At 56.1% G+C, this 46,766-nt stretch carries 33 protein-coding genes and 1 pseudogene; 25 read left to right on the forward strand and 9 right to left on the reverse strand.

Going from position 1 to position 46,766, the window contains the following annotated elements; all coding sequences use genetic code 11:
- The coding region (locus HQL65_08120) for an ATP-binding cassette domain-containing protein (GenBank protein MBF0136192.1) at positions 1-450 on the forward strand (450 nt) is incomplete at its 5' end.
- Entirely contained in the window at positions 401-1,279 is an 879-nt protein-coding gene (locus HQL65_08125; protein ID MBF0136193.1) for a hypothetical protein, read from the forward strand. The genes HQL65_08120 and HQL65_08125, both read left to right, overlap by 50 nt.
- Before the next feature lie 142 nt (positions 1,280-1,421).
- Here the strand turns inward: HQL65_08125 and HQL65_08130 are convergent, their stop codons facing one another.
- Together HQL65_08130 and HQL65_08135 are read right to left on the reverse strand one after the other, a co-directional pair.
- Positions 1,422-3,614: a cyclic nucleotide-binding domain-containing protein gene (locus tag HQL65_08130; protein MBF0136194.1), complete on the reverse strand. Its 2,193-nt coding sequence runs from the start codon at positions 3,612-3,614 to the stop codon at positions 1,422-1,424.
- 174 nt (positions 3,615-3,788) lie between these two features.
- Positions 3,789-5,981, reverse strand: coding sequence for a PAS domain S-box protein (locus tag HQL65_08135; protein MBF0136195.1), 2,193 nt, complete (start codon positions 5,979-5,981; stop codon positions 3,789-3,791).
- Positions 5,982-6,511: 530 nt separating this feature from the next.
- On the opposite strand from HQL65_08135, the gene HQL65_08140 reads away from it, so the two are divergent.
- Together HQL65_08140 and HQL65_08145 are read left to right on the forward strand one after the other, a co-directional pair.
- The gene (locus HQL65_08140) at positions 6,512-7,768 is read left to right on the forward strand and encodes a tyrosine--tRNA ligase (GenBank protein MBF0136196.1); all 1,257 of its coding nucleotides are present in this window, start codon (positions 6,512-6,514) and stop codon (positions 7,766-7,768) included.
- A gap of 83 nt (positions 7,769-7,851) precedes the next feature.
- A complete protein-coding gene (locus HQL65_08145; GenBank protein MBF0136197.1) occupies positions 7,852-8,469 on the forward strand; it encodes a flavin reductase family protein in 618 nt (205 codons plus the stop codon).
- 411 nt (positions 8,470-8,880) lie between these two features.
- Here the strand turns inward: HQL65_08145 and HQL65_08150 are convergent, their stop codons facing one another.
- From HQL65_08150 to HQL65_08160, 3 genes are all read right to left on the reverse strand, one after another.
- Complete coding sequence (locus HQL65_08150) at positions 8,881-9,882, reverse strand: diguanylate cyclase (protein ID MBF0136198.1); 1,002 nt, start codon at positions 9,880-9,882, stop codon at positions 8,881-8,883.
- Between the two features lie 92 nt (positions 9,883-9,974).
- The gene (locus tag HQL65_08155; protein MBF0136199.1) at positions 9,975-13,043 is read right to left on the reverse strand and encodes a PAS domain S-box protein; all 3,069 of its coding nucleotides are present in this window, start codon (positions 13,041-13,043) and stop codon (positions 9,975-9,977) included.
- A gap of 1 nt (position 13,044) precedes the next feature.
- Entirely contained in the window at positions 13,045-14,190 is a 1,146-nt protein-coding gene (locus HQL65_08160) for an FIST C-terminal domain-containing protein (protein ID MBF0136200.1), read from the reverse strand.
- A gap of 333 nt (positions 14,191-14,523) precedes the next feature.
- Here HQL65_08160 and HQL65_08165 point away from each other — a divergent pair, with 333 nt between their 5' ends.
- The 5 genes from HQL65_08165 (at position 14,524) to HQL65_08185 (ending at position 22,286) form a co-directional block, all read left to right on the forward strand.
- The gene (locus tag HQL65_08165; protein ID MBF0136201.1) at positions 14,524-16,461 is read left to right on the forward strand and encodes a diguanylate cyclase; all 1,938 of its coding nucleotides are present in this window, start codon (positions 14,524-14,526) and stop codon (positions 16,459-16,461) included.
- Positions 16,462-16,538: 77 nt separating this feature from the next.
- Positions 16,539-16,871 (forward strand): c-type cytochrome, encoded by a 333-nt coding sequence (locus tag HQL65_08170; GenBank protein MBF0136202.1) that lies wholly within the window; start codon positions 16,539-16,541, stop codon positions 16,869-16,871.
- Positions 16,872-17,066: 195 nt separating this feature from the next.
- Positions 17,067-18,101, forward strand: a complete 1,035-nt coding sequence (locus HQL65_08175) for a DmsE family decaheme c-type cytochrome (GenBank protein ID MBF0136203.1) — start codon at positions 17,067-17,069, stop codon at positions 18,099-18,101.
- A gap of 25 nt (positions 18,102-18,126) precedes the next feature.
- Entirely contained in the window at positions 18,127-20,301 is a 2,175-nt protein-coding gene (locus HQL65_08180; GenBank protein ID MBF0136204.1) for an MtrB/PioB family decaheme-associated outer membrane protein, read from the forward strand.
- Between the two features lie 62 nt (positions 20,302-20,363).
- The gene (locus HQL65_08185; GenBank protein MBF0136205.1) at positions 20,364-22,286 is read left to right on the forward strand and encodes a cytochrome C; all 1,923 of its coding nucleotides are present in this window, start codon (positions 20,364-20,366) and stop codon (positions 22,284-22,286) included.
- A gap of 101 nt (positions 22,287-22,387) precedes the next feature.
- On the opposite strand, the gene HQL65_08190 is transcribed toward HQL65_08185, so the two are convergent.
- On the reverse strand, positions 22,388-24,787 hold the full coding sequence (locus HQL65_08190; GenBank protein ID MBF0136206.1) for a methyl-accepting chemotaxis protein: 2,400 nt from the start codon (positions 24,785-24,787) through the stop codon (positions 22,388-22,390).
- Positions 24,788-25,209: 422 nt separating this feature from the next.
- Between HQL65_08190 and HQL65_08195 the strand changes: the two genes are divergently transcribed.
- Positions 25,210-25,785 carry a hypothetical protein gene (locus tag HQL65_08195; GenBank protein ID MBF0136207.1) on the forward strand — a complete coding sequence of 192 codons (576 nt, stop codon included), beginning with the start codon at positions 25,210-25,212 and terminating at the stop codon, positions 25,783-25,785.
- 245 nt (positions 25,786-26,030) lie between these two features.
- On the opposite strand, the pseudogene HQL65_08200 reads toward HQL65_08195, so the two are convergent.
- From HQL65_08200 to HQL65_08210, 3 genes and pseudogenes are all read right to left on the reverse strand, one after another.
- Positions 26,031-26,219, reverse strand: a pseudogene (locus tag HQL65_08200) (uracil-DNA glycosylase).
- Positions 26,220-26,306: 87 nt separating this feature from the next.
- Complete coding sequence (locus tag HQL65_08205) at positions 26,307-26,846, reverse strand: HPP family protein (GenBank protein MBF0136208.1); 540 nt, start codon at positions 26,844-26,846, stop codon at positions 26,307-26,309.
- A 67-nt stretch (positions 26,847-26,913) separates the two neighbouring features.
- Positions 26,914-27,369 (reverse strand): hypothetical protein, encoded by a 456-nt coding sequence (locus HQL65_08210; protein ID MBF0136209.1) that lies wholly within the window; start codon positions 27,367-27,369, stop codon positions 26,914-26,916.
- A gap of 306 nt (positions 27,370-27,675) precedes the next feature.
- Here HQL65_08210 and HQL65_08215 point away from each other — a divergent pair, with 306 nt between their 5' ends.
- The 15 genes from HQL65_08215 to HQL65_08285 form a co-directional block, all read left to right on the forward strand.
- Entirely contained in the window at positions 27,676-28,089 is a 414-nt protein-coding gene (locus HQL65_08215) for a hypothetical protein (protein ID MBF0136210.1), read from the forward strand.
- A 76-nt stretch (positions 28,090-28,165) separates the two neighbouring features.
- Positions 28,166-28,540, forward strand: coding sequence for a DUF4351 domain-containing protein (locus tag HQL65_08220; GenBank protein MBF0136211.1), 375 nt, complete (start codon positions 28,166-28,168; stop codon positions 28,538-28,540).
- A gap of 228 nt (positions 28,541-28,768) precedes the next feature.
- Complete coding sequence (locus HQL65_08225; protein ID MBF0136212.1) at positions 28,769-30,037, forward strand: MFS transporter; 1,269 nt, start codon at positions 28,769-28,771, stop codon at positions 30,035-30,037.
- A 215-nt stretch (positions 30,038-30,252) separates the two neighbouring features.
- Positions 30,253-30,507 (forward strand): hypothetical protein, encoded by a 255-nt coding sequence (locus tag HQL65_08230; protein ID MBF0136213.1) that lies wholly within the window; start codon positions 30,253-30,255, stop codon positions 30,505-30,507.
- Entirely contained in the window at positions 30,504-32,726 is a 2,223-nt protein-coding gene (locus HQL65_08235; protein MBF0136214.1) for a trypsin-like peptidase domain-containing protein, read from the forward strand. Before HQL65_08230 ends, HQL65_08235 begins: the two co-directional genes overlap by 4 nt.
- Positions 32,727-33,846: 1,120 nt before the next feature.
- On the forward strand, positions 33,847-38,058 hold the full coding sequence (locus HQL65_08240) for a hypothetical protein (protein ID MBF0136215.1): 4,212 nt from the start codon (positions 33,847-33,849) through the stop codon (positions 38,056-38,058).
- A gap of 133 nt (positions 38,059-38,191) precedes the next feature.
- The gene (locus HQL65_08245; protein ID MBF0136216.1) at positions 38,192-39,232 is read left to right on the forward strand and encodes a rod shape-determining protein; all 1,041 of its coding nucleotides are present in this window, start codon (positions 38,192-38,194) and stop codon (positions 39,230-39,232) included.
- 37 nt (positions 39,233-39,269) lie between these two features.
- The gene (locus tag HQL65_08250; GenBank protein ID MBF0136217.1) at positions 39,270-39,593 is read left to right on the forward strand and encodes a hypothetical protein; all 324 of its coding nucleotides are present in this window, start codon (positions 39,270-39,272) and stop codon (positions 39,591-39,593) included.
- Positions 39,594-39,638: 45 nt separating this feature from the next.
- Positions 39,639-39,860: a LapA family protein gene (locus HQL65_08255; GenBank protein ID MBF0136218.1), complete on the forward strand. Its 222-nt coding sequence runs from the start codon at positions 39,639-39,641 to the stop codon at positions 39,858-39,860.
- A 9-nt stretch (positions 39,861-39,869) separates the two neighbouring features.
- The gene (locus HQL65_08260) at positions 39,870-40,919 is read left to right on the forward strand and encodes a hypothetical protein (protein MBF0136219.1); all 1,050 of its coding nucleotides are present in this window, start codon (positions 39,870-39,872) and stop codon (positions 40,917-40,919) included.
- A gap of 74 nt (positions 40,920-40,993) precedes the next feature.
- Positions 40,994-41,965: a magnetosome biogenesis CDF transporter MamM gene (gene mamM, locus HQL65_08265; GenBank protein MBF0136220.1), complete on the forward strand. Its 972-nt coding sequence runs from the start codon at positions 40,994-40,996 to the stop codon at positions 41,963-41,965.
- Positions 41,966-41,992: 27 nt separating this feature from the next.
- Entirely contained in the window at positions 41,993-44,236 is a 2,244-nt protein-coding gene (locus HQL65_08270; protein ID MBF0136221.1) for a TSUP family transporter, read from the forward strand.
- A complete protein-coding gene (locus HQL65_08275; GenBank protein MBF0136222.1) occupies positions 44,233-45,033 on the forward strand; it encodes a PDZ domain-containing protein in 801 nt (266 codons plus the stop codon). Before HQL65_08270 ends, HQL65_08275 begins: the two co-directional genes overlap by 4 nt.
- An 11-nt stretch (positions 45,034-45,044) precedes the next feature.
- Positions 45,045-45,707 carry a tetratricopeptide repeat protein gene (locus HQL65_08280; GenBank protein MBF0136223.1) on the forward strand — a complete coding sequence of 221 codons (663 nt, stop codon included), beginning with the start codon at positions 45,045-45,047 and terminating at the stop codon, positions 45,705-45,707.
- 42 nt (positions 45,708-45,749) lie between these two features.
- On the forward strand, positions 45,750-46,766 hold a 1,017-nt coding region (locus HQL65_08285), incomplete at its 3' end, for a hypothetical protein (protein ID MBF0136224.1).

Genomic DNA, 46,766 nt, shown 5'->3' on the forward strand with positions numbered 1-46,766 from the left:
GGGGATGTCCTCAATACCCAAACCGAGTTGCCCGCCGAACAGGCCGGCAAACTCTCCCTGCCCGAAATCCACGGACATGTCCGCTTCGAGCATGTCACCTTCCGGTATCGTTCCGATGGTCCGGAAGTGCTGAGTCAGTTGTCCTGCGATATTCCCGCCGGGCAGGTGGTGGGCATCGTCGGTCCATCCGGTTCGGGGAAAAGTACCTTGACCAAACTCGTTCAAAGGTTGTACGTCCCGGAAAGTGGACGGGTTCTGGTGGACGGCATGGTTGTTGATAGCTTTTTTCTTGTTGGCAATCCTCTGGGCTTGCATCGGGCAGGTGGAAATTTTCGCCACGGCCCAGGGGCGGATCATTCCCACCGGTCGGTTGAAGGTCATACAACCCCTGGAAACCGGGGTGGTCAGGCGCATCCTGGTCAAGGAGGGCCAAAAGGTCGCAGCCCATGAACTGCTGATCGAACTGGATCCGACTGACAACACCGCCGATGTCGTCCGGTTGGAACGAGAGTGGCTGGAAGCCTCGACAGAGTCCATGCGTCTGCGGGTCATCGGGGAAGCAAAAAAGGACCCATTGGAAAATTTTCATCTCCCTCCCGAACTCTCCCAGGAAATTGCCGACCGACATTTCCGGTTATTGGCACGACAATGGGATGAGTATCAATCAAGACTGAAAGAGTTGGATGGCCAGCGCAAGGAGCTGGTAGCGCGGGTTGGCACTGTCGGGGCCGAAATCAAAAAATTGGCACTGCTCCTGCCCTTGGTCCGGGAACGCGCCCATGCCAAGGAATCTCTGTACAAACAAGGTATAGCTCCGCGTATGGACTATCTGGAGTTGGCCCAGAAACTCGTTTCGACCGAAGAGGAGTTGACCAGTAAAAATCGCGAGCGGGAAGAGGCCAAAGCAGCCGTGGTCACTCTCGGACTCAGAATCAAACAAGCTGAGGCACAGTTTTATCAAACCACCTGGAGCCAATATCTGGAAGCGGACCGCAAGGCAGCATCCCTGGAACAGGAACTGGAAAAAGCCCGCTTCCGGCACCAGCGAGGCCAATTGCGTGCCCCGGAGGCGGGAACGGTTCATCAACTCAAGGTATTCACGGAGGGCGGCGTTGTGGCTCCGACACAAGAGTTGATGTGGATTGTCCCTGGCGAACCAACCCACCTGACTCCCGGCATGAACGTCAGTTCGGAAATCGCCACCGGAAAACGTCGCATCATCGAATATCTCATTTCACCGGTTCTCAAACTCCGTGCGGAGAGTTTCAGGGAACGATAAAACAGAATGAAAAATTATTTTCATTCCATTAAACCGAGTCCACTTCGGAATGTATATTTTCCCAAAAAAAAGATGAAAGACTGGGATGGATGCCCAGGAGGGAAGCGGCTCTGCCCTCTAAGTGAACGCAGTGCAACACACTTCAATAATGGCGTTTTTCATGGCATTCAAGAAGGTTCAACAGGACGACCGGAATTTCGCGCAATAATGTTCCGGGTATGGAGACGACGGTTGTTGGTTCGAGGGAGTGATACTGAAAACGTCTCTCTCCAAGAAAGATGGAACTCTCTTCACCAAAGGTCATGCCAACCCCCAACACTTCCAATCTGTTGCCGTCCAAGCGTCGTTCCACTTGGCCGGATTGAACCAGACAGAGATCGTGCGGATCCAGGGATGCCAGGGATTCGCCATGGGGTGCGGAAAAATGCTGCATCTTCATCTGCTGGGCAATTTTGTTGAGGGTAGGCGTGGAAATGTTCTCCCCGAACAGCCGGGTATTTTGCATGAACTTGCGGTTGTCATTCAAATTTTTGATGACCGAGTTCAAATCGTTCCGTTGGATGAACTCCTGATACGACCCGGCCGGCAGTCGCAAGGCTTGCACAAAACTGACGGAACGCGAGGTGTTTTTGGCAGGAAGACCATGCAGGCTGTGGTACTCGCCGAGCATGGCCCCGGCAGAAAGAATATTGTAAACCCCGGCATCCGCACTGATCTTTTCCACAATCCCGGTCAGGATCAGGTAGATCATGGAATTGACATCACCCTTTTTGATGATGATCGAGCCTGGATTGAAAGTCACGATGGGATTGTTCAAGAGCTTGCGCAGGTTGTATTGGGCAACTCCGGGAAAATAGGCTGTCAAAAAAGCGGTGGCGGTATCGCGCAACGGTTCCGAGTAGTCGGGAATCAAAACGTCCATCACGCCGAAAGGGGCACTGGAGCCGATCTCCTTTTGGCGGGTGGTGAGCGGGTTGGAGGTATGCGCCAGAATGATGCGATTGGAAGCGTCATCCTTGAAATCTTCTGCCTGGCCATGGATCATGCCGCCCCCGATATCTATTTTTTTGATATCGGCTGGCATCAGATACAGATTTTTCACCGCTTCAAGATAGGTTGACGAAACGCCATCCTTTCCTGTCCCGGTATCCAACATTTTATCGAGAACACTGAAGGAAGAAATATCCGCCATATGGCTGTAGGATCGGAACTCTCCTTCCCAAAAGGTACGAAAATAATAAGCACAGGTTTCCACAGGATGCGGGGAAAAAATCGGTAATACCTCCAGACCTTCGATATCGTTCCAGGTTCCGGCAACGAGGTCACGGACGGCAAAAAAATCAGCCAGACGCTCTTCGGAGATGATCAGGAGTGCGGCCAGTTTCCGGAATACCGAATGTCGCACCAGCGGGGGTGCAAAATATTTGATGCGATGATCGCTGCGAATCAGGGTGATCAGACCGGCAAAGTGATCGTCATGGCTGTGGGTGTGGAAAATGCCCTCGATTTCGTTGACACCAATACCCAGGGCCATGAGGCTGTATTCAATGTTGGGTCCGGCATCGACAAGGTAGATTTTACCTTGAAACATGAGAATGCTGCCCATGCTCGGTCGATTGATGTCCCAGCCGTCGCCCTGTCCAGAGTGGATGACAGAAAAATATTCCCGTTTGACGTTATGGAAATTCAGTGGATAAGGTGAAGGGTAAATGTTTTCCTGGGTCAGATTGAGATCGACTGTGACCTTTTCATCCTTATAGGAAAATTCGTATATGTTCAATCCTTTACGGCAAATGAACAGTTGATTGCGAATTTCCACGGGGTGCGTCGAAACCGGCAGGGAGGCCAGCAGCTCGCTGGAAGGTCGAATCCTGCCAAAGGCAAATTTAAGCTTGATGCGCATCATGATTTCCGCCTGATCGGCGGGGATGCCCGTATCTTCGATCTCGCCCTGGTTGATCAGGCCATAGTTGCCACGAAAAATGTACTGCATTTGAGCTTCGATGGCATCAGGGTGTCCGATCAGAAGGGGTTTGACACCGGTATTGTTCGGATGATTGGGCAGCAGCATGCCCTGCCGATAGAGCATTTGCAGTACCGGGAATTCGCCCAGATTGGTCAGACGGCCATTCTGGAGCATGACATCGGAGAGCAGGATGGCATTGGGACCGGTTTCGCAGGGTACGCCATTGACCTCGGCGGGGACAATCAACCCCTTTTTCATCAAATGTTTGACCGTGTCAGCGGGGCAGCCGCAAAGAATATACAAATCGGCTTCCGGGACTTCAATCCAGAAGACCCCGTCCATCACCTTGACTTTGCGTAAACTGTTCATTTTCTATTGTTCCATCCGCAGATGTCTTGCCAGGCAGAACCGGAAGCTATTTAGAAAGCAAGCAATATGCCAACATGTCTGACTGGATAAATTTACATGGTGAGGCTGGATAAAGGGTGCATCTCCCATATCGGAATCCGCGTGAGCATGCAAGACTGCGATGATTTTAATAAATTATTCAGTACTGTGTGCCTGGACAAAAGGGTGTTCTTCCGTTTCCGGATCAGCATAAGTATGCATGATTTCGATGATGTCCGGTAAATTTTCCATGAAAAGTTTGACGATTTCGGGATCAAAGTGGGTTCCGGCGGATCTTTGAATTTCTGCGGTGGCTTCTTCAGGACTCCAGGCTTTTTTGTAGGGTCGGGCTGTGGTCAGGGCATCGAACACATCGGCCACGGCGCAGATGCGACCGACGAGGGGTATTTCTTCTCCCTTCAGACCACTGGGATAGCCGGTACCATCCCAGCGTTCATGGTGGGTGAGGGCCATGACATGGGCTGTCTTGAGAGGCTCGTCTTCGTAGCCGAACAGCATGCTGGCACCGATTTCGGCATGTTTGCGCATGATGTCGAACTCATCTTTGGTCAATTTTCCTGGTTTGCGGAGGATGGTGTCGGGAATGCCGATTTTGCCGACATCGTGCATGGGTGCTGCATGGAGAATGAGTTCACACTCGGCGGGTGACATACCGGCGGCCTTGCCCAACACGGCGGCATAATGGCTCATGCGCACCACATGAAGACCGGTTTCGTTGTCGCGAAATTCGGAAGCTCGTCCCAGACGGCGGATGATTTCCAGCCGGGTTTCCCGCAAGGCCAGGGTCGTTTGTTCCAGAATGCCTTCCATGCGACGCCGTTCGATGATGCCGGCCAGGGTATGGGCAATGGTTTGGAGGACACCTTCCTCCTCATCACTGTTGCGTTGAACCCCTTCAGCGCGAAACAAAACCATGGCTCCCAACAGCCGGTCGTTGTAGGTGATGGGGATGCAATATCGACCACATGGGGGAATGTTGGTCCGTTGTTCCATTTCTGGAGTGACGAAGATGATGCGATGCTCTGCCAGAGCGGGTTGCCACAGGAAACGGGCCAATTCATCCTGGGCTTCCAGCAATTTATCCTCGTTCGTGTCATCTGGCAGGATGCCTCTCTGGGAACCAGGCACCATATGTCCCGAAGCAGAATCGACGAGGTAGATCAATCCTTGTCTTGGGGAAGAGAGCCAGGGGATGGATTGGATGATATCCAGGGCAACATTCAGTTGGACGGACAGGGAGAGGGGTTCCAGAGCTGTTTCAAGCAGGGCGCTGATCGTGATCCGGACCTGAAAGGCCCGGTCCTGTTCCTGTTCCAGGCGTCGGCGGCTGGATATGTCGCGAATGATGGCAGAAAAAAATCGCTTCTCTCCAGAGAGCCAGGATGCCATTGAGATTTCGAGGGGAAATTCGCTGCCATCCCTGCGCAACCCGACCAGTTCTCGAATGGAGTCCGATGATTTGAAGCAGCCGGTTTCGCTCACGCGCTGCATGCCCAGTGCATGGGCCTGACGGTACCGCTCTGGAATGATGAGGGCCAGTTTTTGACCAAGGCTTTCCGCTTCCGAGAAACCGAAAATGACTTTGGCCCCGGTATTCCAGAACAGAATTTTTCCTTCAAAATCGGTTGAGATGATGGCGTCTTTGGCGGATTGTGCCAGGGAACGGAACCTTTCTTCGCTGGCGCGCAGGGCATTTTCGGCCCGGATGCGTCCGGTGACATCATAGATGGTACCCATGATGTGTTCCGGTCTGCCATGTTGCCCAATCTGGACTTCCGCAACTTCCCGCACGGTTCGGATGTCTCCATTGGGTCGCACAATGCGGCGTTCCTGACGAATGGGACTTTTATCTCCGTCCTGCTGTCTTTTCAGCGCGGTGTGAAAGCGCTGTCTTTCTTCAGGCTGGAAAGTATTCAGATAGGCTTCCAGGGAGGGGAGAGAGCCGTCGGGAGAGAGGCCAAAAATGCGGAACACCTCATCTGAGCAGGTAAAGGAGCCGGTTTTCAGATCCCAGTCCCAGTTGCCCAGATGCGCGATGGCCTGTGCCCTGGCAAGACTTTCACGATTTCGTTTCAGTGTTTCCTGGGCCTGGGATCGAGTGTCGATTTCAGCGCGCAGCTTGTACACGAGCTTGCGCACGGAAAAGAGGTGCCAACCCAGCAAAACGACCAGGGGGATACCCAAAAGGGGCAACAGGTCGATGGTACTCTGGAGTGCGGGGGCCAGGGTCCAGTCTGCGTAAAGCGGGTTGGTCCACCCCAGGCATGCTCCGCCTGGTACGCTTGCCGACAGCGCGACGATCATGTCTCTGACAGATGATCTTGACAAGATTTAACCCCTTCTTCCCTCCAGGCATCTCCCGACACATCTGATCACGGAAGTATAGCAGAGGCAACCCCTGTTGACAGGGTTGGCGGAAGCGCGATCTTCCAGGGATGATGGCACCGAAAAAAAAACAACTGCCAGCAAACGAGGAAGAGAGGAGGATGGGGGAAGATGGGATGAACAGGCACGAAGGGCAAAGGATCGGGCAGGAAGCAGCCCGTCCTTGATTTGACTCTGAGAACATGGATGTGGCAGGGTAGCGCCGTCCCTGGCGCTGTGAACACCAGCTCTCCCGCCGGTGAGGGGCTGACTATAACACTCCCTTTTTGGAAACTCCATGGCATTGTGTGCCTGGGAGACATTTTTTTTTTGGGAGCTTGGAACTGTCTGAAATCATTTGACACCCACGATGGTTGCCTCTATCCATGAAGGGCTGAGCGGGGAGGGGAGCATTCCGAACCGCCATGCTTGCAGGCAATTCAGTCCGGCCCCATCCTGAGGAGGGAGCCGTATCATCCAGGGACAAACATGCCATGACCAATGAAACAGACGGAATGAATTCAGCAGCCAACACGGACATTGAGACTCAGATCCGGGCATTGATGTTTGGCGCGGATTTTGGGGATCCGCAACTGGGCCGCAACATGGAACGGGAGCTGCGGGAGCGGTTGCACCGGGCACGAAAGGAAAACCGGCCATTGCGTGTTTATGCGGGATACGATCCCAGCGGGCCGGATATTCATTTGGGACACACCATCACCTTGCGCAAACTGCGCCTGTTCCAGGATTTTGGCCACGATGTCACCTTTTTGATCGGGACCTTCACGGCCCAGGTTGGTGACACGAGCGACAAGACCAGTGGTCGCCCGCGCAAAACCCGGGAAGAGGTCCAGGCCGCATCCCAGACCTATGCCGAACAATGTTTCAAAATTTTGGACAGGGATCGGATCCAGGTTCGGTACAACGGTGATTGGCTGGAAAAAATGACCCTGGCGGATGTGATCGGCCTCAGCTCGAATTTTACGGTGCAACAATTTCTTGCCCGGGATAATTACAAAAAACGCCTGGAGGCCGGCAATCCCGTGGGGTTGCATGAGTTCTTGTATGCGCTGTTGCAAGGGTATGATGCCGTGCATTTGCAATGTGATGTGCAGTTGGGGGCCACGGATCAGCTTTTCAACATCATGGCGGGTCGCAAGCTTCAGGAAGCCCATGGTCAACTGCCCTGCATCTGTCTGACCTATCCCATTCTGGTGGGTACCGATGGCAAAATGCGGATGTCGAAAAGTGCCGGCAACTATATTGGCCTTGCCGAATCTCCGGAAACCCAGTTTGGCAAGACCATGAGTCTGTCGGATGAGACCATGTTGGATTTCATGCGTCTGGTGACCCGCTGGACCCCGGACCAGGTGGAAACGTATCGCTCCCAGGTGGCTGATGGTCGGCTGCATCCCATGGCGATGAAAAAAATATTGGCCCGGGAAGTGGTTGCCATGTACCACGGCGAGGCGGCTGCGGAGCAGGCCCAGATTCATTTCGAGCATGTCCACCAAAAGCAGAATCTGCCCGAGTCGATGCCCGAGTTTCACGTTGTTCCGGGTATGAATCTCATTGAATTTTTGGCAGCCAGGCAATTGATTGGTTCCAAAAGCCAGGCCCGGCGCTTGATGGATGGTGCCGGCCTGAAAATCGATGGTGAACCGGTGCGGGATTACAATGCCACTTTGGAGCGTGCCTGTGTGTTGCAGGTTGGCAAGAGAGGTTTTTACCAGATCCGGATGGATACATAGTGCGGTATGGCCGCAACCAGTTACGTGCAAAATGTTTTCGCGGTCTGCGTTATTTGGTTCAGGTACAGTCAAGGAGTGGCATGATGGAGATTGATTTGCGGGGCTTGTCGGCCAATCAGGTATACTACCATATGAATCAAACCCTGGTTCCGCGTCCCATTGCCTGGGTGTTGACGGAAAATTCCTTGGGGGGACTCAATCTGGCCCCGTTTTCCTACTTCAATGGCGTGAGCAGTGATCCTCCTTTGATCATGTTGGCCATCGGTTTGAAGGCGGATGGGACTCCCAAGGACACCCGGGCCAATATTCTGGCCCGGAAAGATTTTGTCGTGCATATCCCTTCCTGGGAACACAGGGTCATGGTCAACGACAGTTCGGCATCTTTGCCGGAAACTGTATCGGAGGTGGAACGACTGGCCTTGGCGACGGTTCCTTTTCCCGGGTGTCGTCTTCCCCGGTTGGCCACCTGTCGGGTGGCATTCGGCTGTCAATTTTATTCACAACAGGAGATCGGACCGGAATCCCTGGCCATGATTCTGGGGCGTGTGGAAACCATCCATCTCGATGATGCCGTTGCCGAACGGGATGCCAAAGGACGCTTGTTGGTCAATACCGGGGGGATCGATCCATTGGCCCGCCTGGGAGGAGGAGAGTATGCCCGCCTGGGGGAGAGTTGTCCTCTTGGGCGACCAAGAGTGTGACTCGGCACCCAACCCAGAAGCCAAACGTCTATTTCTTGCCGGACTTTTTGTCGGGTGTCATTCATTTTGAATCTGGTGCGGAATTGGTCGCCGAAGTCTTGGAGAATGATCAGTCTGGTCAGGGCATTGGCTTTGGACGGCAACTTGTTCAGCCGACACAAGACTTTTTAGATGGTATCCTTATTGTTTTTTGAAAATACCTCATCCAGTGACTGGGCATCCAAGCCGTTCGACCACCTTCTTTGCGATGAATCAGGACCAAGTCTGCCTTAGGCGGGACCCATTCTATCGAAGGCCGACGCCGGTGTCATGCGTTCCATGCCTGGTAAACAGCCTGGTTGGTGACTCGGAGATGCATTTGTGTTTTGGCACGAAATTATTTCAAGATCCTGTTTGTCGTGGAATGAACGATCACGGTGACTCCCTGGCACAGACCAATCGGTCCCTGCCTTCGTTTTTGGCCTGGTATAAACGGGCGTCCGCTGCCTTGACCAGGCTGGTGGGGGAGAGGTCGTGGGAAGGAATCATGCTGATTCCGCCAAGGCTGATGGTGACATGATTGGCCACCTTGGAGTGGTGGTGCGCCAGACCCAGTGCCCGGATGTTTTCGCGCAGTTTATTGCCGACCACGGCCAGGCCATCCAGATCGGTTCCGGGGAGAATGCAGACAAACTCCTCGCCGCCATAACGGGCCACCAGATCGATGGTCCGGGTCATGGTGTGGGCCAGAGCCTGGGCCACCTGCCTGAGACATGCATCACCTGCCGCATGTCCATAATGGTCGTTGAAGGGCTTGAAAAAATCGATATCCATCAGAATCAATGACACAGGGGTCTGATCACGCAAGGCTCGGTGCCACTCCTGTTCCAACTGCTGGTCGAAATGGCGACGGTTGGGAATCCCCGTCAAACCATCCAGCATGGCCATGTTTTGCAGGATGGTATTCAATTCCAAAAGTTGATTATTCTTCTCCTCCAATTGGGCGTTGAGCTGCCGCATCTCCTTGTTCAGGTCCTGCTGGGCAACCAGGCTTCTGCGCAGGGCCAGATGGGTTTTGATGCGTGCCTGCACAATCGAGGGGGAAATGGGTTTGGTGATATAATCCACGGCCCCCATGGCCAACCCTTTGGTTTCATCCTCGATTTCACCCATGGCCGTGATGAAGATGACTGGAATTTCCTGCAAGACGGGATCGGCCTTCAGCCGCTGCAACACCTGATAACCATCGATACCGGGCATCATGATATCCAACAAGATCAGATCGGGGGGTGGGGTGGAAAGAACCCGTTGCAAAGCCTGTTCGCCGCTCTTGGCCAACAAGAGGTCATAGTCCGGCTCCAGCAAATCCTTCAGCACATTCAGGTTCAAGCGTTCATCATCGACGACCAGGAGAGTCTCCTTGCCTGTTGTCATGGATCGGGTTCCTTTTGTTTGTCAACGGTATTCCGGTTTGTTGGTCATGATGGCAGTGGATGGAATCATGGCAAATACGGGTCGATACGGCCTCATTCGAGATCGATGTGCAGACGGGTTGCCCAGGCGGTCAGGCAGGTCAGGGCTGTTTCGAATTCATAGTCCTCGATACAGGTTTCCAACTCTGGCAACGGAGCTGACGTTGGATTTTCCATGAGTGCGCGCAGTTCGGCCAGTTTTGCGGCGCTTTTGGAATTGCCGGAGCGCAACAGGTAGGCCAGATTCCGGAAAATCGGCGTCACAATTGTCACATCCACGGAATTTTCCACTGCTGCCGCAGCATGATCGATCTGTCTGGATGTTTCCTGGTGGAGCAGGGGAGCGAGTTCGCGCATCAGCACGGCGGTCTGATGTTCCAGATCAGCCATCAATCCCTCATAGGCATCGACCTGTTTTGTCTTCAAGGCTGTTTCCAACCTGCGTGCCGCTTCGCTGAGTTGTTTGGCACCGAGGGTTCCTGCCACACCCTTGAGGGTATGGACCAGATGCAGGGTGGCTGGCACATCTCCGCCAGTCAACAGGGCGCGCACGCGGATGGCCACTTGCTGGTAATCCCGGAAAAAATCGCGCAACAATTTATCGAAAAAATCCCGTTTGCCGCCGACCTGACGCAGACCGGTTGTCCTGTCGAAGACCATAATTCCATTGTTTGTTTCATGTTCTGGTGTGACAACGGGGCAGCCATGGAAGGATTGTTTCGTCTTTTCCCTGGCGGCAATCCAGGTTGTCAAAGCAGCGAAGAGCAGATCAGGATCAATGGGTTTGGCGATATGGTCATCCATGCCGGCGGCCAGACATTTTTCCCGATCTCCCGCCATGGCATGTGCGGTCATGGCCAGGATGGGCAACGTTTTGCATTGCGGATGTTGGCGCATCCTGCGTGCCACGGTGTATCCGTCCATATCCGGCATCTGGATATCCAGAAGAACCAGATCGAACTGTTGTTTTTCAATGTGTTGCAATGATTCCGTACCGTTACGGGCCAGGGTCACGAACAGGCCGTTGGCTTCCAGAAGTTCTGTGGCAACCTGTTGGTTGAGCGGGTTGTCCTCGACCAGCAAAACATGTGCCCCCAGGATACCGTGGATGGCTTCGCCATCGCGGGTTCTGGCTGGACATCGGCCAGATTTCGGGAATTGTCTGGGTGCTGGTTTATCGGCAGTGTCGGCGGTCGGTGGGGCACAACCGAACCAGGCGGTGAAATGAAAGGTGCTGCCAATACCCGGCTGGCTTGCCACCTGGATGTCTCCCCCCATCAACGACACCAGTCGTTTGCAGATGGAGAGTCCCAGACCGGTCCCGCCGTACCGGCGCGTGGTGGAGGTGTCTGCCTGAATGAAGGGTTGGAAAAGTCTGGTTTGTTGTTCCCTGGTCATGCCGATACCGGTATCCTGCACCGTGAAGCGCAGTTGAACTTTCTGATCGGCGGTATCCGGCTGTTCCACGGCGATCAGGATCTGTCCCTGCTCGGTGAACTTGACAGCATTGTTTCCGAGGTTGATCAGAATCTGGCCAAGACGCAGAGGGTCTCCAACCAGCCTGTTGGGCACACTGTCGGGGCAGGAGATGTGCAGTGCCAGTTTTTTTTCCTCGGCCTTGACGCCAAGCATGCCGGCCAGATGATCCAGGACCTCATCCAGACGAAACACGATGTTTTCCATGGTCAATTTGCCGGCATCGATCTTGGAGAAATCGAGAATGTCGTTGATGATGCCCAGCAGGTTGCGGGAGGAATATTGAATTTTCTTTAAATATTCTCGTTGCTTATCCGTCAGGTGGGTTTGCAGGGCCAGGTGCGTCATGCCCATGATGGCATTCATCGGGGTGCGAATTTCGTGACTCATGTTGGCCAGAAAATCGCCTTTCATGCGGTTGGCCTGATCTGCGGCCTCCCTGGCGTCGACGAGGGCCTGTTCGACGGCTTTGCGGGCGGTCAGATCGGTCAGGATACCCACGAACATGCGTTCCCCGCCGACGCCCATTTCGCTGACCGCCAGATTCAGGGGAAATGTGCTGCCATCCCGGCGACGACCCTTCACTTCGCGACCGACCCCGATGATTTTGCGTTCCCCTCCCGACAAGTAGTTACGCAAATATTGATCATGTTCTTCGCGATAAGGGGAGGGCATGAGGATGTTGACGTTTTGGCCAATGACCTCCTGAGCCGTGTAACCGAACAAGGCTTCCGCTGCCGGATTGAATGATCGCACTTCACCCTGGACGTTGATGGTGACGATGCCGTTGACGGCCGTTTCGACAATGGCACGAATGGTGGCCTCACTGCGACGCAGTTTGTTTTCCGATTGTTTGCGCAGGGTGATATCCGTCATGATGCCGACGAACATGCGGACGCTCCCCACCATCATTTCGCTGACCATCAGCTCGACAGGCACGATGCTGCCGTCGGCGCGTTTGCCTTCCAGCTCGGTGGCCACGCCGATGATGTGACTGGAGCCGTGTTGCAGGCATTTTGCAAGGCCAAGGTCATGTGCCTCATGATATTGGTTTGGCATGAGTTGTTTGACATTTTGTCCGATGATGCGATGGGCCGGATGGCCGAACAGGCGCTCGGCGGCAGCGTTGAAAGAGTGTATCTGACCCGATGTGTCGATGGTGACAATCGCGTTGGCCGCTTTCTCGATGATGGCACGTTTCATCTGGGAGAGGGTTTCCGCCAGATCTTTTTGTGTCTGTTCACGCTGCCGGACCATTTCGGACATCAATTGGGTCAGGGATTCCAGCCCCACGAAATCCTCTTTCAGCGGGGGTTGACCTGCGGCTTGCAACAACTGATTGGCCGTTTGCTTGAGGGATGCCAATACTTTCGATTGTGATGCGAGTTCGTGACTCAAGCGTTCATTGAGCTGGTACAGTTCTTCCGACGACAGATTCAGGCTGCGGTCACACAAGGCCAGATCGCGCTCGTATCGTTCGTAGGTCGTGCTGACATTCTGGAGGAACTGGATGACATCCAGGCTGGGCAGCAAACCGGTGGTACCTGTCCCGGTCTGGGCGGTGTATTGTGCCAGAAAAACATCCACATCACTTTCTTCGTCCAGATTCAAGGCTTTTTGGATCTGCCGGCGCAGGAGGCGGTGCATGTCACGTATTCTCGGTGATCAGGGCAATGGTCATGGTCTGGTTATGCAGCTTGCAGGTTCGGGTTGTTCCCAGAGGTCCGATTTCGCCATGGGCGTAAAACCCTGTTACTGTAATATGCCGACCCAGGGTGTTGTGAACAACCTCCCATTCGTCGGCAATCTGGTCGCCCATGATGAGTTTGCGACCTGCACAACTGATCAGCAAACCCAGTCCCGGACGTCTTTCCGGGTCGTCTTTCAGGATGCAAGCAGCCGCTTGTCCGGCACCACTTACCAGTTTGGCGGTGGTGACATGCATGAGACGCATGTGACCATTCGGATCGACGTCTCCTCCCAGAATGACACCGCCGCGTTGGCGGTCGATATCGAGGACCGTGCGAATCAAACCGGAGGTGGCCGAGTTGGAGTGGCGCATCTCGAAGGGAAAGCGCAATCCGGAGTCTGGCAGATCCTTGGCGTAGTTGCCCAGATAGCGGTTGTAGAGGTCCAGCGCCGGTTCGCCATCCAATTCCAGCAGCACATTGCCTTCACAGCGTGTCACCTTGCGCAAGGGGCCAAAAGGCACCCAGCCGCCTTGGGAGCAACTGCGAATTTTGAGAGACAGTCCATAAAGACCCACGGCAACCACCTGTTGTGTGGTAATTTTGTTGGCGGAGATTGCCAGGGTTTGTTGATCGGTGTGGGCATCCCATGCCAATCCACCGACGATGGTCATGTCGGTTCCGACCACGCTGCTCACGCCGGCGACCAGGGCGCAGCCATTGACCGCTTTGCCGGGCGCAAACAGCAGCACGGCCCGCAAATCCTGTTCCGGCAACCCTTTGCCTGCCAGAATGCCGCTCTGTCTGGATGCATCGGGAGAGGAGACCTCGGCGGTGGCGACCCGGACGCTGCCCTGGGCGAAGCGCACGGCGGTGATCACACACGACGCTTCGCGCACGCCCTGATTGGAAATTTCGCCTGCGGTCGATACACCCACGCAATGGGCCGTTGGAAAGGCTGCAAGAAGCGCGGAGATCACCACGGGGTCCATGAAATATTTTTTGTCGGCAAACACAAGTACGAGCATCGGCTCCAGTTTTTGCAACGGCTCCAGCAGCAGGGTGGCGAAAGCCCCTTTGTTGAATTGCACTTGTCTGATTTCCATGCTTTTCCGGAACTCCTACAGAATGTTCGCCTGGTGGAACCAGGCTGTCTGCCTGGCGGGACACTGTACAAGGTACCAGAATCCGACGCCAATGTCATGATTTTCTAAACATTAAGATATATTAAGCCATCGCCAGAAACGCCAAGAGAACAGGTTTTGGGTTCGCGGCTGGAAGTGTTCGAACGTTTCATTTTTCGGGCAGTGGAACAAATCGGTTCTTGAATATCGGATTTGCAAGTGGTAGACTATAAAATTTAGACTGTTGTTGGATGTGGCAACGGCCATCTGTTTCTTGTCGATACATCCTCGGAGAGTGCAACGGGATCGTGAGTCATGAATTTTTTCAACAGGCTGCTGATCTGGCAAAAATTTACTCTCGGATTTATCATCATCGGTTTCTTCTTTTCCGGTATCGTCATTGTTTACCATTTCAGCATGAAACAGGTGGAAGAGAGTTATGAACAATTGATTGATGTGGATTTTACCAGATTTACCCTGGGATACCAAATATCCCATTCTCTCGCCCAGATGAGAGATGTGGAATACAATTTTCGGATCAACCCGAGCGATTCTCTTGCGGAAGATCATCAAAACTATTTCAAGGATTTTTTGGATAAACTCGCCAGACTGACCTCGCTGGAAGAGAAATCCGGCAATGAAGAGGACTTGAAAGCTCCCAAAGGCATTTTCAAGCAAATCAACGTTTATCGGGATGCTTTTACCGCCACGGTCAATGCCTGGAAGGTCAAGGGGTTCAACGATCACGCCGGGTTGCGTAAAAAAATACTGGATGATGCACAAAGGTTTGAGCAAATATTCAAGCAGGTTAATAATATTTGGGATGCTCTCTATCAGATTCGTCACTATGAGAATGCTTATCTGCGGACCAAAAATAAAGACTATGCCGAACATCTTCCCAGGCTGATTGACGAGATTCAGCAGAAGCTTGTCGCCAACGCGGTTTCCGACGACAAGGCAGCGGCTGACAGTCTCGCAACATACCAGAAGGATTTCCTGGCCATGGTGGAACAGGACAGCCTGATCCAGGAACGCATCGAAACCATGGAGGAGGCCAACCAGGCGATTGAATTTTTGGTTGAGTATCATTTCGGGCGGGTCAAAGAGGATATGAAAAAGGCCTCTGGTGCCACGCAAAAGTTTGGCCGGGACCGGACCAGACTGGCCTTTATCATGGCTAGTGTATTAATATTGTTGATGATTTTAATCGCGTTTCTTCTTGTCAACAGTCTGGTTCACCCGATTTCCAAGGTGACGAAAGCCATGCTCCATGTGGCCGGAGGCAACATGGATTCCCAGGTTCCGGTGATGGGCAGCGACGAACTGGGACAAATGGCAACGATTTTCAATCAAATGGCCCGTCAATTGTCCGATGCTCACACCGGGTTGCAAAATGAACAGGAAAAATTGATGACCATCCTGCTCAGTGCCCGGGAGGGGATCATCGGCACCAATCGGGATGGCAAGGTGGTCCTGGTCAATCCGGCAGCCCTGCGACTGCTGGGAAAAACTGAAGAAAAAATCATCGAAGATGGATTTCTGCACATATTGGACGATCCGGATTATGTGCAGAAATTTTTGGAAAGATCCGGCTTCGACATGCCGGAAATCGTCGTCTACGGCGGAAAGGTTTTGCACTTTTTTGCGGCATCGATCAAGGACAAGACCGGGGAAATTGTGGGTTCCGCAGCCCTGATCCGGGATGTGACCGAAGAAAAAAAACTGGAACAAATGTTGCGGGATCTTTCCTACACCGATGGTTTGACGAAACTTCTCAATCGACGCCGCTTCGACGAACTGCTGCTGGCAGAGTTTCAGCGGGCACGGCGGTATGGTCTGTCCGTGGGACTGTTGCTGTTCGATGTGGATCATTTCAAAAAGTTCAATGATACCTATGGCCATGATCAGGGCGACCGGGTCTTGCAGGCAATTGCCGTGACCATGAAAAATTCATTTCGGGATGTCGATTTTTGTTGCCGGTATGGTGGCGAGGAATTTTGTATCATCACCCCCAACACTTCCATGCCCGGTCTTTTCATCGCCGCCGACCGTTTTCGGGAAAAGGTGGAGGCCCAGGTGATCGACGGTCTCAAGGTCACGATCAGCATCGGAGCCGTTGCCTACCCGTTGCATATTCCGGATATCCAGGGACCGGCGGAAATGTTGAAAGCTGCGGATGACGCCTTGTATGTTGCAAAAAAATCAGGGCGCAATCAGGTGTGTGTCGCCCAACAAAAAGAAAAAGAAGCGTAGAAAAACATCCACTTTTACGGTGAATCAAAGATATGAAATTGCAAATCATTTCCAGATCAGGATCCTCTCGCCGTATCATGCCCATGCTGGTCGTGAGTATGGCTCTTGGCTTTGGCTGCGTGGCCGGAACGGCCCAGGCGGAAATGGACGCCGTCACGGCCCTTGAAGTATTGAAACGCAATGATTGTACAAAATGCCACTCCGTGCAAAAATCAAAAAACGGTCCTTCGTACACCAAGGTTGCCAAAAAATACAAAGGCGACGCCCAGGCTGAAGAAAAACTGTTTAAACATTTAACCAGCAATCCAAAAGTCAAACTTGAAGATGGCACTGAGGAAAATCACAAAAAAACAGATTTTGACACTCCGGAACACCTCAGAGAATTCATTCGCTGGATTTTGTCGCTATAGCCAGGCAGATTTATGGTCCTGTCCTGATTGATTATCCGTGCCGGTCTGACGGGCCGAAATTTTTGAGTGTCCCGGGAGGACATGACAGGGAGAGTTGGTATGTTCAATCAGGTTGGTTCACTCAGATGGAACAAGTCAAAAATTCATGCCGATCTCATGAACCAGAATGGTGGGAGATGGGGAGGACATTGAGTGATGTTACGCCATGCAGTGGGGGTTTGTTTGGGTATCGGGTTGTTTCTGAGTGTTGCGACGGCTGTCGCTGGTGAAGATACCAGAGGCGACGACGGCAAGACTGGGAATGACAAGAAAGTACGACAGGATGCCGTGATGCGGGGAGATGCCGAATGCACTTTCTGTCACGATGAAGAGGATTCCACATCTTTATTGGCCATTGGCAAGACGAAGCACGGCACCCTGGCGGACAGCCGAACGCCGACCTGTACGAGTTGCCATGGTGCCAGTCGGGAACATTTAAAGAAGGAATCCGGGCAGGATAAGCGCCCCAAACCTGACATCACCTATGGGCGCCGCTCACCCAAAATTCGACCCGATGCCCGCATTGACGAAAATTTTGGCAATTTCAAGACCACCGATACCCCGGCGGCCACCATCAACAAGACCTGTATGACCTGTCATCAGGGTGACAAGCTCCTGTTCTGGTCAAGCAGTGCCCATGTCAAGCAGGAAGTGGCCTGCACCAATTGCCATGATATTCACACCGATCATGATCGGGTGTTGGACAAGCGCAGTCAGCCCAGCGTCTGTTTTGGTTGCCACAAGACCCAGCGGGCCATGTTCAACAGGCCTTCGCATCATCCTGTTCCGGAAGGAAAAATGTCCTGTTCCAACTGCCACAATCCCCATGGTTCGACAGGGCATAAATCCCTGCGCTGGGACAGCATCAATGAGACCTGCTACCAGTGTCACATGGAAAAACGGGGTCCTTTCCTGCACATGCATCCACCCGTGGCGGAAAATTGCCTCATCTGCCACAACCCGCATGGCACCGTCGTGGCCGACCTGCTCAACTACCGTCCCCCGTATTTGTGCCAGAATTGTCACAGCAGCACCACCCATCGAGGTCAGGTTCCGGGTTTGCCGGGTGTCCGGACCACAAACATGTCACAACTTGGGACGGTGGCACGGGGTTGTGTGAAATGCCATGTCAATATTCATGGCAGTAACAGCACCGAAAATGCAACAAGAACCGGACGTTTCCAACGCTGATGAAACATCAGGGAGATTAAGTGTCATGCGCATGAACGGAAATGCACGCTTCATTTGGACGACCGGGGTTGCTGTTTTGTTGCTGGGGTCTGGGACAGCCTGGTCCGGGGAGGAAAACAAGGCCGATCCGGGTGGCCCGTTCGGAATGTGTCCGACAGCGGTTCCCTATACGACCCCGGAAAGCTTCCTCACGCTTGGGGTCGGTTATCTGGATGGAAATCGCAGAAAATTCAGTACTTTCGATGGAAAAAGTTCGACCACGGGCATGTTTCTTCTGGACGCTGGATATCTCAGCCGGGATGAAGCGACGGGCACCTGGAGTGTCATCGAAGGCCGTAATCTGGGCCTGACTGGCAATCGTGATGTCAAGCTTTCTTTTGAAAGACAGGGTATATGGGGAGTTCGGGTCGATTACATCGAAATCCCGCGTCTGGCACCTTACGATGTCAATTCCAAGACCGAGGGGTTGGGTACCTCCCAGCAAATCATTCCCAAGACCGCCACTTCAGATGATGGATCACCCCGGCAGATCAGGACGGATCGCGACCGTCTGGTCGTCAATACGTTTCGTACCTGGAACAAAAACATCAAGTTCAATCTCAATTTCAGAAACGAGACCAAGGAAGGTACCCGTCAGTGGGGGCGGGGTGGTTTCAACGAGTTTGCCCTGGAGCCGATTGATTGGACCATGCGCCAGTTGGAACCGACGGTGAGCTATACCGGCAAGCGTGGTCAATTGTTGGGAGGTTATAACGGGAGCTGGTTTACGAACGAAAACAATACCCTGGTGGATTTCATCCTCAAGGGGGACAACCCTGCCTTGTTGGCCAGCCACAGCTATATCACCCAGCCCATGGACAATGAAGCCCACCAGGTGTTTCTCAGTGGCGGGTATCATTTGCCGATGGATTCGCATGCCACCTTTAAAATCTCCCATGGTCGGGCAATGCAAAATGAACATTTGCCCACCAATGATATTGCCGGCCTCTCTCTTGCCTATGCCCCTTCGAAGCTGCGAGGTCGGGTCGATACGACCATGATTCAATTGGGATTGACCACGCAACCCCTGGCCGATCTCAACATTGTGACCAAATTGCGCTATCATGATGACGATGACCAGACACCGGCATGGTTGGTGGTGAATACACCCACGACCCAGGTTCACGCCACACCCCTCTCGATCAGAACCACATCCGGCTTGTTGGAAGGAACCTATCGGTTGCCCTATCAGATCAGCCTGACCGGGGGCATTGAACTGAAGGATCAAAAACGGCAAATACCGTTTGGCAATGATGCGAACAAAGATGGCCTGGATGATGAGCGGTTCATCCCCTGGCGTACAGATATTGATGAAACGACCTATCGTTTGCAGGTGCAAAGACACATGTCGGAAACCATCAACGGGGCGTTGGGGTATGAACATACGGACCGGAACGGGTCGCAATATTTGAATTCCACAAAAATCATGGGCAATGATTTTGGCAAGATCGCGCCTTCCTTCATTGCCGACCGGGAGCGGGACAAGGTGCGCCTGGCCCTGGATTGGCGGCCCGTTGAACGGCTCGGGTTCCAGTTGGTTGTGGAAGATATTGTCGATCAGTATGGACTGAATCAGATCCCTTACGGGCAGAAAAAGGCGCACAGCCAGCTTTATTCGGTTGACATGGATTATGCCCCCACAGATCGCTGGCTGTTGACCGGTTGGTACTCTTACGACACCAACAAGACCTGGCAGGATGCCGGTCGCTGGAGTTCCACGGGTGTCCATGAGGCAGACAGAAGTTCGATACTCAAGGACATGGGCAGTTCCGTTGGCTTGGGCGTGCGCAATCAGTGGCATGATGGAGTCAAACTGGGTGCCGATTTTCAGTGGACCCGGGACAAATCCAAGTATGAAGATACCATAACGGTGGATCCAAAAAGTGTCCTTCCGGCCTATCCGGCTGGCGTGACCCCTTTGCCAGATATCGTCACCCCGACAACACGCTTGAACACCTTCATCGAATACAAGGGCATGGGTCCAGGTACGCTCCGTTTCGACTATCTCCATGAACGCTGGCATACCAATGACTGGACCTGGAAATTCAGCGACGGCTCTCCCTACGTTTATGGCACCACGACCGATGGAACGCTGATTTCCACCATGGATGGCCAGACATCCAACTTTTTTGGGCTTCGTTATACGACCCGTTTCAAGTGATCGGCATGTTGGTATCGCTCATCCGAGGTGTCACCCTGTTTTGTTTGTTTGTGGGTGGCAGCATGTCACCAGTTTTGGCCGAGGGGGGAGCAGAAGATGCCTTGTGCAATACGGCGTGTCTAAAATGTCATGATGGGAGCAAAAAATATGAAATCCTGGATGCTTCACCCAATGCTGGCGAAACCGGCAAGCGTTTCCTGACGGCAATTACGCCGGAATTGTATGGGCGGGGGGTCCATGCGCGTCTGTTGTGCAAGGATTGTCACGATAAAATCCGCAATCTGAATCCTCCGCACCAGAGTGGTGCAGCGGAAAAGATCGACTGTGCGGCTTGTCATGTACGTTTGGCCAAGGCGATGCAGGAAGCCGAGACGGTGGTGGCATCTTCCCGCATGGAAACGGTCATTCGTCATACCATCAACTACCGACGTTCGTTCCATGCCCGTCCCAATAAAGACAACCCGGATTTTCCCAATGCAGTTTGCCATGAATGTCATGATACCCATTTTTTCAACGTGCCGGTCGAGAAGCATGGCCCGGACTATGACAAATGGCGGCTGACGATTCCAGAATTGTGCGGAAAGTGTCACGAAGAGGCTTTAGAGGATTACGCGGCTTCGTCTCATGGTGTTGGGATCCTGGAAAAATCAAATTCAAAGTCGGCCAACTGTTCTGATTGTCACACGACATATTCGACTACCGGGGCACATTTGGCCGTTTTCAAGCTGATGAGTTCAGAGACGTGCGGCGCGTGTCATCCAAAAAGCCTGGATACGTATCGTCAATTTTATCATGGCCAGGTGACACGCCTGGGTTTTCATCATACGGCCAAGTGTTATGATTGCCACGAAAGCCATAAAGTATTGCCTGCCAAGGATCCCAAATCCACGGTTCATCCCGACAAGCGCCTGCGGACCTGCCAGAAATGTCATGATGGTCAACATCGTCCGCTGGCTACAGCCGGTTTTGCCTCGTTTTCGCCCCACGCCAACGAGAACGATTATGATCACTATCCGCAGCTTTGGTACGTGTCCCGTTTCATGCGAGGGTTGATGTGGAGTGTTCTCTCCTTCTTCACGCTTCACTCTGTCCTTTGGTATTACCGGGAATGGCGGGAGCGGCAACAGTCGCCTGTCGTTTTGCCTTTGAATGTTTCCCTTCCTGGTGTGGCAACCAATCCGCATGTGCAGCGCTTTTCGCTGTTCTGGCGTGTTCTGCACTTATTCTTTGTCTTGGCGGTGATGGTTTTGTTGTTGACCGGTACGACATTTTTGAACGCGCATCTGGCCTGGGCACCGCCACTGGCGCATCTGTTGGGTGGTGCGGAGCGTATGGGGTTGCTCCATCGGGCCGCAGCTCTTTGTCTGGTCGGTATTTTTCTCTTCCATCTTGTGTTTGTCCTGCAAAGTCTGTTGCGCAAGCGCAACTTTGCCTGGTTTGGCCCGGACTCGCTGCTGCCCAATAAAAAGGACTTTCTGGACTGCCGCGACATGTTCAAATGGTTCTTTGGCCGGGGACCCAGGCCCGGATTTGATCGCTGGACCTATTTTGAAAAATTTGACTACTGGGCAGTTTTCTGGGGAATGACGATATTTGTCGGCAGTGGTCTGGTGTTGGCGTTTCCCCATGTGGCCGGACGGTATCTGGATGGCTGGGTATTCAATGTGGCCATTCTGGTTCATGGGCGAGAGGCGTTGCTGGCTACGGTATTTTTATTCACAATCCACTTTTTCAACAATCACTTCCGTCCTGCCAAATTTCCGCCACCGGATATTTCGATGTTTACCGGAAATCTCTCCCTGGCAGAGTTGCGGCGCGATCATCCGGCACAATTCGAGCGTTTGCAGAGTCGTGGTGAGTTACAGAGTCTACTGGTCCGTGGCCCGTCAAGGGGTATGCTCCTGGGGGCCAGGCTTCTGGGAGCATTGTTGCTGGTTGGCGGCCTGACGTTGCTGTTTTTGATGGGGAGCCGGTATTTTTGGTGATTGATGCTGGCTGGTGGCCTGACATTGCTGTTTTTGATGGTGATCTGGCCTTATCGATAAGATGAAAACATTCAGGTCATGGCCATGAAATTATCTGAAGATCAGGTGATCTGAAGATAAACCTGGTCCAATGCCCCGAACAGGTCGGCCAGGGTGTTTTCCAGGGTTTTTATTTTGGATTTTGTTTCTTGGCGTATGTCGGCTGTGTCGCCTGTCGCGGAGACGATGAATTCCAGGCAAAGGGTGGCCTGTTCGTGAAAGGTCTGGTGAAGTCTGGACGCTTCCGGGTGATCGAGCAGAGGAGTACCAGCCAATGGACAAGTGGTGGCAGTGGGCATGAATATGCCGGGACCTGATTTTTTCCCACGCAGGGAGCGGTGCAGCGTTTCCAGGATGCGCAGGTGACTGCTCTTGATATCCTGAATATTCAAAAGCTTTTTCTCCATATGGACGGAGCGGCCAGCGGCATCCAAGGCATCGCCGGCCTGTTGGCCGTGGCGGGTGAGCAGATTGGAATATTCGATGGAGCCACGCAACAGGTTGGTCAGGCCCATGGACACCAGCATGTTTTTTTGCACGTGAATCGATGCGCTGTAGATGTCGCCGGCAAAGTTGCGCACCGAGTCGGCTTGACTGGAGGCAGCACGGCTGTTTTCGGCAACCAGGCTGACGGCAGAGGCGGCTTCCCGGGCGGCAACGGCAATGCTTTGCGTGGAGTTGGCCGCAATGGTGGCCGACTGGGCAACTTCGTGCGAGGCTTGCAGCAATTGCTCGGCATGGTGCTTCACGTCCACAGTGGCCACTTCGACATGGTTCATGTTTTGGACAATGTTTTCAATGGATCGGGACTGTTCGTCCATACTGGACTGAATGTCGTCATTGATGCGCGCAATTTTGCTGATCATGCCATTGAGATTGTTGGTGGCTTCCGACACGCCCCGGACGTTGTCCCGGATTTTTTCGGCCAGGTTGGCAATGTTCAGGGTCACGTTGGCAGTCTGACGCGCCAACTCCTTGACTTCGTTGGCCACCACGGCAAATCCCTTGCCGGCCTCGCCGGCTCCGGCTGCTTCGATGGAGGCATTCAAGGCGAGCATTTTGGTCTGGTCGGCGATATCGTTGATGTTTTCCACCATGTTGGCGATGGCGCTGGCTCCCTGAATCAGACTGGACATGACCTCGATGGTCTTTTTGGTCTGGTCACTGGCGGTGTTGGAACGGGCTGAAGCGTCCTGGCATAAATGGCGTACTCCCTGAATGGCTTTCGATACATGTTCGACATCGTCGCCGACACTTTGAACGGAACCCTCCACCAATTGCAGACTGTTATACACTGCGCCAATGTTGGAACTCATTTGATCCGCAGCAGTAGCCATGGTATTGACACTTTGGGATGCGGAATCAGCATTTTCCGCAATGGGCATGATGTTGTCGGAATGCAGGGATTGAATGGCCTGTGAGACCGACGTGATATTGTCACTGGCCTGATTGATGCTCACTTGGAGCTGTTGCACCTGACCATCGAGCGTGTCGTTTTCTCGGACCACCTGCCGGGAAATTTGCAGGTTTTCCAGGGAATCCTTGTCCAAAGTCGCGTTCAGACGCACCTGTTCGCGAATGATGGCTCCCACATTGCCCGATTGCAGCATGGTGACAATGGCGTTGCGGGTCAGGTTGCTGACCATCTGGTTGAATATTTTTGCAATGTCACTCAATTCATCACGGCCCATGACGGGAACCTGATGGCTCAGGTTCCCCTCGGCAACGGTGCGCATGGCATTGGCGATGGTGTGGGTGGGATGAACAAGGGAGCGGACCAGGAGTGAACCAACCAGGGTGGAAATCACCAGGGCCACCAGCATCACGACCAACAATCCCTGTTTCAGGTCGGACATGTTGACCACCAGGATATCCATGGCCATTTGCACGGCATTCTCTTCCTGGGTCAACAGAGGCACCAGGTAAAATTCCAGGTACTCGGCGGCTTCGTCAAACTCACTCTTCAAGGAAAATCCCTCTTCCTGCTGTCCATTGACAAAAGCCTGGGCCATTTTTTTGCCGAGCTTATAGAAATTATCAAAATAAGAACGGATCTCGGCAACAGATTTGAGAATTTTTTCGTTTTTCGACTGAGTGTAAAAATTCTTGTATTTATCCAGATCATCGATAAAATTTTTATAGTAATCCATGGAACCGCTGAAAATATCGGGATTGTTCCGGTCTGCCTTGTTGATGGATACTTCAGTAAGATAATACCGTGTCTGGAGCAGGTCTTTACTGAGATTCTGGGCCAGAATCACCATGCGCAATCGTTCCTGGCGTATATTTTTGACTTCACGGAATACAGCATCGCTGGCGACCCAACTCCAGATTCCAACGAAGATCAATAAGCATAATGGAATGACCACGCCTATGGTCACACGCTGACCAATCCGAAAATTGTTCAGATTGATGAATTTCATCTCTGCGAGATGTTTAAGATGAAAATATTTCAGATTCATAAAACAAATCCTGACAGTACCAGATTGATGGATTCTATCCTGGTGATCAAGTCAAACCGATGATAAACCAGTTTCACCAGTATTAACTTGGGAGTACAGGAAAAGGTCGCACGCAGGCACTCACCATGGTCTTGGGAGACGGCATTAACCCATGGCCGACACGGTTTGAGCCATGAGCCATGCAGGAGGTGTGCCTATCAATGGAGATGTGTCACCATGGATTGCAGCAGACTGGACTGAGGCAGTTTGAGAGCAATGCATTTTTTATTCAAGTCCAGAACAGGTCGCTCCGATAAGATTTACAAGGCACGGGTATGGGCTGACCCTGTAAAAATGAACAGCTTACCTCCAGCCAGGGATGGGAATACGGGTTGATACCCGTGATTCAAGAGCAGGGGGTTCAAGTTATGGAAATCACCAGCATGCAAATCGGCGCCACCTTCCAGATGGAACAAAATGCGCGGTCTCAGGAAACGGTTGGTAAGGAGACGAACCAGAATGAAGCCGCCGGGCGCTCTGCACCTCAGCAATCCACCTATCCGGTACAGAAGGATACCGTTGATGTTGCAAAGGTTCAATCACCACCTCTGAATAACGGATCCAAGGTCGAGGCAGAAAAAGCACCGCCGCCGCCTCCGTTGGGCGATGGTCACAAGGGTTCTGCCCAGAAGGGTGTGGCCTCTTCTTCCAAGCCGGTACAAGATGGCATCTTGCGTCCCTGGAATGATGCTGCTGTCAATCAAATCCAGGTGCCGGGTATCGTGACGCCCGACAAAGAGAAGGAGCAGGTCGAGATTCAGACCAAGGCCGAACCGGTGGTCAAAGCCATCAAGGAAAAGGTTGAACATCTTTTCAGGGTCTATCCCAACGGGGGTGCCCAGAGTCGTGCGGAAAAGATGGACGTGGTGCCGCATATCAAATCTCAGGCGACTGCAACCGGTTCTGCGCCACTGGCCGCAGCCCGGAAACAGGCTGCATCGGTTGACATGTATGCCTGATGACGAATACTGCAACGACGGGTGTACTCTGTTTTCTTGAGCCGGCGTTGGGTATTGGACGAAAAAAAGCCGGAACCTCCTGGGTTCCGGCTTTTTTTATTGATAGTGCCGGATGCAGACTTGAAGCGGCCTCCTGCCCCCAGTCTCTCCAGCCTTGGTCAGGCAACCCAATGGCGTTTGGTTGCAGATCCAGCCGGTGAGACAGATTTTTCTTGAGCGGATTGGGTTGCCGAAGGGGCAATCGGTTTTGGATCGAATTTCAGGCAGGCCAAACCGGATGCGGATCGGACCTCATGCGAGGGAAGCGTTCGGCTTTTGAAACCCATGACAACACATCCCCTCGGATGATCGGCATCCCAGGTGACACGGAAATGTTTGCAGGCCAGACAATCGGCGGTTTGACCTTCGGGGATGGGGGAAATGTTTTTGGACATGGCCATCGGCCTCTTGCATCTTTTTTGGTTCAGGATGCATGAATTGGATGTCGCTTGGTGATATTCCAAGCAATTAATGAGCCAGTTTCACCACCAATGCTTGGGATAGCGACGACTGGCGGGAATATTGTTGACCAGAAGAGCAACCAGCAGCATCAGCAACGCCCCCAGACCAGCCGGGATCAAGGCATAAAGATACCCCTGAGCGTGGATTTGTTCGGAGCCGATGACGGCAATCAAAGCCGTGGCACCTCCCGGGGGGTGCAGGGTGCGGGTCAGTTGCATGGCCACAATGGCCAGGGAGACTGCCAATGCTCCGGCCAACCAGGGTGTGTAACCAAAATATTGATAGACAAACACGCCGATAATCCCGGAAATGACGTGCCCCCCCAAAAGATTGCGGGGTTGGGCCAGGGGCGAGTCAATTGCACTGTATATAAGGACCGCCGACGCACCAAAAGATCCGACAATCAGAATCAGATCATGTGGAGAAAACAGATTCTGGTGCAAATAGCCGACCAGGGAAATGCCCAGAAACGAACCCAACCACGACCAAAACATTTCCTTAGGGGGAACCGGATTGGTTGAAGTACCCGAACCCAGCATTTTTTGGAAATATTTATTCATGAAACGCATGCCGTCATCTCCTGAAAAACATGACTTTATCCCGTCCGACAGGAAATGACGGTATGGCTCAGGCGCGAATATTGACCAGGCGGGGTTGTTTGTCTGCGGAGGAGTCCTCACCATGGGTCCGGGGTGTGTTCTTGCGGTACTGGCGTAAAGCCGCCGGTACATTCCTGGCTCCCGGGTTGCTGGCAAGAGAGGAAGATACCTGGATGGAGACCGCCACTTCCTCGGCGGGTAAGTCGAGGTTTTGGTCCTGCGCAGGGGATTGCCGGGCCGTGCTGCGTTGTTGCTGTCGGGGGGAATCCTCGGCGTCTTGACGACGGGACCTCCGGTGCCAGACAACAGCCTCTTTCTGATTGGGCTGGTAGGCCTGGGCCGAGGCTGATTCCGGTACATAACGCGGGTTCAACTGCTCCGCATTGTTGGTGCGGACCTGCTGCACCGCCACTTGCAGATTGGTCTGTTCCTGCAAGGGGAGATTAGGCCCTTGAACATGGGTGCTGGGAATGGCATTCAACATGGAGGATACCTCGGGCGATCTCTACCCCTTCCTTGCTGTTTGATCGCACCAACGAAAATTGCAACGACCACCAAACATGCTCGCAGCCTGCCTGACAGGCTAGACCAGAGATAATGGGTATGTCAATAAAAAATATGGCAAAAAAACATCCAAGTTTCCTCGTTCCTGACCAATAAGATCAGGTGGTGGATTTGGGATGCGTGGGACGCATGACACCGGCATCGGCATTTGATAGGATGGGCCGGTGTGATGTCTGTTGTCGCACGGAGGAGTCCTTTTTGCTCGGCCAGATTGGAAACACGCGACTTGGATAAGAAGAACGCAAATATTTGTTGGCACTGTCTGGTCGCCGAAACACTCAAAACGCTGCTGGAACCCGTCGGCATCGAGGTGCGTTCGGAAGTCCAGGTCGTTTCTGCTCCACCCAAGGCGGACCTGATTTTGATTCAACGAAAAGAAGGTGGCCAAACGGCTGAACAACGCCTTCTCCTGGCGGACGGTCTGCGAGACCTGGACGCAGACCACATTCTGGCCGAATTGAAGATTACTGAAAGCCTGAACGAAGATACTCTGTCCCAGCTTGCTGTCTACGACTACCTGTATCTGGGCACGGCAAAATTGCAACGGCATCAACTACGCAGCGTCCTCATCAGTTCCATGACACCTCGGAAGGAATTTTTGCAAAAGTTCGCTTTTGAACCCGAAAAAAAAAGCCTTTGAAACAATCAAGCACGCTGGATTGTTCAAGCTCTCCGTGGCATTTGGTCGGATCATCTTCGGTTTATGGAGATTGCAGATGAAAGATTCATTGATCAGCCCGGCAATGGAAACAATCACGCCAGAGTACATCTCGCAACTCGGGCAGGAATGGTTCGATTTCATCTTGAACGCAACACCCGACGAGAAACTTTTTTCCTTGCCAATAATCGAGCATCGCCTGATGCAGGAACATCGAGCCGGGCTTCAAGCCGGACACCAGGATGGTGAGCGGGACGGTGAGGCTAAAGTACTGACTCGCCAGTTGCAGCGTCGCTTTGGCAATCTGCCTGCCTGGGTCCAGGAAAAAATCGCCGCAGCTGAACCGTCATCCCTGGAAAATTGGAGTCTTCGGTTTGTGGATGCCCAATCACTGGATGAGGTATTCTCAGAAAACAACAAGGATGTCATCTGATGAATCGTGTGCCGATGTCATCCACCCGCAGGCCGGAAACCTGCAATACGTCCGACTCTTGGGATCTTTTTGCAAACTGCGCAAAAAAAAAAAAATCCTGGGAAAAGAGGGGCGTAAGAAAAAGCCCGTGGCATGGGGAAACGGAAAGAGTAAAATGGGTCGTGCAATAATCCAGGCATCTTTGCTGTTCGAGCAGGTTTCCGACGCGGGTAAGGGAGAAGGGGATTGGTGACGGGTCGGCCCAAGGTTCATGAAGGACATCACAACACACTGCTGCTCGTGGTGGCGCTGGTGATGATCCTCATGACCCTGATATTGGCGACACAGCCCTTGTTTCTGCGGCAAATTCTCTCTCTGGGACGGGAAAATGCCGGTTTTGTCAATGCCAACATTCAAGTCGCCACGGAAGTGATCGAAATGGTCCTCGTGGGCTACCTGGGCTATCTGTCGGACCGGTTTGGCCGGGTTCCCATCCTGTTTTACGGCTTTTTGCTGTCCGGGGCCATGGCCCTGCTGATCCCGTTTTGCGGCAGTATCGCCCTGTTCCTGGGTGTGGAGGCCCTGGCCGTCTACTATCTGGCCCGGGTCCTGATGTCCCTGGGAACGACGGCCGTCTGGCCCCAGCTCGCCACCATGACGGGAGACTACAGCACACCCGACAATCGGACCCGGGTGCTGACCAGGGCCGGCTTCATGACCGCCTTTGGCGCAACCCTGGTCTACGCCATTCTGATGCAACTGACCCAATATGTCGGCGTCCAGACCATCATGCTGTTTGCGGCCCTGGTGGCCCTGGCCGGGGCCTGGCTGGTCCACCATTTTCTCATCGAAACCGCACCCCGCCTCCAGGACCCCCGCTTTCCCTTTCAGCGCCTGTTGACATTACTCAAGCAAAGCAAAGAGCTGCGTCTCAGTTTCCTGGCCGCCTTCTCCTCCCGCAACGACATGGTGATCATCGGCCTGTTTCTCATGACGTGGTTCATCTATTTCAGTGACATGCTGCCGGATGTCAGCAGCAACCAGGCCGCCGGGCGGGCCGGATTCGTCATTGGCTTCATCGGTCTCGTGGTCCTGGTCTCCATCCCCGTCTGGGGTCACATTACCGAACGCTACGGCCCGATCCGCTCCGTCCTGATGGGACTGCTCCTGTCGGGAGTGGGCTTTTTGACCTTCGGCCTGATCATCAACCCCTTGAGCTGGTGGTCCCTGGTCCCGGCCCTGCTGGTCGGTCTGGGTCAGGCCGGCTGCATCCTGGCCCCACAAATCCTGGTGATGGATCATGCCGAAGAAGAGATCAGCGGCTCGGTGATGGGGGCCTTCAATACCGCCGGCTGTATCGGCATCGTTTTTTTTCTGCAGGTCGGCGGCATTCTGTTCGACTGGGTCGGCCCTACCGCCCCCTTCCTGTTCACCGGATTGTCCAACCTGCTCATCACTTTATACGGAGCGGCAAATTTTTTGCATACCGGAATCGCCACCTCCGACCAACTGGAGTGAACCGTCCCGGTCGCAGCCGCATCCGCCAGGCCGCCGCCGCAGGAGATGTCGGGGGTGCGCAAAACTCCTGGAGATTTCCAACACATGTGGATAGACTTCCAGGAGATGGTGTGTTTCGGGTTGTCTGGCCAGTTCCATGAACAAAGCCTGGAATCCGGCGGCAGCACGACTCGGGTGAATTGTTGGCGCTTATTTTCAATGGGAAAAATCGGATCATGCCGAGCATCATAATCGGATTGGTGGCCATCTCGCTTGGCCTGTGGGGGTTGTCTGCCTGGTGGTGGTCCATGGTCGAATTTTTGCGGGGCGTGGTGCCGCTCTTCCTGGTCATGTTCGGCTTCATTGCCCTGGGAGCCGGTGTGACCCGCATGCGGGAGGTCAGTTCACATCCTGCCCGGGAGAAGGATGCAGATACGGAAGAGCTGCGTGACCCCCCGTCATCATCCAAGCCGATGAGTGGACTGGAATGACACCAGAGCAGGATCCGAATTGCGGACGTGGCTTCCTGAAGTATCTTTTTCTCGTGGGAGGAGCGTCCATCATTCTTTTGGCCGCAACCTTCTGGTGGGGCCGGTTCACCCCGGGCGATGCCAGAGCGGCCCGTCAAAAGTTTGCCGCTGAACGGAATGCCGCACTCCCGGGACAGGGTGGCCGCCTCGCCCCCGGTGGACAGACCGGGCCGGTCGCCGTGCCCGTTGCCGCCACGGTCCCCCTGGACACACCAGGCACCCAACTTGACCCGTTGCCGAATGGTTCCACCGGAACCCCGACCCGCTTTGCAGCCGTGTCGCGACTCCTGCTGCCCAGTGTGGTCAATGTCAGTGCCACCAATGTCCGGGGAGCAGAGATCAATCCCGCACCCGCCAATGGCACCCGGGACACCCCTCCGCCCGGTCCCGGCGGCACCAGCCCCGCTCCCACCCCTCCCCAATCGCCGGCCCTGCAATATGCCGATCCTTTCAGCGGCGTCACGACCGAAAGTATCGGCTCCGGCGTCGTGGTCACGGCGGATGGTTATATTCTCTCCAATTATCATGTCGTTGAAAAATCGAAACATGTCTTCGTCACCGTGTTCAACGCCCAGGGCAGCAGCCAGGTCGTGCCCGCCGAAATCGTCACCCTGGATGCCCGCCGTGACCTCTCCCTGCTCAAGGTCGATATCGAGACGCCCCTGCAACCGGCGGCGTTCGGTGACAGTTCGCGCATCAATGTGGGTGATCCGGTCATTGCCATCGGCAGCCCGTTTGGTCTCGACCAGACCGTGAGCCAGGGCATCATCTCCGGCAAGCGCAAGGCGATCAACATCGGGGGCGTCATGCATCGGGGACTGATCCAGACCGATGCCGCCATCAATCGCGGCAACTCGGGCGGCCCCCTGGTCGATGGCACCGGGTATGTCATCGGCATCAATACGGCCATTTACACCACGACCAACGCCTTTGCCGGTGTCGGCTTTGCCGTCCCCTCGAACACGGCCCGGGAGTTTCTGGAAGAGACGCTGCAACTGCCAACCATCACCCCCAATCTTGGCAGATTCATCGGCCTGGGTGGTGGCACACATGTGGCCGCCCGACCACCCCCCCCCATCCTGGCCAATGCCGCCCCCCCCCATGAGGATCGGGGGCCTTGCGCCAATTGCCATCAAATATTGCCAGCACCTCCTGGTGCCCTGCCGGCGGCCTTCAACCAGCCTGGCCCCCCGGGTGCGGATGGCGGCTGGCACCGCAACCGGGCCGATGCCTGGTACATGTTCGATCCGAGTGGGGCCGTTGGCCTGAATCCCGCCATGGTCAATTCCGCCGGTGCGCAAAATGGCATGAAAATGGCATCACCCCCTGCCAGTGCCGTAGCTCCCGGTACAGGCACGTCAGCACCCCCAGAGGATGAAGCACTTGCCGGTCAGCAGATCAATACCCTGTTCGGCATGACCGTCACCCTCCTGGATGCCCAGAAGGCCGGCCAACAAAACATTTCGCTGCCCAAGGGAGCCATGATCGAGACCGTATCGCCCGGCTCGCTGGCTGCGCAGGCCGGCCTGCAACCGGGGGATGTCATTCACAAGGTGGAAGGTCGGTGGGTGGAAAATCTGAGTGTGCTGGCAAAAAGATTACTGAATTCCAATCCGGGTGATGAGGTGCGCCTCGCGGTCGCCAATGGCGGACAACGACGCCCCGTCTACATGCGGATTCCACCGCGTGACACCATGATCAATCTGGGCAACCAGGCCCAGGCCCAGGCCCAGGCCCAGGCTGTGGCCCTGACCGGTTTGACGGCACCCGTCGGACCCGGGCAATGGGGCCAGGCAACCCAGCCCATGCAGGCCCAACCCATGCTGGATATAACCCCGGTGCTGACGCCAGGCAATGGTCCCGCAGCACCGGGAAACAAACCAGCCCGGACCCCGGCCAAGCCCCCCGTTCCGGCGGAATTCGAATGGATGGGCATGGAAATGGCCCCCACCAAACCGGGGGTACAAGGGGCACGCGGCGGGTCCATCAGCGAAGTGACGGCTGGTTCGCCGGCAGCACGTGCGGGACTGCACGTGGGCGATGTCATCCTCGCCATCAACGGAATCCCTGTTCCCGACGGTGCCGCACTGGATCAGGCCATCAAAGCGGCAGCCGGACGACAGTGGACCCTGCTTGAAGTGGAACGAAATGGAACAAGGATGTTTTCCAAGATTCAATAAAGTTCCGGAAACATCCGGTGCCTGCATGCCGAATCCCCCTGGCGGAAGAGGGGGACTTGGCATGGCCGGAACAGGAAACCGGCGGCGGGCGTGACAGACGCGAAAAATTACGGTCAAATCAGTCAACGGATTCTGGTAAAGTGAATCCATCGCCGGAATCGGTATCCAGAAGCTCCAAAGATGCGGTGCAATCGGTTCAGCCATGTCGGAAAATGTCACCAGAATGGATAAAGAGCGCTCCCGTTCAGCCCGTTTGCGTGGCATCGCGGCCTTTCGTTCCGCAGCCAAGGAGTTGGCCGAGTTGACCCGTCAACGCCGGGAAGGAATGCAGAAAGCCACCGAGGTCGCGGTTGCAGCGGCCTTGCATGTTTCGCCTGTTCCGTCTATCGTCGCATCCGTTTCAACCCCCGAATTGGCCATGCCGGCGGTAACATCCTTTGCTGACCCAGGCCAGGTGCCACCCCCAACCAGGGAGCATGATGGCCGGCCAGCAGTCAAGGCAACTTCCATGGTACCTGCGGTCATGATGACATCCACAATACCGGAAGGAAGCACAGGAATGGCATCCGAGAGGCGGGACGCTCCTCAACCGGAACGAGGCTCAATTCCGGCGTCCGCCAGGCAAGAAACCTTCCAACCGGAAATAAGCCCAACCCCGATGTCTGCCAGGCAAGAGACCCCCCAACCGGAACAAGGCTCGGTCCCGACGTCCGCCAGACAAGAGACACCCCAACCGGAAATAAGCCCAACCCCGACGTCCGCCAGACAAGAGGCCCCACAACCGGAAATAAGCCCAGCCCCGACGTCCGCCAGACAAGAGGCCCCACAACCGGAAATAAGCCCAGCCCCGACGTCCGCCAGACAAGAGGCCCCACAACCGGAAATAAGCCCAACCCCGACGTCCGCCAGACAAGAGGCCCCACAACCGGAAATAAGCCCAGCCCCGACGTCCGCCAGACAAGAGGCCCCACAACCGGAAATAAGCCCAGCCCCGACGTCCGCCAGACAAGAGACACCCCAACCGGAGCAAGGCTCAACCCCGGTGTTCACCAGGCAAGAAATTCCTCAACCGGAAAAAAGCCCGGGAGCGGTGTCTGCAAGGCAAGGTACTTCTCAGAAGGTGGCGGAAATTGATCTGCCCCTTGCGGCCGGTCCTGTTTCCCTGGGAGAGGTGGCCGATATTGTTCTGCCATTGCCCGGGGAAAGGGTTTCTGCACCTTCCCAACCCGACTTGAAACAACCCGTCAAGACATTGACCGAAAAACCGCCCCGCAAGCCAACAGCGGACCCCTCCATCATCGAAGAGGCAACGCACCCTGTCCTGTTGGCCCTGATGGGAAAAAAAACCGGGCGCAACCGGGCAGGCAAGACTTCGACCCCGGTCACCCCCCCCCCGGTCACAGCTCCGAACGACACGGTCGCGACGACCCCTGCCACACTGGCTGAACAGGCCCATCAGGTCGCCAAAAGGGCAGGCGCGGACAAGGAACGCAACCTGCCCGATCCAGCCCGACTGCGACACCAGGCGGAAACCTGGACGACGCACCCCGAAACGGCTGGCTCTTCATGGGCAAAACCGGAGTCGGTCGCCGTCCCCGTCCGGAAAGGGCGCCGTGCCTCCCCTCCTGCCCAAACAGTACCCTGGTCTTCCTCGACATCAGGCATTGTGCTGCTGAGTGAATCGCAGCCACCTGCGTCCAGTGACCGGGGCAAAGAGGCATCGGCAGCAACGCCGCACCCCTCGGACACGACCGATCTCATTTCGAGACGCTCCACCCGGCAAATGATCGGCCTGGATGTCTGGAAAGGCAGCGCCTCGGGCGTGGCCGTCCTCTCCATGCCGGACTCGGCTCTCGCACCAGCCAACACCCAGGCAGCAAAAAACGGTTCCACCCCCTGGGTGGCAGCGGTCGGCGCTGCGGATGCCCAGGTTGGCAAAACCGGCCTGGCTTCCCGGTCGGCGTCAGCCGACACGACGCCTGCCCAGGTTGACAAACCGGGTCCGATCCCCTGGTCGGCAACGCCCTGCCCAATGCCTGCCCAGGTTGACAGGCCAGGCCCGGCTCCCCGGCCAGCGATGGATGCCGGGATTGACAAACCGGGTCCGGCATCCAGGAAAGCGACAGCGGCCAGGATTGACAAACCGGATCCGGCATCCAGGCCAGCAACGGAGGCCAGGATTGACAAACCGGGTCCGACTCCCTGGACAGCAGCAGGTGCCGAAGTGGACAAGCCAGGTCCGGTTCTCTGGTCGGCGACAGCCAGCATGACCGATATCCAGGCTGAAAATCCCGGTTTGGCTCCCTGGTTGGTGTATGCCGGACAGGTGCATGCCGCCCGCCGCAAAAGACGTGTGCCGGCCAGCACGATCGCGGCCATGGTCGGCAGCCGGATTCCCGCCCCGGCAGATGCCAAGCCGCCTCTGGATAAGACCCAGGTTGGGGTGAACGGTGCCATGCCACCGGAAAAGACCCAGGTTCGGGAAACCGGTGCCATGCCCGCCACACTACGGGCGACAACACCCTGGTCAGTCATCGCCGCCTCTCCGACAGGGAGTACATCCCCTGCGACAGCCGGTGTCCCGCAACCTGCACCTGCAAACGATCTTGCGCTCCCGCGCCAGCAAAAAAAAGGGCTGCCAGCCGCTCTCGCCCGGACAACCCCGGAACAGGCACCTGTGACGCCGGTATCCGTGACGTCGGCACCCGAGTTGAACGCCGTGCGCACTGCGTCGGGACCCTGGTGGCCCGGCAAACCGGGACAGAGTGCCGCTCCTTCTTCCGACCAGCAGGTCCCGTTTCAGGCTGCTGCACAAGCAGAACCTGAAGAACAGAACAAGGAGACGGAACCAGCCGTTGAGACAATGACCCTCAACAAGGCAATACCCGTCACCGGCAAAGGCAGGCCTGACTTTGTCGATCTGGTCAATCATCTGCAATGGCACGTTCCCCAACTCTCCCCCGTCGCGGCAGACCCTGTGCCCCCCCCATCCGCCGAGGCGGATGCAGGGTTGTCGGCCTGGGGTGCGCTCGTGGCCCAGTTCGGAACCCGACGTGGTGAAGTCAAGTACGGCTTCTGCCCCCTGCCGGTCGTTGCGGTCGGCGGCGCTTCGGACCCGCTCCCGGAAGCGACAGCCCAGGAAGAGGAACCGGTGCCCCCTGCGGGCATTCCCTGGCGGAAATCCCGCCTGGAACCTGCCGGACTGGTCAGCCAGGCGACCACGGATGCGGTACAACCGACAATCCGGGAATTGGTCGATACCCGGGATGGCCACCCCGCCGGCCCGAAGAAAGACTCACCGGCAAAAGAGACCCAACAAAACGCCCTGCCGGAAGAGACCAAAACAGGCACCCCGGCAGAAAATGTGCAGAAGGATTCCACGCCGGAAGCAGCGCAGAAGGATTCCACGCCGGAAGCGGCCAGGAATCATGACACGGCCCATGAAACCGGGAAAAACGTCCCGGCACAAGAGGCCATGCAGGATTCCACACCAAAGGCGTCCCACAATGAGTCTGGATCATCCGCACAGCCGGAATCCCCCGAGACCCCGTTGACGGCCTCCTATCATAAACGGAGTACGACGCCCCGGATTCCCAACTCGGTCCGGGAACTGGGCGGCTTTGTCGGCCACCACCCCCTTGGCCAATCGATCTGGGGCCTGGTTTCTAAAAAAACTTTCTGGAAACATCGTTTTGCAGAGACAGCAGTGCAGGAGATCAAACGCCGGGAAAACTCCTTCAAGGGACCGAAGGTTCCCTTTTTCACCCATGGCTGGCCCACCATCTACTCGACCGATGTTCTCTCCGGGCCGTTCGGCGTTCTCTGGAACGAACACGCCGCGCCAGGAGTCTCCGCCATGACCATTGGACTGCCCGCCACCGGGCAGTTCATGCCGGCAAAAAAAACGGAACATCATCCCCTTGCCATGCCGAAGTTTCACGTGGAAGGCATTCTGGATATTCTGGGACAACCCGTATTCCAATCCCAATCCTGGACCTCGGGGCGGCGTACTTCTCCAGGTCGGTTCATCGCCTATCCACCCCCCGTTCCCGGCAGAAGAACCAAGGCAAGAAGTGACTGGTGGAAAACAATCAGCCAGGGAGATTCACACAGGAGTTTTTTTCAAAACGCCCACTCCCCGGCACCCGCGTCAACCACCCCTGAAATGGCCACTGCGGACAACACGACTGAAAAGGAAAAAATCGCCGCTTCCGACCGTGCGTGGCAGCAATTGGCAGGACCAGCGGAAATTCAGAATCTGAAAGAGTTTTTCGCCGGCTTGCGCACCACCACACAAAAGCCGTTCGAGAATGATTTTTTGTCAGCGACAAAGCTTGATTTGAAAATGGAATCGACGCATAGTACGCCCTCAGGATACGGGAAGGATGTCGTTGACGATAGAAATCTGCCTTCTTCCCCGGTCCCTGTGATTCAATTTATCGAGGACAGACTTGTGCCGGTAATAACTTTGGAACCAGAGAGTGGTGCCCAGGTGGAGCGTACCCCGGAAAAAATCGGATCTGCGCCCGACAGCAGCACAAGAACGGTCGAAAAATCCCGACCGCAGGCAGCCGTGGATCCTGTGCCCATGCCGACAGATCCGGTCGCCCCGGTCGTCGTGATTCCGGTCGCTTCGGTACCGGTCGCCCCTGCCGCATCGGTCGCTGCGGCTCCGGTCGCTCCTGCCGCACAAGTCGTCATGGTTCCGGTCGCTCCTGTCGCACCGGACACCGTGGTTTCTGCCGTACCGGTTGTCATGGCTCCGGTCACCTCTGCCGCACCAATCGCCATAGTCCCCGCCACCATGACATCCCCGGCTCCGGTGCCCAGTATGGACGAAATCGTGCATGACAAAGCCGGGGCACAAGCCAAGGCAGAACCTTTTGCCACGGTCAAACAGGTACCTATCGGTGATGACGTGAACAACATGTCAGAAATACAGGCTGGAACAACCCGCCCCGTCGAACCAGTATCCATCAGGCAGGAATCAGCCAACGCCCTGGATCTGGATGAAATGGAAACCGTACAAGCCCCTGCCGTTAGAACAACACCGCAATCCAACAGGCAGGAATCAACCAGCAGTCTGGATCTGGATGAAATGGGAACCGTACAAGCCCCTGCCGCCAAGGCGGTACCGCCCAAAGCTGCCCGGCAGCAAACCGCCCGGAAGCCGTCTGATGCCATCCCGGTCGAAGACCTGGCCACCGGGTTTGCCAACCTCATGGGAGATGGCGTGGAAGGTGTCGTCAAAGGGGCGTCGTGGCTGGTGGGAAAAGTGCAGAAAGTCAGGTCTGGTGAGAAAGTCAGGTCTGGTGTGGGAAAAACTCATTGATCTCAAAGTTCCCGGCCAACAGGGAGTGTCCAACCTCCAGGAACGACAACAAACCCTGTTGACAAAGCAGAATACGCCGTGTGCGAACGGATATGTTTGATGTCTGGGAAAAGTCTGGTGACGAGGAGAGGCTATGCAAGCCCAGAAAAACAGTGACAAACAGCTTTTTGTAGGCATTGACCTGGGAACGTCCAGAACGTCCGTCATGTCCCGCCGTGGAGTCAAGACCATGGTGCGCTCGGTCGTGGGCTATCCCAAAGACATCATCGGGGTCAAGATTCTGAACAGTACGGTCGTGATCGGTCAGGAAGCCCTGGACAATCACCCCTACCTCAGCCTGCACTTTCCGCTGGCCGACGGGGTGCTGAAAGAAACCTCGGAAAAAGATGAACAGGCCGCACGCGAACTGCTGCGCCACGTCGTCAACTGCGCCGAACCCCAGGCCGACGAACGGGTCTTCGGCGTCCTCGGCGTGCCGGCCCGGGCCTCCCTGTTCAACAAGAGCCAGTTGTTGAAAATCACCGAAGAGACCATGGCCATGGCCATGGTGGTCTCCGAACCGTTCATGGTCGCCTACGGCCTGGACAAGCTCAACAACTCCCTGATCATCGACATCGGGGCCGGCACCACCGACATCTGCGCCATGAAAGGCACCGTCCCCAGCCACAGCGACCAAGTGACCCTGCTCAAGGGCGGCAATTATGTGGACGAAGTCTTCTCCCACGCGGTGGCCGAATCCTACCCCGATGTGCAGATGACCCGCTTCCTGGCCCAGAAAATCAAGGACAAATACGGCTTCGTCGGCGAACCGACCCAGGAAGTCGTCGTCTCCCTGCGCAGCAACGGCAAACCCCTGCTGCACGATGTGACCCGCGAGTTGCGCTTCGCCTGCGAAACCATCATTCCGGATATCCTGGAAAGCCTGGAAACCCTGGTGGCCGGCTTCGACCCGGAAGATCAGGCCGAAGCCCTGAACAACATCATCCTGGCCGGCGGCGGCTGCAACATGATCGGCCTCGATGTCGCCCTGGCCGAAGGGTTGAAGGATTATGGCAAGGTCCACGTCACCCGGGTGGCCGACCCGGATTTCGCCGGTGCCGCCGGTGCCCTGAAACTGGCCACCGAACTGCCCACCGAATACTGGAATCAGGTGGGTGACGTGATCGGCGGTTGATGACGCCCCGAGAACAAACCGGACAGAGTCACTGGAAATGTCCATGCAACATGCACCACGGCCTGAAGGCATTGTTTCGCATATCATGGCAGGCATGAGTTACCTGGGAATCCTGGCCCTGATACCGGTGGTCGTGGGCAGAAGAGATCCATTCGTCATCTTCCATGCCCGCCAGGGTATCGTGCTGTGGATCCTGGAAGTGCTGGCCGTCTACAGTCTGGCCCTGCCCGTCATCGGCAAGCTGATGTTCCAGTTTGTCAGCGTGCTGTGCTTTGTCATCTCGGTCTTTGGCCTGTTGATGGTTTTTTTGGGAAAAACGTGGCGGATACCAGGTATTGGAGCGGTTGCTGATCACCTGTAGGGAATCAATTCCCGGTCCGGTGACGGTCATGAATGGAGGTTTTTTGTGTTCAGGATGATCCTGACTCTGCTCGTGACCTTGTTTCTGCTGATCTTTTCATCGCAAAACATGCATGAAGTCACAGTGCGGTTTGTGTTTGGGGAACCGGTGGAGATGCCCCTGATCGTGGCCATCGCCGGAGCGTTCATTCTGGGTTTTGCCGTGGCGGTCTTCACCTTCCTGGTACGCACGGGTACCCGAGGCAAAGGTGATGACGGATCTTTCTAGGAGTCAATCATGCCGACTGAAATGGTGATACTGAAACTTGAAGGGACCGTACAGGCTTCCCAGGTGGCCGGACTGGCAGGACAGACCTTCACCGTCGGGAAGGTGACCTCGACCGGAACCGGAATCCATAAATGGTTGTTCCTCAACCCCGTGCCAGGCAGCGACAGCACGGCCGTCGCCCTGAAAATCGAGGGCACCCAGCAAATCGCCAAAATTTCCGCCTTGAGTGGCAAGACGGTCGTGGTCGGCAAGTCGCCAGTCGTGATCGGTGGCCTGCACAATCTGCTGGTCCTCCATCCAGCCGGAGCCGCCGCCACCCCCGCCGTGGCCGCCACCATGCCTGCCGCCAAAGTCGCCGCCAATTCCCAGATGGTCATGCTGAAACTCGATGGCACGGCCCAGGCCGGACAAATCCCCATACTCACCGGCAAGACCTTCACCGTGGTGGATCCCCCCATCATGGGTGCCCAGGCCCAAAAATGGCTGTTCTTGAAACCAACTGCGGCCTCCGGTCTGGCCGACCAGGGACTGATCGCCCTCAAGGTACAGCATGGGGGAACCACAACCATGCCGCATCTCGTCGGCAAAACCGTCCTGCTGGGTAAATCGCCCATGATCGCCGGCGGTGCGGGCAAGTGGATCATGCTCTCCCCGGTCGCCACGGGAGGAACCGCATCCGGTGTCACCCCCCTGACCGTGGCCCATACCCAACCCGCTCTCGGCCCCGCCCAATCCACCCCCGTCATGCAAACCGTGGCCGCCACCAAAACCACGACCACCCTGTCACCCGTGGATGTGGCCGCCAATTCGACCGCTGCCACCTCGGCCACTGCCGTCGCCGCCAAAAGTGCCGGTGCCACGGCCATTGCCGTGGGCAGCACCAGCCTGGGCCTGAGCCTGGCCGCCTGGGGAGCCGCCCTCCTGATCACCGCCGCCGTGGGCGTGGGGGTCTACAATTACATGTCCAGAAAAAAAGCCCTTGCACAACAGCAGGATCAGGATATGGAAGAGGCCCTTGCAGAAGATGCCACGGCTGAACTGAGCCTGGAAGGTGCTTGATTGCGGTATGCAAACAGCAACAGGAACAGGATCGCGAAAAAGACACGGCTGAACTGAGTCCGGAAGGTGCTTGATTGCGGTATTCAAAATGCGTCGTCTGCAATGAAATGGTTGGCTGGGCCGGATTGCTCGTCAATCTGGTCCTGTCGGTCTTGAAGCTGTTCATCGGCGTCTTGTCGGGTTCCCACGCCCTGGTAGCAGGGTCGCTCTACTCCGGCAAGGACGTGGTGACCTCCGTTTTGATCATCGTCGGCCTGAAGGTTTCCAAAAAACCTCTCGACGAAAAGCACCCGTTCGGCCACGGCAAGGTGGAGTTTCTGTTTTCCCTCGCCGTCGGCATGGTGATGATCCTGACAACCGCCTGGCTCCTGTTCAACGTGGCCACGGTCCTGCTGGAAGGGGATCACCGTCCCCCCCATCTGATCGCCCTGTGGGTGGCTGTCCTGTCAATCCTGGTCAACCTGTTTTTTCTCGGCTACTCCCGGTGCGTGGCCTTTGAAATCAACAGTCCCATCGTGCGAACTTTGAGCAAACACCACCACTCCGATATCGTCTCCTCCGGGGCCATCGCCTTCGGCATCATCGGCTCCCATTATCTGGGGTTGCCCTGGCTGGACAGTCTGGTGGCCGTGGGCGAAGCGGTGGACCTCCTGAAACTGGGCGGCGAGGTATTCTGGGACGCCTACCAGGGTTTGATGGATATTGCCGGACCGAAAAATGTGGAAGATGACATTCGCCGCCGGGCCAACAGCATCAAGGGGGTCGTCCTGGTCCAGACCCTGCGCAGCCGGCGCGTGGGCCAGGAACTCTACGTGTCGATGGTGATCGGCGTGGACCCGGAAATGGAAATCGGCCAGGCCAAACAGGTGGCCAAACGGGTGGAAGAGGAAATCACCGAGTCCATCCCCCATTTGGGCGACATCAATGTCCATTTCAGTTCGCCGCCCGGTTCCGTACCCGAATTCAGGGAAATCAAAAAAGAGATGGATCATCTGGCCACCCTGGTCAAGACCGGGGTGATCCAGGATCTTCCCGCCGAACCGTGATCTAAAGGCAGGTGGCCACCCGCAATCATGAGCCGCGACAAGCAAGACAAACGCACCCCACCCTTCTGCCGCCAGGGATGGAAACTCCCCCTGGTGGTTTTGACGGTCTCCTGCATGGGCACCTTTGCCTGGGCCTTGCACCTGGTCTGGGAACATCGGAGTGACCTGGGCGGCGTCAATTATATCTATGCCTTGCAGGATCAGATCGGGCTGCCCAAGCCGGCCCTGCCCGCCACACCAGGCGGCAAGGGACCCCCGGCAGCCGTCCAGGGTGTGATCCCCCCGCCGGTCGTGGGTCCGGCAGGCACCCCTGCCCCCAACCTGAATCCGGCCCCAACCACGGGCAACCGGGCTGGACTCTCCCCGGGCATGAATCCTCTCCCGGCCCCGGGCAACCAGGGTGTCGCCGCCCCGGGAGTCCAGGCAGGCGCACGCACCATGCCAGGACAACCGGGCACCATCGGTATGACCCAGCCCGTGGCAGCCACCAATCCCCAGGCAGCGATACGCACCGCCCTGGTCAGTATTGCCGGCTATCGGGATACAGGTGACAAGGCACCGGGTGAGCTGGTCGGATCGGGGGTCCTGATTGGTGGTGAAGGCTACGTGGCCACGGCTGCCCACCTGATCGAAGGGTGGAAGCAGTTGCGGGTCCTGGTCGCCACCCCCACCGGACCCAGGGAATATCCCGCCCGCCCCATGAAAATCGTCGCCGAACACAATCTGGCCGTCGTCAAGCTCTCGTCCACGGAACTGTTTCCCTATCTGCCACCGGTCGATTTCAGCATGGTCCCCCCCGGCACCCGGGTCGTCGCCTGGGGCAACGACCGGGCCGGCAGCGTGATCGCCCAGAGTGGCCTGGTGGCCGGGACTCCGACCACCGTCACCATCGGCAAACGCACCTATGCCGGTCTGATCCCCACCGACGGCCTGCTCTACCACTGGGCACAGAGCGGCGGTCCCCTGCTCGACGAGCAGTTTCGCCTGGTCGGCATCGACATGATCTTCAAGGATGGCAACGATAACATTCGCGGCTTTTTTGTGCCGGCAGCCCTGCTGCGGGCGCATTTTCGCGATGTGCTTTCCTTCCCGACCACCTCGGGCGGCACAACCGGCAACAACGGCAGCGTCACGCCCGGAGGCAATCCGTCCCTGAACACCTGGAATGGCGGCTCACCCCAGCCAGGCACCGGTTTCCCGCCCCCGGCCATGCAGACCGTGGCCGCTGTCGTTCCGGCTCCGGCACCGGCTGCCCCTGCCCCTCCCTCCCTTGCCCCACGGCGTCCCGCCGACAAATGGTGGGATCAGGCCAGGAACAACATCCAGCAGGCCTTTTATCTGCGCATTCCGGAATCCCCCTTTGACATATCATGGATGGCGAGCGGCGATGCCGGGCATGTCCGCGCCAACCAGATTTTCGGCTATCCGGTCTCCATCTTTCTGGGCATGCTGCTGCTGGGTTTCATCTCCGGCGTCAGCGGCGGGATGATGACCATGGGGGGCGGCATCATCAAGGTGACGGGCTTGATGGCCATTTTCGGCTACGGCATCGTCCTGGTCCGCCCGGTCGCCTACATCACGAACATATTCATGTACGGTGCGGCGGCCCTGCGCTATAAAAAAGCCAATCTGGTGGATTGGGCCAGTGTGCGCCCCATGATTCCCTGGGCCATGGCGGGCATGGTGGGCGGCTATTATGTCGGTATCCTGCTCGATGTCGCAATCATCCGCATCCTGCTCGGCCTGTTCGCCCTGAGCGTCGGGGCCAAAATGCTGCGGGAAATCTGGGAACGGCGGCAAAGACGTGACAACACGGATGCAGACTCCGCCACCCGGCAGCGCATGGATCCAGATCTGGCAGAAAGAGGTACGGGACCGACAGCCTGGAACGCCCACGAAGGCTTCGGTGCGGGCATCCTGGGGTTTCCCATGGGGGTGGTGAGCGGCATTCTGGGCATTACGGGGGGGGTGGTCGAGGTTCCTTTGCAACGCTATGTGAACAAGGTTACCCTGAGAGTGGCCATTGCCAACAGCGCCATTCTGGTTTTTTTCGCGTCTCTGGTCGGTTCGGTGGTGGCCATGACCCATGGTGGCTGGACCGGCGCGTTTGAAATGAGTACCCCCCTGGTGATGGCCATGATCCTCCTCCCCGGTGCCTATCTGGGCGGCATGCTGGGTTCCTGGCTGACCACGGTGGTCCATATGGATATTCTACGCTGGATCTATGCCGTGTTCATGTTTGTCATTGCCGGCAGAATGTGGACCGAGTGAAACTGACTGGAAACACCATCGTTGCCGTCGGCATGGCCGTGGTCGCCGCCCTCGTCCTGGCCAGTATTTTCGACCTGCCGGGTGCCGACATGAGCGTGACGCCGCATCCCCCGGGAACCCCCAACGCCGAAGTGATTTTCGGGCCGGGAATGGGTGCAGGCATGCACGTCGCCCTGACGACCGCGCCGGGATTTGCCTGGCAGGAACGCCGCAATACGGCCCCCATGCCCCTCCAGCCCGATCAGCAAGGCGGCACGGTGGCCCCGGAGATTCGTCTCTCCGAAGCACACTGGCAGGGACTCGAAGCCCTGCCCCTGAGCGTGGAACTGAAACGCAAACTCAAACTGCCCATGGACCTGGAAGGGCTGCTGGTCGATGAGGTCAGCCTCATCACGGCAGCCGCCGGTTTGCGGGCCGGAGATGTCCTGGTTCAGTTTCACGGTCAACCGGTACACTCCTTGCGAGAGTTGCAGGCGGTGACCCGGCGGTATCAATCTCTCAACCAGGCGACACTGACGGTGTATCGAAAGGGTGCGCTGCTCACCTTCAATGTCAAGGCGGAAGAGAACCTGGGGTTGGCACAGGTCGAAACTGCGCCTATGATTCTGCCGGGTGACATTGCCCCCCACCGGTATCGAGGGGCCTGCACCCAGTGCCATGCCATTGGTACCACCGGACACATTGTTCCGGATCCGGACGGCATTGTCCTGCCGCCGGGACCAATCCTGGCTGGTGTACAATCTCCCCATCGGGATCGGGGAGCCTGTGCGGTTTGCCACCAAATCATCCAACAATAGGCGGGATTGTCATGGGTAGTGGACATACACAGGGGTCGTTCTGGGACGAAATGGGCTTTTTCCTGGATGCCACGCTTCGCTCCCTGCAACGACTCAACAAGGCGGCCATCAACTGGTACGAAGAGGCCTTTGCCATCCAGGATGCGCATCGCGCCCGGTATTTCCGCGAAAAAGGCATCAAATATGCCCGCCAGGGACGGTATGCCCAGGCGGCAAAAATTCTGGCCGATATCCGGGAATTTCTGCCGGAAGATCGCGATCTGCTCTTTCACCTGGCCTTCTGCCATCTGAAACTGGAACATCTGGCCGAAGGCATGGATCTCCTGGAAAAACTCTATGTAGAAGATACCCGGGACAGCAAGGTGTGTTCCATCCTGGGCATGGCCTACATTCAAGCCAGGGAGTATGCCCGGGCCGTGACCGTTCTCACGGATGCCGTGGCCCTGAATCCAGACAATTTCAATCTCAACTATCGCCTGGGCGTGGCCCTGGACAATCTGGAACGCTACCCCGATGCCGTGGAAGCCTTCCAGCTTGCCCTGAAAATCCGCCCCAATGAACCCCGGGTCTACCGGGCCATGGGGTTTGCCCTGGAACAGATGGGGGCGCGGGAACAGGCTGTACAGTTGTTCAAACGGGCGACACAATTGGAAGAGGGTGGGCAGGCGGTCTGATACGCGCACCACACCGCGATTTTCTGACCGACAAGGTGGACGGTGGCGAAGCTTTCCGAAGTGACCATTGACTGGGACGAGTCGCAGCCAACTCCTGGAAAAACCAGGAGCAATCTCTATTTTTTCCCCAATCTGACCCGACGTGACGCCGCTTTGGCCGCACCGGACGGTGTGCCACCTCGCCAACCGTTGGCGCTTTTGGACAAGGACGTTGCCGCTCCCACGCTCGAAGAACGTGTGGCGGCCATCGTGGCCCGCCTGTGGCGAGAAAATCCCTCCGGGTTGCTGCAACCGATGGCAGGTGCCTGGCGGTCGCCGGCTGCCGGAAAAGTGACGGACACCTTTTCTCCGCCCGATGCTGCTGCCAAATGGGCCAAAAGAAAAAAACAGGTTTCCCACCCGGCGGTTCTCGCAGCCATGGCGGCATTCATGAAACAGGCCGTGCAATCCGTCCCGTTGCCCGACCCCTTGCCGGCCACCCGCACGAGGCAACCCGTCCCGAATCTGCCCGAACCCATGGCCGCACCTGCAACCACGGTGGCCGTGCAATCCATCCCGATGGAACCATCCGGACCATTGGCCGAACCCATCGTGGCCACGGTTGCCATGCATCCCATCCCGGTGATGACATCCGGACCGGAAATGGCAACCTTGCTCGTCACGGCATCGGTGCATACGGTCCAGGCAGATGCACCGGAGCCGACGATTGAACCATTCCCGACGCTGATCGTGCCGGACAGGATCCCCCTGGATGAACCAGGGCCGACAGGTGAACCATTTCCGACGCTGTTCAGTCCGGAAAGAATCCAGCCGAACCCGTCAGGGCCGGCGGTTGAATTTTTGCCGACACGGGTCATGCCGGAGAGGATCCCCCTGGATGGACCGGAACCGGTGGTCGCGTCCCAACCCGCCCACACCGTGCCAGACGTGGATCCCATCGTGCAGTCGGAACCGGTGGTCGCGTCCCAACCCACCCACACCGTGCCAGACGTGGATCCCATCGCGCAGTCGGAACCGGTGGTCGCGTCCCAACCCACCCACACCGTGCCAGACGTGGAT

This window comes from Magnetococcales bacterium, from assembly GCA_015228935.1.
Lineage (GTDB): Bacteria > Pseudomonadota > Magnetococcia > Magnetococcales > DC0425bin3 > HA3dbin3.

What these genes read in the sequence shown, in the direction of transcription:
- HQL65_08130 (MBF0136194.1), bottom strand. Translation starts at nt 3,614, where the DNA reads ATGAACAGTTTACGCAAAGTCAAGGTGATGGACGGGGTCTTCTGGATT.
- HQL65_08140 (MBF0136196.1), top strand. Translation starts at nt 6,512, where the DNA reads ATGACCAATGAAACAGACGGAATGAATTCAGCAGCCAACACGGACATT.
- HQL65_08145 (MBF0136197.1), top strand. Translation starts at nt 7,852, where the DNA reads ATGGAGATTGATTTGCGGGGCTTGTCGGCCAATCAGGTATACTACCAT.
- HQL65_08150 (MBF0136198.1), bottom strand. Translation starts at nt 9,882, where the DNA reads ATGACAACAGGCAAGGAGACTCTCCTGGTCGTCGATGATGAACGCTTG.
- HQL65_08155 (MBF0136199.1), bottom strand. Translation starts at nt 13,043, where the DNA reads ATGCACCGCCTCCTGCGCCGGCAGATCCAAAAAGCCTTGAATCTGGAC.
- HQL65_08160 (MBF0136200.1), bottom strand. Translation starts at nt 14,190, where the DNA reads ATGGAAATCAGACAAGTGCAATTCAACAAAGGGGCTTTCGCCACCCTG.
- HQL65_08165 (MBF0136201.1), top strand. Translation starts at nt 14,524, where the DNA reads ATGAATTTTTTCAACAGGCTGCTGATCTGGCAAAAATTTACTCTCGGA.
- HQL65_08170 (MBF0136202.1), top strand. Translation starts at nt 16,539, where the DNA reads ATGCCCATGCTGGTCGTGAGTATGGCTCTTGGCTTTGGCTGCGTGGCC.
- HQL65_08175 (MBF0136203.1), top strand. Translation starts at nt 17,067, where the DNA reads ATGTTACGCCATGCAGTGGGGGTTTGTTTGGGTATCGGGTTGTTTCTG.
- HQL65_08180 (MBF0136204.1), top strand. Translation starts at nt 18,127, where the DNA reads ATGCGCATGAACGGAAATGCACGCTTCATTTGGACGACCGGGGTTGCT.
- HQL65_08185 (MBF0136205.1), top strand. Translation starts at nt 20,364, where the DNA reads ATGTCACCAGTTTTGGCCGAGGGGGGAGCAGAAGATGCCTTGTGCAAT.
- HQL65_08190 (MBF0136206.1), bottom strand. Translation starts at nt 24,787, where the DNA reads ATGAATCTGAAATATTTTCATCTTAAACATCTCGCAGAGATGAAATTC.
- HQL65_08195 (MBF0136207.1), top strand. Translation starts at nt 25,210, where the DNA reads ATGCAAATCGGCGCCACCTTCCAGATGGAACAAAATGCGCGGTCTCAG.
- HQL65_08205 (MBF0136208.1), bottom strand. Translation starts at nt 26,846, where the DNA reads ATGAATAAATATTTCCAAAAAATGCTGGGTTCGGGTACTTCAACCAAT.
- HQL65_08210 (MBF0136209.1), bottom strand. Translation starts at nt 27,369, where the DNA reads ATGTTGAATGCCATTCCCAGCACCCATGTTCAAGGGCCTAATCTCCCC.
- HQL65_08220 (MBF0136211.1), top strand. Translation starts at nt 28,166, where the DNA reads ATGAAAGATTCATTGATCAGCCCGGCAATGGAAACAATCACGCCAGAG.
- HQL65_08230 (MBF0136213.1), top strand. Translation starts at nt 30,253, where the DNA reads ATGCCGAGCATCATAATCGGATTGGTGGCCATCTCGCTTGGCCTGTGG.
- HQL65_08235 (MBF0136214.1), top strand. Translation starts at nt 30,504, where the DNA reads ATGACACCAGAGCAGGATCCGAATTGCGGACGTGGCTTCCTGAAGTAT.
- HQL65_08245 (MBF0136216.1), top strand. Translation starts at nt 38,192, where the DNA reads ATGCAAGCCCAGAAAAACAGTGACAAACAGCTTTTTGTAGGCATTGAC.
- HQL65_08250 (MBF0136217.1), top strand. Translation starts at nt 39,270, where the DNA reads ATGTCCATGCAACATGCACCACGGCCTGAAGGCATTGTTTCGCATATC.
- HQL65_08260 (MBF0136219.1), top strand. Translation starts at nt 39,870, where the DNA reads ATGCCGACTGAAATGGTGATACTGAAACTTGAAGGGACCGTACAGGCT.
- HQL65_08270 (MBF0136221.1), top strand. Translation starts at nt 41,993, where the DNA reads ATGAGCCGCGACAAGCAAGACAAACGCACCCCACCCTTCTGCCGCCAG.
- HQL65_08280 (MBF0136223.1), top strand. Translation starts at nt 45,045, where the DNA reads ATGGGTAGTGGACATACACAGGGGTCGTTCTGGGACGAAATGGGCTTT.